The sequence below is a fragment of the Mycoplana sp. MJR14 genome, from assembly GCF_029210525.1.
In the GTDB taxonomy this organism is placed as follows: domain Bacteria; phylum Pseudomonadota; class Alphaproteobacteria; order Rhizobiales; family Rhizobiaceae; genus Mycoplana.
The window spans coordinates 1-56153 of the sequence record NZ_JARGEO010000006.1 but is presented as its reverse complement, the minus strand read 5'-3'; the positions used below and the strand labels follow the sequence as shown (position 1 = coordinate 56153).

Here is a 56153-nt window from a genome sequence, read left to right as displayed (position 1 = left end):
GCCACTGCGGCGCGCATTCCCGCCGCGGCGGCAGATCGCTGCCCGCGGCGTCGTAGCCGGGGAAACAGAACCCCATCGGCACGATCGCAAACCGGTCGGGATCGTAGAATTCCTCGCGGGAGACCTGCAGCCAGTCGCGCAGGCGGTCGCCCGAGGCGTCGTTGAACGGCAGGCCGGTCTCGTGCACGCGCAGGCCCGGCGCCTGCCCGGCGATCAGGATGCGCGCCCGGTCGGAAAGGACGACGACGGGACGCGGTTCGTGCGGCAGCCGGAAGGCGTCGCCGCCCTGCGGCGCATCGCGACAGATCCGGCAGCGGGCGATCGCCTGCCGCAGCGCCTCGATCCCGGACCCGTCAGCCGCGGCCGCCGTCACGGCAGCCTCCGTCAGCCGAGCCCGAAAAAGCGCAGAATGGCACCCAGATGGCTTTCCACCGGCACATGCGGCTCCTCCTGCGGTCGGCCGTGCCGCCGCCGCCAGTCCTGCGGGCGGTCGAACGTGCTGCTCCACAGCCCCTTGCCCTCCTGGCGCGCCTGGCTCTCGGCCTCCGCATAGTCGCCATAGGACACGGCCAGGCCGTCGCGTACCATCCGCTCGCCGACATCTTCCTCGCCGATCCGGCATCGGGCAAGCGTGCGATCGTACTTGTCGGTGCCGATCAGGCTGCAGGCAATCGCGCCGCGCCGCAGCATCTCGGCCAGGTGCGAGCGCGCGGACGCGCCGCAATACCAGTCCGCCTCGCCGCGGCTGCAGATCTGCGTCAGTTCCGGCGCGTCCATGCCCGACAGGCGGATCCGGCGGCCGTCCACCGTCAGCGTGTCGCCGTCGGCAGCCCGCGCCGTCCCTGCGAACAGCTCCGGCGCCGGTCGATCGTCGAGGCGCAGGGCGATCAGCGCCATCAGCGCCAGGATCGCCGCGGTGACGACGAGGTCGCCCCACCTCCTGCGATAGACAAAACTGTAACCCACCATCGTATGCACCCTTGGCGTCCGCCCGGTCCGGCCATCATGCCGCGTTATGCCATACCGCCGGGGCCTGTCCGCCCCGACGCTGCGCATGCGCTTTCCGATCCTGCAGCGAACCGGAAGTCATGCGCGAAATCAAAGTCTTGCTGCTGTCTCTGTCAGCCTGCCGCACCTCCCCCGAAAGGCCCGCGCGGCTTTTTGGCCTTAGCGTCGAAATGGTTCGCAAATCGCTAATGCCCGGCAGCATCTTCTTAAGAATTCCACCATAGACTTCATATGCTAACCGCAACAGTTGCACAGGCCATGGGTCCCGGCGTCAGTACCACGACCGACAAGATCATCGTCGACCGATCGCGCAGCCACAGGAACAGGGCTGTCTCGCGCGCCGTGCGCGCGACCCGCGAGCGGCTGCAGACGGCCACGGGGACGTCGCCGGCCTTCGAGCGCGACATGCTGCTGCTCTATATCGACGCGGTGCTGAACGGCGCGCTGGTCATGCCGCTCCTGGTCTTCGCGATCACCGGCCTCGGCCTCTACCTGACCCGCGACCCGGCCTTCATCGCCTGGGGCCTGCTGGCGCTCAGCCTGCATGCGATCAGCATCCTTCTGGCCAAGCACGTGCGCAAGAATGGCCTCGAGCCCGAGGAGGTCCGGCGCTGGCACCGGCTCCTGCTCGCAGCCCAGGTGCTGATGGGGGGCGGCTGGGCCGTCTTCGCCCTGCAGCAGTGCGACGCCTGCGGCGGAAACAGCTTCGATTTCTACAAGGGAACGGTGCTGCTGGTCGTGCTCTGCGTCACCTCGATCGGCGCGCTGATGCTGCGCAACGCCGTGCTCTACGCGTTCCTGCCGACGGTCGCAGCACTCGTGTACAACGCCACGCGCAAGCCGGAGCCGATCGTGCTCGGCATGACGGCGTTCATCTCCGTGGCCCTCGTCTTCCTGGTCTTCATCACCAAGCGCATGCGCCAGACGAGCCGGCAGCTGCTGTCGTTCCAGTCGGAGAAGGACGACCTGATCGCCGAGCTCGAGGTGGCGAAATCGATGTCGGACGAGGCGCGCCGGCGCGCCGAGGAGGCCAACCTCGCCAAGTCCCGCTTCCTCGCCTCGATGTCACACGAGCTCCGGACGCCGCTGAACGCGATCCTCGGCTTTTCCGAGGTCATGAGCACGGAGGTGCTCGGGCCGCTGAACAATCCGGTCTACAAGGAATACACCGCCGACATCCACAATTCCGGCAAGCACCTGCTGAACCTGATCAACGAGATCCTCGACCTGTCGCGCATCGAGGCCGGCAAGTACGACCTCAGCGAGGAGGCGATCCGGCTGGTCGACATCTGCGAGGACTGCATCGGCATGGTGCAACTGCGCGCGCGCGCCAAGAACATCTCGATCGGCGAACAGTTCGAGACCGACATGCCGGACGTGTGGGCCGACGAGAAGGCGATGCGCCAGGTGGTGCTGAACCTGCTCTCCAATGCCGTCAAGTTCACCCCGCAGGGCGGCGAGATCACCGTCAAGGTCGGCTGGACCGCCGGCGGCGGGCAGTACCTGTCGATCCGCGACAACGGACCCGGCATACCGGAGGAGGAAATCCCGATCGTGCTTTCGGCCTTCGGCCAGGGCGCGATCGCGATCAAGAGCGCCGAGCAGGGGACCGGCCTCGGCCTGCCGATCGTCCAGGCGATCCTCGCCAAGCACAATGGCGAGTTCATCCTGAAGTCGAAGCTGCGCGAGGGAACCGAGGCGATCGCCATCCTGCCGGCCAAGCGGGTGCTCCAGAGCCTGCCGCCGGTCGAGGAGATCAAGACCGTGGCGCCGCGCCGCCGCAGCTTCGCCTGAGGCCGACGCGCCGTCAGACGAAGTGCGAGAAGATCACCACATAGGCCGCATAGACGGTGTTGGCGACGATCAGGCAGAAGCAGGCGAACGAGCCGAGGTCCTTGGCGTTGCGGCCCATGTCCGAGATTTCCGGCGACACCCGGTCGACGATCTCCTCGATCGCCGTGTTGATCGCCTCGAAGGCCATCATCAGCAGGAACAGGATGCTCATCGCCACATACTGGAAGAGGTTGGCGCCGGTGGCGACGAAGCCGACCATGACGGCGCCGAAGGCCAGAAGCTCGTGGCGGAAGGCGGCCTCGCCGAGAAGCCGCCGGGCACCGCCGAGCGAATAGCGCGCGGCCGCCGCCAGATGGCGGAGCCCCTTGTGCTTCTTCACCGGGCTCGTGTCGATCCTGCCTTCAGCCATGGTCATCGTTTTCTCTCGCTGGCGGCTTGCGCGCCATCGCCCTCACATAGTGTCCACATCATGCCCGCAAAGAGCAAACAATGAATTGCATCGCGCGGCCCGCCTCGCCGCCGAGGCGGGTTCCGGCCCGGCCCCTTAGGAAGCCTCGATGGCGGAATGAAGGCCGCAGGCGCCGTCGGCCCGGGCCTTTCGGCGCGCCGGGCCTGCGGCCGCCGTCCGCAACGCCCGGACGAACCGGATCGGCTCGGACCGCCTGCCGCTACGCCTTGTTGCTGACGCCGGCCTGAACGAAGGTCGCCATGCCGCTGTGGCAGGCGGCCGCCGCCTTGACGATGCCGGCGGCGAGCGCGGCGCCGGTGCCCTCCCCGAGCCGCATGCCGAGCGCCAGAAGCGGCGTCTTGCCAAGCTTCTCGACCGCCCGGATGTGGCCCGGCTCGGCCGAGACGTGGCCGATCAGGCAGTGGTCGAGCGCGGCCGGGTTCGCCGCCTTGAGCACGGCGCCGGCGCAGGTCGCGACATAGCCGTCGATGATCACCGGCACCTTCTGCATGCGGGCTGCGAGGATCGCGCCGGCCATGGCGGCGATCTCGCGACCGCCGAGGCGGCGCAGCACCTCGAGCGGATCGGAGAGATGGTCCCTGTGCAGGGCGACGGCCTTCTCGACCGCGGCGACTTTGCGCGCCAGCACCTCGCCCTCGGAGCCGGTGCCCGGCCCGACCCACTCGGCGGCCGTGCCGCCGTAGAGCGCGAGGTTGATGGCGGCGGCGATCGTGGTGTTGCCGATGCCCATCTCGCCGATGCACAGGAGGTCGGTGCCGCCGGCAACGGCCTCCATGCCGAAGGCCATGGTGGCGGCGCAGTCGCGCTCCGAAAGGGCCGCCTCCTCGGTGATGTCGCCGGTCGGATAGTCGAGCGCCAGGTCGAACACCTTCAGGCCGAGGTCGTGGGTGACGCAGATCTGGTTGATGGCCGCGCCGCCGGCGGCGAAGTTCTCCACCATCTGGGCGGTGACGGACGGCGGAAAGGGCGTCACGCCCTGCTTCGTCACGCCGTGGTTGCCGGCGAAGATCGCCACCAGCGGACGGGTGACGGCCGGCGGCCGTCCGGTCCAGGCGGCGAGCCAGAAAGCGATCTCCTCCAGTCGGCCGAGCGCGCCGGCGGGCTTCGTCAGCTGGGCGTCGCGCTCGCGCGCCGCCACCAGCGCCGCCGAGTCCGGTCCCGGCAGGTTGCGCAGCAACTCACGAAAATCATCGAACGGCAAACCGCTGGCACTCATTGGAGAATTCCTCGTATTCTGCTTCCATGGAAGGGTCGGTCGCCTCCTCTTAGAGATCGGCAGCGGATCCGACAACCGTATTTGCGCCGGTGCCTGTCGCCGTTTCGGCATGCCGGGTGCGACGAATGCGCTAGGGTTTGCAATCGTCAATCGGCAAGGCGTTCCGCCGGTTCAAACAGCGTCGGATAGCGGCCGGCCGGCGGCCGCCGCAGCCGAATCCGTCGGCCGATTCGGCCGCCGGCGGCTCCGTCGGACCGGTTCCGAATCGCAGCGGCACCCTCTAGGATGCCGCCCGCCAGCCGGACGCGACGGACGCGACTTCGGGGCGACATCATGGAATGCGGCGGGGAGACTGCAGGTGGACATCCGCGACTACATCGACGACGTGGCCCGCTCCGTGGCCTTCCTCTCCCGCATCCGCGTGCCGCAGCGCCACTTTGCCGGCCATGACGGCCGCCTGTCGGCCACCGTCCGCGCCTTTCCGGTCGCCGCCGTCCTGATCGTCCTGCCGGCGGCGGTCCTGCTCGGCATGCTGCGGATGCTGGACACCGCGCCGCTGTTCTGCGCCTTCGTCGTCCTCGCCGTGCAGACCCTGCTCACCGGGGCGCTGCACGAGGACGGCCTGTCCGATGCCGCCGACGGCCTCGGCGGCGGCCGCGACAGGGAGAGCGCGCTTGCGATCATGAAGGACAGCCGCGTCGGCTCCTACGGCGTCGCCGCCCTGATCTTCTCCTTCGGCCTGCGCGCCTCTGCGCTGGCTGCGATCATGCCCTCGCTCTCCCCGGTGTCGGCCGCCCTTGCGCTGCTCGCCGTCGCCGCCTGCAGCCGGGCGGCGATGGTCTGGCACTGGGACACGCTGCCGGCGGCAAAGCGCGACGGGGTCGCCGCGACCGCCGGCGCGCCGGAAACCGCAGCCGTCCAGGTCGCGCTCGCCTCCGGGGCGACGCTCACCATCCTGTTCCTGCTGCCGGGCGTCTCGCTCCTGGGCATCGCCTCGGTGGCGCTCGCCGTCTGTGCCGCGGTCTTCGCCTTCACCGATATCGTCCGCGACAAGATCGGCGGGCATACGGGCGATACGATCGGGGCGAGCGAGCAGCTGGCGGAGATCGCCGCCCTCGGCGCCCTTGCGCTCGCCCTTTGAGCTTCCGATATTGGTCTCAGGAGTAACCGGGAGCCACGATGGAATCGCCCTGCATTCTCGTCTGTTCGATCGACGACGTCACCGGCTACTGTTTCGGCTGCGGCCGCACGCGTCAGGAAATCGGCGCCTGGGTCCAGTACAGCCCGGAAGAACGGCGCGCGCTGATGGCGATCCTGCCGGAGCGGCTGTCGACCATCGAGCGCAGGCCGCGGCGGGAGACCCGCCGGGCACGCATGGCGCGGGAGCGCGGCGAGGCATGAGGTTTTGGATTCTTCTCGGTGTGCTCGGCTTCGGCCTGGCGATGCTGCTCTGGAACCATCAGGACGGCCGCACCTTCGGCCTCGGCAATGACGATTTCAGCCGGATGATCCAGCTTTCCGCCCTCGCCGCGCTGCTGGCCACCGGCTTCGTGGCGACCCGCGGGCGCATGAGCGAGACGCTGCGCAACGCCGCCTTGTGGCTCCTGATCATGCTCGTCTTCGTCGCGGGCTACGTCTATCGCGACGACCTGAAATCCGTCGCCGAACGCGTGAGCGCCGGCCTGGTGCCGGGCCGGGCCGTGGTGACGACCGGACCCGCCGGCGAGCAGATTCTGGTGCTGCACAAGATGGACCACGGCCACTTCCAGGTCGACGCCCGGATCAACGGCAAAAACGCGAGTATGCTGGTCGACACCGGCGCCAGCACGGTGGTGCTGTCCTACGGCGATGCCGAGCGCCTCGGGCTGCAGCCGGAGACGCTCGATTTCAGCTTGATGGTGTCGACCGCCAACGGCACGGCGGTGGCCGCGCCCGTCCGCCTCGTCAGCCTCGCCGTCGGCCCGATCTTTCGGCGCGACGTTCGCGCCATGGTCGCCGGACCCGGAAAACTGGACCAGAGCCTGCTCGGCATGAGTTTCCTCGGCACGCTCGGCTCGATCGAGATCCGCGGCGACGAACTGCGCCTGCGCGACTGACGAAGATCCCGGGAAGCGATCGGCTCCCCGGGACCTGCCGGCAAAGGTATTTCGGCCCGACGGGCGCGATCGTCAGGCGACCTTGCGTTGCGCAGCCGCACCCTGTTCGGCCAAGGTGCCGGCGGTCCGGAACTGGCTGACCAGTCCGAAGAGCGCTTCCGCCTCATCGGCCAGCCCCTTGCTGGCGGTCGCCGATTCCTCGACCATCGAGGCATTGCGCTGGGTGCCCTGATCGATCGCAGCCACGGCCTCGTTGATCTGCTGCAGGCTCAGCGACTGCTCGCGGCTCGCCTGCACGATGGCGCCGACGTTCTCGTGCACGCGCGTCACCTGGTCGGCGATCCGCTCCAGCGCCTCGCCCGCCTGGCCGACGAGACCGACGCCGTCGCGGACGTGCTGCTCCGACACGCCGATCAGCGACTTGATCTCCTTGGCCGAGTTCGCGGCACGCTGGGCGAGGTCGCGGACTTCCTGCGCGACGACCGCAAAACCCTTGCCGGCATCGCCGGCGCGCGCCGCTTCCACGCCGGCATTGAGCGCGAGCAGGTTGGTCTGGAAGGCGATGACGTCGATGACGCCGATGATGCCGGCGATCTGGGCGGACGACGCCTCGATCTTCGACATCGCCTCGACCGTCCGGCGCACCACCTCGCCCGACCGGTCGGCACTGGCCTTGGCGTCGGCGACGAGCGTGCCGGCCTCGTTGGCGCGGGTCGCGGTCTCGTTCACCGTCACCGTGATCTCGTTGACGGCGGAGGCCGTCTCCTCGACGGCGGCCGCCTGCTGCTCCAGCTGGCGCGACAGGCCCTCCGACGTCATGCGGATCTCCTGCGAACCGGAGGCGATGACGCCGGCATTGTCGGTGATCGCCTGGACCGCCGTGCGCAGCCTGCCGACCGAACCGTTGAAGTCCCGGCGCAGCTTGTCGAGCGACGGAATGAACGGCGTCTCCAGCGTCTGCGCCAGGTTGCCCTCGGCCAGTTCCCGGAGGCCGTCGCCGAGCTCGTTGACGGCGCGGACGCGTTCGCTGACGTCGGTCGCGAACTTCACGACCTTGAACACCCTGCCGTTCATGTCGAAGATCGGGTTGTAGGAAGCCTGGATGTAGACCTTCCGGCCACCCTTGCCGAGGCGCATGAACTCGTCGGCCACGAATTCGCCCGCGCCGAGCTTCTGCCACATCGCCGCATAGGCCGGGCTTGCGACGTGATCCGGGTCGCAGAACATCGAATGATGGCCGCCGACGATCTCCTCGAGGCGATAGCCGAGTGCTGCGAGGAAGTTCTGGTTTGCGGTGAGGATCCGCCCGTCGAGCGAAAATTCGATCGTCGCCTGGGCGCGGGAGATAGCGTCCAGCTTGCCGGCATCCTCGGCGCTCTTCAGCTTCGACGCGGTGATGTCGGTCGCGAACTTGACGACCTTGTAGGGCGTGCGGCCGCGGAAGACCGGATTGTAGGATGCCTCGATCCAGACCTCGCGCCCGCCCTTGCCGAGCCGGCGGTACTGCTGGCGGTCGAATTCGCCGCGCCCGAGCCGTTCCCAGAAGGCGCGATACTCCGCGCTGGCGGCGAACTGCGGATCGACGAACAGGCTGTGGTGCTGTCCGACGATCTCGGAAAGCGCGTAGCCCAGGGCCTGGCAGAAGTTCTCGTTGGCCGTGAGGATCTTTCCGTTCATATCGAATTCGATGATGGCCTGCGACCGGTCCATGGCGCTCAGGATGGCCCGAGCGTCGGCACCGCGGCCACGCGTAAGCAACGACATTGCTATGCTCCAGTAATGAGGGGGAGATGCAGGACAGGGACATATGCGGCAACACTCATGTTACCGTAGCGGGCACGCGATTGCACCATATGTCTAGACACAAGGCGTTGACATTCGATTAAGGCTGCGCAAACGCCTTCGCGTATGTCGCTGAAATCATCATCTTTTTAGCGTGGTCACATGTTCCTGCCGCTTCGGCCGACGGCGCGCATGCGCCTATGCTCGCAGAACGGGCATAAGCGCATGCAATCATAGATGGAAAAAGCGAAAAGCTTCCGTCAGTTCTTGAGCTTGTATCCGGTCCGGAAGATCCAGGCGGTGACACTGAGGCAGGCGGCCAGGAAGGCCACGACGATCGCCAGGCTGATCCAGGGATTGACGTCGGCGATCTCGAAGAAGCTCCAGCGGAAGCCGGAGACGAGATAGAGGACCGGGTTGAAGTGGCTGACGGCCTGCCAGAAGGGCGGCAGCATGTCGATCGAATAGAAGCTGCCGCCGAGAAAGACGAGCGGCGGGACAACCAGCATCGGAATGATGTTGAGCTGCTCGAAGTCCTTCGCCCAGATGCCGATCATGAAACCGAACAGGCTGAAGCTGACCGCCGTCAGCACGAAGAACAGCACCATCATCACCGGATGGGCGATGGTGATGTCGACGAACAGCGATGCCGTGGCCAGGATGATGGTGCCGATGATCAGCCCCTTGGTCGCGGCCGCGCCGACATAGCCGATGACGATCTCCACCGTCGAGATCGGCGCCGACAGGATCTCGTAGATAGTGCCGGTGAACTTGGGGAAGTAGATGCCGAAGGAGCCGTTGCCGATGCACTGGTTCAGCAGCGTCAGCATGATCAGCCCCGGCGCGATGAAGGCGCCGTAGGGCACGCCGTCGATCTCCTGCACGCGCGAGCCGATCGCCGCCCCGAAGACGATGAAATAGAGCGAGGTGGAGACGACCGGCGAGACGACGCTCTGCATCAGCGTGCGGCGCGTGCGCGCCATCTCGAAGGCGTAGATCGACTTGATGGCCTCGATGTTCATTTCGCTTCTCCGACCAGTTCGACGAAGATGTCCTCCAGCGAGCTCTGCTCGGTGGAGACGTCCTTGAGCCGCAGCCCCTGCTCCGCCAGTGCCGAAAGCAGGCCGGTGATGCCGGTCCGCTCGCTCGCCGTGTCGTAGTCGTAGACGAGCGACTGGCCGCCGTCGCCGAGCCGCAGGCTGTAGGCGGAAAGCGCGTCGGGCACCGCCGACAGCGGCTCGGAAAGCTCGACGGTCAGCTGCTTGCGGCCGAGCTTCTTCATCAGCTCCGCCTTGTCCTCGACCAGCAGGATCTCGCCGCGGTTGATGACGCCGATCCGGTCGGCGATCTCCTCGGCCTCCTCGATGTAGTGCGTCGTCAGAATGATGGTGACGCCGGTCGCCCGCAGCCGCTCCACGAGCTGCCACATCTCCTTGCGCAGCGTCACGTCGACGCCCGCTGTCGGCTCGTCGAGGAACAGCACCTTGGGCTCGTAGGACAGCGCCTTGGCGATCAGCACGCGCCGGCGCATGCCGCCGGAAAGATGGCGCAGCACCGTGTCCTTCTTGTCCCACAGCGACAGCTCGCGCAGGATCTTCTCGATCAGCGCCGGATCCGGCTTCCTTCCGTGCAGGCCGCGCGAGAAGGCGACCGTGTTGAAGACCGTCTCGAAGGCGTCGAGCGTCAGCTCCTGCGGCACCAGCCCGATGATCTCGCGGGTCCGGCGGAAGTCCTTCACCACGTCGTGGCCCGCGACCGTCACCCGGCCGGAGGACGGCGTGACGATGCCGCAGACGATCGAGATCATCGTCGTCTTGCCTGCGCCGTTCGGCCCGAGCAGGGCCAGGATCTCGCCTTCCTCGATGTCGAGGCTGACACCCTTGAGCGCCTGGAAGCCGCTGGCGTAGTTTTTCGTCAGGTTTTCGATGCGAACGATGGGCGCCATGGGGTAGGACCGTCAGAATGGAAGGCGGAGGGAATGCCGGCGGGCGCCGGGCTGCATCGCCCCTCCCAAAGCGGATGCCGCGGCAATATGGGATGGCGGGGCCGGGTTTTCATCCCCGCCGGTGAAAAAATATCCTATCAGCCGTAGATGCTGTAGAGGAAACGCGCGCCCACGAAGAGCAGGAACAGTCCGAAGGCGATCTCCAGGTGCCGCTTGCTCAGCGCATGCGCGATGCGCACGCCATAGGGCGTGACCACCAGCGCGATCGGGATGATCAGAGCCACGGCGATCCAGTTGATGAAGCCGGTGGAGAACGGCGGCAGGCCGGGATCGCCCCAGCCGGCCCAGATGTAGCCGAAGATGCCCGGGATCGAGATCAGCACGCCGACGCCGGAGGACGTCGCCACCGCCTGGTGGATCGGCCGGCCGTAGAGCGTCATGTAGGTGTTGTTCAGCACCCCGCCGCCGATGCCCATCAGACCCGACAGCGTGCCGATGACGACGCCGGCGATCCAGCGCCAGGGGTTCTTCGGCAGTTCGCTGCCGAGCCGCCAGTGCGGCTGGTCGAGCAGCATGCGCAGCGCGAACAGGATGGCGATGACGACGAAGATCAGCCGCAGCCCTTCCGAGGAGATATAGGCGGCGATCACCGAGGCGAGGATGGCGCCGGCCGGCAACGCCACGATCCAGCCCTTCAGGAGCTCCATGTCGACGGCGCCGCGCTTCCTGTGGGCGGTGAACGACCGCAGCGAGGTCGGCACGATGATGGCGATCGAGGTGCCGACGGACAGGTGCATGCGCACCGCCTCCGGTACGTCGAGATAGCCGAACACCTGGTAGAAGACCGGAACGAGGATGGCGCCGCCGCCGATGCCGAAGATGCCGGCCAGCAGCCCGGACACGACGCCGGCGGCCGCGATCGCCGCTGCAAACAGCACGAGGTCGGCGACAGGCGGCATGGGCTACTCCTGATTGCTGAAGCACTGTGTGAAAATCGACTCGACGGGCTCTAACTGTCACGAAACGGTGATCGTTTTCAATCACTGTGGATCACGAGGCAGGAAGCCGCCGCTGCGTCGCCCGGGCGCTTTCCGCTCGCAATGATTGCGACAGCGCCTCGCCCCCGCAGTCCCCCTGCCGGGGCTGGACGGATGGATGAACCATCCGCAATTCCTGCGCCGCCCTTGCGGGATCCCCTCCCGCCGGGCCCTGTATCGAGTTGGCGTGGCGACGCACCCTAGACGCGCACTTTGGCCGGCTTTCGAGCCGGTCCTTTTTTGTCCGGCCCCCTCCGTCCGGCTCTACAGGCTGCAGTGCCGGTAGCCGGACTTGCGCATGCGCAGGTCGAAGTGGAAATGGTCCTTGTGGAAGCGGTCGCTGCCGGGGCCGAGCACGGTGGTGAAGTACTTGCAGCTGTCGGTGCGCACCGCCTTCAGCAGGCCCTTCTCGCGGAAGGCGAAGAAGCCCTTCTTGCGGATCAGGATCTCCTTGCCGCTGTTGAGCACGATCTTGCCGACGTCGATGGCGTTGCCCCTGGCGTGCTCGGACATGGCCGCGCCGCGCTGCGAGTTCATCGTGCGGCAGGAATAGGACGACATCTGGTGGATCGACTTGACGCCCGAGACGTAGCGCAGCCGCGCCGAGGGCGCGAGCTCGTTCTTCACCCATTTGGCGAAGGCCTCGGTGATCTGGCAGTTGACCTGGGCGGCGGGCCGGATCTGGATGCCGCCGGACAGCCCCTGCAGCTCGATCGGGTAGGCGATGCCGCAGGAGCGGCCCTTGCCGATCGACGGCAGGTCGCGGAACTTCACCCCCAGCCGCTGCAGCCGCTGCCGGCAGGCCTTCTCGGCCGCCGGCATGCCGCCCCGGCTCTCCGGCACCGACATCGGATTGTCGAAGCGCGGGATGAAGGCGACCTGCTGGTCCTGCTGGACGCCGCGGGCGCCGGCGGGGGCCGCCGGCGCCGCCATCTCCGCCTCCGTTTCCGGCAGCGGCAAGGGTTCCGGCTGCGCCTGCTGCTGATCCTGCGGCTGGCCCAGTTGCCGCGGGTCGTCCGAGCCGATGCCGTCGACGACCACCTGCGTGGCATTGCCCTCGGCGATCTCCTCGGCCTGCGCCTCGGCGAGCCCCTGGATCGCCTCGCCCTGGCCGACGCCGAGGCCCTCGTCCATGTTGATCCCCTCCTGCGGGATCTGCAGCACGCCGCCGGCGGATGCGACCTGCGCGCCGCCCGTCCCCCCCAGCGCCTCGTCGCTGTCGATCTTCGGCAGGCGTCCCTGTTGTCCGCCCTCAAGGGGTGCCCCCGCGCCGTCCGGTGCGCTCTCCGTCGGCCCGCCGAAAGCGCCGGCGCTGTCGATGGCGCTGACCGGCGCCTCGCCGGCGGGATAGGCCGCATAGGGATCGCCCGCCTCGCCGGGATCGCCTGCGGCACGCCGCGGCGGCGGCGCCCCCGTCGGCCTTATGGCGTTGACGGTGCTCTCGCCGTCGACGCTCCCCGGCGGCGTCAGATCGCCCGAACAGGCGGCGAGCAGAAGGGCCGCGGCGAGCGCGACCGGCCGCGCCGGTGAGAAAGCAGACGTGATACTCATGACCATTCCCGTTCCGCCTGTGCCCGCCGGCCGGACGACCGATCCGCAAGCCTGAAAGTCCGGGCATGGTGCCGCCCCCGAATGTCCGCATTCGGGACGAAGGCGGACGACGGCGCATGCGTCGGGCTAGCGCCCTGCAAAACAAGAAAATTTTAGGCCCGCAGGGTAAACGAAGGGTTTCCGGCCGCCCCGCGCGATCGCCTGCGCCGAGCCCGCGGCGGGCCCGGAAAACGAAGAAGGCCCCGGCGGTTCGAGCCGGGGCCAGTCGAGATTGAAGCCGTCTTTTCCGATCTCCGCCGGGTCGGGGCGCGCGCCTTCCGGCGCCGCATCGGCCAGGCCGGCCGCGCCCGCCTCAGGCGGCCCGCGCCCGCCCGGTCGCCGATTGCGCGGCGAGCCGGAAGCGCTGCAGCAGCGCCCGCAGCTCCTCGCTTTCCTGCGACAGCGTCTGGCCGGCCGCGCTCGTCTCCTCGACCATCGCGGCGTTCTGCTGGGTCATCTGGTCCATCTGGTTGACGGCGGTGTTGACCTCCGCAAGCCCGACCGACTGTTCGCGGGCGGCCGTGGCGATCAGCTGCACCTGGTCGTTGACCTGATGCACCAGCTGTTCGATCTCGGCCAGCGCCTCGCCGGTGGAGCGCACCAGCGCCACGCCGTTGCCGACCTCGGTCGCCGAGTTGCCGATCAGCCCCTTGATCTCCTTGGCGGCATTGGCCGAGCGCTGCGCCAGTTCGCGCACCTCCTGCGCCACGACCGCAAAGCCCCGGCCCGCCTCGCCGGCCCTCGCCGCCTCGACGCCGGCGTTCAGCGCCAAGAGGTTCGTCTGGAAGGCGATCTCGTCGATCACGCCGATGATCTGGCCGATGCGGTTGGAGGCCTCCTCGATCCGTCCCATCGCCGCGACCGCCTCGCGCACGATCGCGCCGGAGCGGCCCGCGCTCTCCTTGGTCTGCCCGACCATGCGGCTCGCCTCGGCCGCCCGGTCCGAGGCGCTGCGGACGGCGGCGGTGATCTCGTCGAGCGCTGCGGCCGTCTCCTCAAGCGAGGCCGCCTGCTGCTCGGTGCGCTGCGACAGGTTGTTGGCCGCAGCGGCGATGCCGCCGGCATTGCCGTGCACGACGTCGGTCGAATGGGCGATCGCGCCGATCACGCTGTTCAGGGCCTCGGCCGCCTGGTTGAAGTCGGCGCGCAGCTTGGCATATTCCGGGGCGATCGCGTCGATATGGGCGGAAAGGTCGCCGCGGGCGAGTCGCTCGAGCGCGCTGCCGACGGTGTCCATCGCGTCCAACTGCGACTGCGTGATCGCGCGCTGCCGGCGCTCGCCCTCGTTGCGCTCGGCATCGATGCGCTGCTGCTGCTCGCTCTCGCGGATGCGCAGCTCGGCGCGTTCGCGCACGGAATCGCGCAGCACCGACACCACCCGGGCCATGTCGCCGACCTCGTCGCGCCGTTCGGTGCCGGGCACCTCGCCGGACACGTCCTCCTGCGCGATCGCCTGCATGGCGGTGTTCAGCCGTGCGATCGGGCCGACGACGCTGCGGACGATCGCAAAGGCGACGAGCACGATCGCCACCGCGCCGATCGCGAGCCAGCCGGCCATCGAGAGCGCGTTGCGCTGGAACATCGCCGCCAGGTCGTCGGCGTAGACGCCGGTGCCGACCACCCAGCCCCAGGGCGCGAAACCGGCCACGTGCGAATATTTCAGCACCGGCTCTTCGGCGCCGGGCTTCGGCCAGTAGTAGTCGACGAAGCCCTCGCCCTTCGTCTTGGCCACGGCGGCGAATTCGCGGAAGATGAACTTGCCGGTCGGATCCTTCATGCCCGACTGATCGGTATTGTCGAGCTCCGGCTTGATCGGATGCATGACGATGCGCGAATCGAGGTCGTTGATCCAGAAGTAGCCGTTGTCCTCGTAACGCAGCGACCGGACGGCATCCTTGGCGCGCGCCTGCGCCTCTTCGCGCGTCAGCGCCCCGGACGTTTCCTGGCCATGGTAGAATTCGAACAGCTTCACCAGGTTCTGGTCCATCGCGCGCAGCTTGGACTTGCGCTCGGCGACCATCGCGTCCTGATAATGAAACAGCGTGTAGACCGAAACGGCCGAAAAGACGGCGAGCGCCAGCCCGACGAGCAGATACAGTCTGGCGGATATCTTCAACTTGCTCACAATGATCCCCCTCAAACACGGCAGATGACGCTGCCGGCCCAGGTGCCGATCTTTGTCGCGACAAGTTAAATTCGACTAAATTACGATGTACCAATTTCCATAATTCTCGCCCTTCTCCGGGTGCGCCGCGCGGCCCGGCCCGGACTTCGGGCGCCGCTGCCCTTTCTCTCCGGCCGCCTCTGGTCTACATCGGTTGCGAACACGGAGTAACGATTCATGACCGAGAACGCCTCACCCCTGGGACAGCTGACGCTCCGGACGCTGGCGATGCCCGCCGACGCCAATGCCGCCGGCGACATCTTCGGCGGCTGGGTCATGGCGCAGATGGACCTTGCGGCCGGCATCCGCGCCGCCGAGCGGGCGCATGGCCGCGTCGTCACCCGCGCCGTCCGCGAGATGGCCTTCGAGCTGCCGGTCAAGATCGGCGATACCATCAACGTCTATACCGAGATCGTCGCGGTCGGCCGCACCTCGATCACGCTGCTGGTGGAGGCCTGGGCGCGCCGCTACCTGACCGGGCGGCTCGACAAGGTGACGGCGGCCACCTTCGTCATGGTCGCGCTCGACCGCGACGGCCACCCGACGGCGGTGCCGGCGGAGTAGGCGCGCGCTTGCGGAGTGCCGTGACATGGACCTGCCGGTTCGCAGCTGACATTCTGCGACCGGCCGGGACGCGCGAATCGGTCGCAGGGATGCAAGGATGAACCGGCGGATCGGCGGATCCGCCACGACCGGAAAAGTCCGATGGAGCAGCCAGTCCCCGATCCGGCCCTCTTCACCCATGTGCGGATCGTCATCGGCATGGTCGTCAGCCTGTCGCTGGCCCGGCTCCTGACCGGCCTCGCCTCCTTCGTCCAGCATCCCGGCAAGACGCGCGTCTACTGGATCCACCTCGGCTGGGTGCTGTCCCTGCTGCTGTTCCTGCTGCATTTCTGGTGGTGGGAATTCCGGCTGCAGGCGCTCACGGTCCTCGATTTCGCCGTCTACCTGTTCCTGATCGGCTTCGCCTCGCTGTTCTTCTTCCTCTGCGTCCTGCTGTTTCCGGCATCGATGGAGGAATATGGCGGCTACGAGGACTACTTCATGTCGCGCAAGGGCTGGTTTTTCGCCTTCCTGGCCCTGGCCTATGCGGTCGACCTCGCCGATACGGCCATCAAGGGGCGGCCGTATTTCGAATCCTTCGGCTACGAGTACCCGCTGCGCAACGTCGTCTACATCGTGCTGTGCGGCATCGCGGCCCTGACCGCCAGCAGGCGGTTCCACGCCACCTTCGTCTCCCTCGGCCTCGTCTACCAGCTGAGCTGGATCTTCCGCGCCTTCGACATCATCGATTGACTTCACATGGCCGATGGCCTCAGCCGCGCAGGTAGCCGGCCTTGCGGTCGAACGTCAGGCCCGGGAAGATCGCATCGTCGATCGCCCGCGGCGACACGTCGAACTGCTGGTAGAGCATGGCCGCGGCCAGCTGGCGCAGATCCGTGGTCGGCATCAGGTCGCGGTCGTCGAGCAGCGCCGTGCCGCCGAGCCCGGGCCAGGTGCCGTAGACGCGGCCGCCGGCCACCGCCCCGCCGGCGATGATCGCCAGGCCGCCGGTGCCGTGGTCCGTGCCGCCGGAGCCGTTCTCGCGCGCCGTGCGGCCGAACTCGGTGATCGCCAGGATCGCCGTCTTCCGCCACACCTGCGGCGGCAGGTTGTCCTTCAGCGTCAGGATCGCCGTGCACAGGTCCTTCACCGGCCGCCGGAAGGTGCGCTCCTGGCCGATATGGGTGTCCCAGCCATTGACGGTGAAGCTCGCGATACGGTGCTCGCCGGACAGCATCCCGGCGGCGAGCTCCGCGACCGCGGCGATGCCCGCCTCCCGCTTGGCGTCGCCGTAGATGCGATCGGCGAACATGTCGGTGTCCATGGCGTCGCTCATCGCCGCGGCGAACACCGGGTCGTTGCGATAGAGCCGCACGAACGCCATCTGCTCGTCCCCGGCCATGTCGAGGTCGGCGCGCGTCGACCAGACGTCGACCGGATTGGGCCCGGTCAGGATGAGCTCGGAGGTCGTGGTCACGTCGATCGCCCTGCGCTCGGCGCTGCGGGGGATGCTGGCGATCGCCCGGTTCAGCCAGCCGGTGCGTTCGTCATGCAGGGCCGCGCCGCCGCTTTCCAGCATGTCCTGCCCGTCGAAGTGGCTGCGGCCGGAGCGGTAGGGCGTCGAGATCGCATGCACGAAGCCGAGCTCGCGCGACCGCCACAGCGGCATCAGGGCCGCGGCGTCGGGATGCAGGCCGAAAAAGCCGTCGAGGTCGAGCAGTCCCCGCTCCGGCGCCAGGGCGAGCTTCGGCCGGAGTGCGGGCAGCGCCGGGTCGCCGTAGGGCTGCACCAGCGCCAGCCCGTCCATGGCGCCGCGCAGCACGATCGTCACCAGCCGGTTGTCGCCGGGGACCGCGGCGAAGCTCACCGGCGTGATCACCGGCGAGGCCGCCAGGCAGCAGGCTGCGCCGAGCAGGGTGCGCCGGCTGATATCGTTCGTCATCGCTCGGTCTCCTCGGCACCGCGCCCGGCGGTGCGAACCATCTGTCGCCGGACGCGCGGCCCGTTTCAAGTCTCCGCCGCGCCGGCCGTTCGCCGGCGCCTGCTCCGTCGGCGCTAGCGCCTGTTGAACTCCGGCGAGGCCAGCGCCAGCACCAGGCCGGCCTGCCGGCTCGGCGCCTGCGACACCACCTGGATCGTGTCGTCGCGGGCGGCATCGCCGAGCACGGCCTGCACGAACAGGCGCGGATCGCGATCGCCGCCGAAGCGCGCCACGAGCGCGTGCAGCCAGTCGATCCGCTGCGTCAGTTGCGCCGCCGTGATCCAGGCGGACAGCTCCTCGTCCCAGCCGGCCGGGCTCGGCGGACGCCAGAGCGGCTGGCCGAGCCGCTGCAGCGCGCCGACGGAGAGCGGATTGGCGCGGATCGGCGCCCGTCCGTCGGCCGTGGGCGCAGCCAGCACGGAGCCGGAGGCCGCATCGTCGCCACCGCCCGTGCCTTCGACCGCGGGTCCCTCCGCACCGGACGCGCCCGCCGCCGTCATGGCCGGATCGGGGGCCGGATCGGGAGACTGCCCGGGGCCCTGGTCGGCTGCCTGCTCCGCGCTCTGACCGGCGTCCCGCTCCGGGGCCATGGCGGGCGTCCCGTCCTGCGGCGTCGCCATGGCGCTCCCGGCCGCCTTCTTCGGCAGCACGGCGGCCGGTGCCAGCGCATCGGCGGGCACGTCCAGCGCCCGCAGGCCGGCGACGACGAAGTCGAACGGCTGGCGGGCCTTCTGCCCGTCCTGCGCCCAGCTCAGCGGATGCTCCAGCATCGCCAGGTAGACCGCCAGCAGTTCGCCGTCGGTTTTCGACCAGGCCGTCACCATGGCCTCGACCACCTCGGCCGGCGGCGCGTCGGCGATGAAGTGCACCACCAGCTTGCGGCAAATGTGCCGGCGCGTCGCCTCATGCGCGGCGAGATCGGCCAGCAGCGCATCGACGTCGGCGAGGCTCCGCTGCGTGCCGCCATAGGCGCGGCCGAGGACGCGGTGGACGCCGGGCTCCGCCCAGTTCGGGCGGTAGGTCGTCTCGAACGCGCCGCCGTCGTGGTCGAGCCCGGTCAGCACGCAGGCCGCGGCGCGGACGTCGTCCTGGGTGTAGCCGCCGTCGGCGCCGAGCGTGTGCAGTTCGATCAGTTCGCGGGCCAGGTTCTCGTTGAGCCCCCGCCCCCGCTTCCGGCCGGCCGGCGAATGCGGCCCCATCGATTTCGGCTGGTCGAGATAGGCCAGCATCGCCGGGTGCAAGATCGCCGCCCGCAACAGCGGCGCGAACCGGCCGGCGAGGTTCGGCCGCAGCGCCTCGGCCTCGTACAGGCCGACGAGGATGCGCATGCTGGAGGTCTTCTCGGCGTTGACGGCGAAGTGATCGCACCAGAAGGCGGCGAGCCGCTCGAAGAAGCCGTTCGGCGACTGCACGGCATGGCCGATCTTCAGGTGCTGGTCGCGCAGAAAGGCGGTGTTCAGCGCGATCTGGTACGGATTGACGACGCGGTCGCCGACCTTGCGTACGGTATCGTTCTTGCGCTGCTCCCGGTATTCCTGGGCCAGCGCCTGGAAGGCGGGGAAGCTGGCGCGGCGGCCGGCAATGCCGTCATGGGGGAAGGGACAGGTCTCCGCCACGCCGCGCGTCACCTGTTCCAGCAGGGCGTCGACCGTCCCGGCCGGCGGTTCGCCCGGGCGCGGTCCGGTACCGAAACGATGGGCGGCGATGGTGCCGAAGGACGGTGTCATGAAGCCTTACCTATCGCTCCAGGCTGTCCGAGGATTGCGGCTTTTTTATCCGCGCCCTCACCCCTTGAACACGAAGGCGGCGCCGGCGGCGATCAGGGCGAAGCCGATCAGGTGGTTCCAGGTCAGGCTCTCCTTGAGGAAGAACACCGAGAAGCCGGCGAAGATGACCAGCGTGATCACCTCCTGGATCGTCTTCAGCTGCGCAGCCGAATAGACCTGGTGGCCGATGCGGTTGGCCGGCACCGCCAGGCAGTACTCGAAGAAGGCGATCGCCCAGCTCGCCAGCACGACGAGGTAGAGCGGCGCCGCCTTGACCTTGAGATGGCCGTACCAGGCAAAGGTCATGAAGACGTTGGAGAGGCAGAGCAGCACGATCGGCCAGACGGCCGCGGGATTGAGGGCGAAGGGCATGAAAGCGTCCGGTTCCTGTGGGGATGGGGCCATGTCATAGACGATTCGCGGATCCCCCGCGAAAGGCTTTTGCAGCGCCCGGGGGAAACGACAGAACCATGGCGGCATGATGGCCCGGCCCTGCCGGCCGGCGCGGCCGTCCGTTTCCCTTTTGTACTCATGCCCCCTTCCCTTTCGCGGTGACTCTCGCCATATTCCCGACCATGGCCAGATCACCGAAGACCCCCGCCCCCTCCAAGCCCGGCTTCGAGGAAGCTCCGCAATCCGCCTTCGAGGGCGCGCCGCTCTCCGGCAGCGTCGCCGACTGGGTGAAGCAGCTGGAGGCGGACGCCGAGGCCTCGACGGTGGAATCGCGCCGCGAGGTCGCGTCGAAGGCCGGCAAGCACCGCAAGCAGGTCGAGAACGCCGCCCGCCGCCATCAGGAAAAGGTCGCATTGGAGCAATCGGCCGAAGGCCGCAAGCCCGAACGGGCGTCCGAGCCGACGCGAGGCCCCCGCGGAGCGAAGGCGCATGGCGCCGACAGCGTGAGCGCACAAAAAACATCCCGCGGCGTCTCGATCGGCGCCTCTTCCGATCCGAAGACGCGCGCCGCCGCCGGGCTCAACCCGGTCGCCGGCCTCGACGTCAACCTCGAGGAGGCCTCCTCGCTCAACGCCGGCACGGCGGTCACCGCCACCGTCGAGGCGCTGGCGAAGCTGATCGAAAGCGGCAACCCGCTGCACAAGAACGGCGAGATCTGGACGCCGCACCGCCCGCCGCGGCCGGAGAAGTCCGAGGGCGGCATCGCCATCCGCATGGTCTCCGACTACGAGCCCGCCGGCGACCAGCCGACCGCGATCGCCGACCTCGTCGAGGGCCTGTCGTCGGGCGAGCGCAGCCAGGTGCTGCTCGGCGTCACCGGCTCGGGCAAGACCTTCACCATGGCCAAGGTGATCGAGGCGACGCAGCGCCCGGCGCTGATCCTCGCGCCGAACAAGACGCTCGCCGCCCAGCTCTATTCCGAGTTCAAGAACTTCTTCCCCGACAACGCGGTGGAGTACTTCGTCTCCTACTACGACTACTACCAGCCCGAGGCCTACGTGCCGCGCTCGGACACCTATATCGAGAAGGATTCCTCGATCAACGAGCAGATCGACCGGATGCGCCACGCCGCCACCCGCGCGATCCTGGAGCGCGACGACTGCATCATCGTCGCCTCGGTCTCCTGCATCTACGGTATCGGCTCGGTCGAGACCTATACCGCCATGACCTTCCAGATGACCGTCGGCGACCGGCTCGACCAGCGCCAGCTGCTCGCCGACCTCGTCGCCCAGCAGTACAAGCGCCAGGACATCAACTTCGTCCGCGGCTCGTTCCGCGTCCGCGGCGACACGATCGAGATCTTCCCGGCCCACCTGGAGGACGCCGCCTGGCGGATCTCGATGTTCGGCGACGAGATCGACGCGATCACCGAGTTCGATCCGCTCACCGGCGCGAAGACCGGCGACCTGAAATCGGTCAAGATCTACGCCAATTCGCACTACGTCACCCCGCGGCCGACACTGAACGCGGCGATCAAGTCGATCCGGGAGGAGCTGAAGCTGCGCCTCGCCGAGCTGGAGAAGGCCGGGCGGCTGCTGGAGGCGCAGCGGCTGGAGCAGCGCACCCGCTATGACCTGGAGATGATGGAGGCGACCGGCTCCTGCGCCGGCATCGAGAACTATTCGCGCTACCTCACCGGCCGCAAGCCCGGCGAGCCGCCGCCGACGCTGTTCGAATACATCCCCGACAACGCCATCATCTTCATCGACGAGAGCCACGTCACCATTCCGCAGATCGGCGGCATGTACCGCGGCGACTTCCGTCGCAAGGCGACGCTGGCCGAATACGGCTTCCGCCTGCCGTCCTGCATGGACAACCGGCCGCTGCGCTTCGAGGAATGGGACGCGATGCGCCCCGACACGATCGCCGTCTCCGCCACCCCGGGCGGCTGGGAGATGGAGCAGGCCGGCGGCGTCTTCGCCGAGCAGGTGATCCGCCCGACCGGGCTGATCGACCCGCCGGTCGAGGTGCGCTCGGCCAAGACCCAGGTCGACGACGTGCTCGGCGAGATCCGCGAGACCGCGCAGCGCGGCTACCGCACCCTCGTCACCGTGCTCACCAAGCGCATGGCCGAGGACCTGACCGAATACCTGCACGAGCAGGGCGTCCGCGTCCGCTACATGCACTCCGACATCGACACGCTGGAGCGCATCGAGATCATCCGCGACCTGCGCCTCGGCGCCTTCGACGTGCTCGTCGGCATCAACCTCCTGCGCGAGGGCCTCGACATTCCCGAATGCGGCTTCGTCGCCATCCTCGACGCCGACAAGGAAGGCTTCCTGCGCTCCGAGACCTCGCTGATCCAGACGATCGGCCGCGCCGCCCGCAACGTCGACGGCAAGGTCATCCTCTATGCCGACCAGATCACCGGCTCGATGCAGCGCGCCATGGACGAGACGAGCCGCCGCCGCGAGAAGCAGATGGCCTACAATGCCGAGCACGGCATCACGCCGGAATCGGTGAAGGCGAAGATCTCCGACATCCTCGATTCGGTCTACGAGCGCGACCACGTCCGCGCCGACATCTCCGGCGCGGACGGCAAGGGCTTCGCCGACGGCGGCCACCTGGTCGGCAACAACCTCAAGGCCCATCTCGACGCGCTGGAAAAGCAGATGCGCGACGCCGCCGCCGACCTCGACTTCGAAAAGGCCGCCCGCATCCGCGACGAGATCAAGCGCCTCAAGGCCGCCGAACTCGCCGTCATGGACGACCCGATGGCACGGCAAGAGGCGCGGAGCGCCGAAGGCGCGACGGGGACCAGGGACCAGGCGCGGGGCGCCGAAGGCACGACCGGGACCACGAACCAGGCGCGGGGCGCGGAAGGTACGACCGGGACCACGAACCAGGCGCAAAGCCGGGAAGGTGGCCGGACGGGCGGCCGGGCGACCGCCCACCTCCCCCTCGAGGGGGGAGGTCGCGCGGAACGCGCGGGTGGGGGTGACCTCCCCACCGATGCCGTCCACGGCAGCGGTCACCCCACCCCGGACCTGCGGTCCGACCCTCCCCCTCGAGGGGAGGGTTCGAGCGCCGGCGCAATCCCCGCCTCTGCCCCTGACGGGGCATCTCCCCCGCAAGGGGGGCGATCGGCCTCCTACTTCGCCAAGCCCTCGCTCGACGCCATGGGCCCGGGCACCGACACGGAAATCCCGTCCCCCCGTTCACCGGGAGACGGTGCCCGAAGGGCGGACGAGGGGCCGTCGCGCTTCCGCACGAACACCGGCGCGGATGCCCTAGGCGGCGAAGCCGGCCAGGACAGCGAATCCGCGCGACAGGGAGCGAGCTATTTCCGCAAGAACACCCTGGACGAAATGACCGTCGGCCGCACCGAAAAACCGGTCACCGGCCATCTGCCGGAAAAACCCGAGGCCGCGAAGGGCACGAAGAAGCGCCTCTCGCCGCTGCCCGAAGGCCAGCCCGACCGCGCCGCATCGACCTCGCCCCTCGAGGGCGAGATGCCCCGCAGACCCGCGGCGAGCCCCTCCCCCAAACCCGTCCTCCGCGGCAAGATCGGCGTCGGCAGCTACGAGGATCCGGCCGAGGCGACGCGGAAGGCGAAGGGCAAGGGCAAGACGGGGCGGCCGGGACGGTGAGGGAGTAAGAATATTCATCGCTTGGCAACGACAATGAAGGCAGGCCATCTTAGACGCTTAGGATTTTACGCAAACCACTCGAAGGCGCCGTCCATATGAATGCGACAACAGATCACCTAAACAATCAAACTGCGTTTCAGCGCTTTCTGGATGTATATTCTCAAAGGCTTCGAAAGCTTATTATTTTCTGCGGAGCCGGTGCATCAAAGGAAGCGGGACTTCCGGATTGGGATGGTTTGGTTCAAGCAGTTAGGCAAGACTTAAATCAGCCGCTATACGCAACCAGTTCCTTTGCGAACAAAATTCAAAAATTTGATCTGGAAGAGGATTTCTGGATTAAATTATCAATAGCAAGAGAAATTTTTGGAGAAAATTATACAAATATAATTCAATCAATACTTGATAAAGAAACAATATGGACTGTCCGTCGGCGATGCCTCAGTTAGCGGTCAACTTAAATACCTCAATCAAATTAAAACAGCAAATGGTGAATATTTTCTCCTAAAGAGGGCCCCTGCGTCCTCTATGGATGTTGATCTTTCCAGGAATCTCGGAATTCAACCTATATATTTGCCTGAAACAGAAAGTTGGGAAGCCGGGTTTACGGAATTTGCAAGATATGTTTCATCTTATAAGAAAGAAGAGCAAAATCCATCCATCGTTCTGTCGACCAGTGCTGGTACCGAGAAACTCCCCGCCATCACCGAACTGCTAACGCTTCCGCCAGACGAAGTGCGCATGAAACTCAATGCCGCATCCCAGCAATTTATCAATGATGATCTATTATTTTCGGAATTCAAAGAGAAATACGACTTAGCAATAAATCACGCCGCTCGAGTGAAACTCGGAACAAATAACGACAAATGGCTCGGCTACAACCTAATCTCAGAGCGCGGATCGGGCAACTTTGGCCGCGTCTTTCAAGCTTCCGACCAGAATGGCAAACACTATGCAATCAAGATTGCGCATGAGGCCGTCAGAGACAATCAGATCATGTTAAGTAGTTTTCGTCGAGGTGTCTCTTCGATGAAATACTTATCGAACAGCAATGTTCGCGGAACGGTAAAAATCCTGGATGCAAGTGAGCTACCTCCAAGTATAATTATGGAATATATAAATGGGGTAAATTTAGAAGAGGCCATCAATAGGGACTACATCGACAGCATCGCAGTTTCAATAGATGTGATAAAACGCATATCTGAAATAGTATTTTCTTGCCACACCCACGAGAGGGCGATACTACACAGGGACCTTAGGCCGCAGAACATTATGATTGGCGGTTCATTTTGGGAAAATATAGATCTGGACGAAATTAGGGTTCTTGACTTTGATTTATCTTGGTTTGAAGGCGCGACAGGTCACGATTATTACATGCCAGCGTCATCAGCCCTCGGATATCTGGCTCCTGAGCAGTTGGAGGCTAATTCAAATTACAGTTCACGGAGCGCGCTTGTTGACGTCTACGGTTTGTCAATGCTCTTGTATTTTGCACTTTCAAGGCAGCACCCTTCAGCTGCCGCTTCAGAACGGGAGGATTGGCCAACTAGAGTAGATGAGGCATCGGCAAAGGCTTATTCTCGTTGTTGGAAATGTCTTCCTTCAAGGATATCCTCTGCCATATTAGACGGAACCAATCCAAAACAAAATGAACGTCCTTTGCTATCTTCCTTTATTAACCGCTTGGACGAATTGAGGCGGCTTGCGGCGGGAGAATTTCTTAACGACCCAAATATTCTCCGGGAAGAATTGTTCCAAAGAATATTTGGAAAATTTGTCGGAAAAAACATATCTGAGTATACTAACTATTCCGGCGTGACCGTTTCTATTGGAATATTGCATGAGGATGAGGTATTTTCCTTCACGCTTGCTTCAATTGCTACAGAGTCGTCTAGCCGCACAAATATGGGGAAATATTTGTCAGATGCCTTGGGAAGAGTAAAGGACATCGTGAAGAAGATTGCGAAAGTCGAGAAGAATGACAGCCACGTCGGAATGTCCAGAATTAATCTAAAGTTCACCATTCCTTTTCCGAAGAGCTTCGCTGAATTGGATTCCTACGCAACGACTTTGGAGCGCGCGATTTCTGTTATGCGGATTGAGTAGGGCACGCCCATCCCCATTCCCCCAACAAAATCACCCCCCCCCGCCCCCATTTCATCCACGCCCCCGACCGCCGTGCCATACTCGCCCCATCCCGCCGCGGATACACCGCAAGGCGTTGCGGCGAGGCGGGGACGGCGCGGGGCGTGAGGGAGAAACGCGAAACCTGTCGGTCCGGGTCTGCGCGACTGGTCCCCTCCGGCGACGGCGGGCGAGAGCCCGAGTTGCGCGCCGGACGTGCCCGAGCGGTGGCACACAGAGCGGCCGCCCTCGCCGGCGGACGAGCCAGAGGATCGCGTTCGCAGGCAGAAGCCGCCGAACGGGCCGCTGAAAGGTTCCACAGACATACATCAAGATGAGGCAGCTTCCAGCGCCCCCGTCCGACCGTGCAGACACCAACCGCGCCGGCTTGCCGGGCGTGGCCGAAGGCGCATGCGCGCCGGCGCACCGGCCGCCGCTCTCAGGGACTGCGGCCGTGCGCCTGTGCGGCCAGGGCGGCGGCGGCGCCGCTACGGACACGGCCGCCCCCCGACGCGGAATCCGCCCCTCACCGGCCGTCCGCAAGCCCGGGTCGGCCGCTACTCGGCCGCCTGCCTTGCGGCTGCCGGCTCCAGCACCGCGGCGAAGGCGGCCTCGATCACCTCCGGCCCGGCGCCCGGCCTGGTGGCGTCGGCCGAAAGGATCTGGCGATAGCGGCGGGCGCCGGGAAAGCCCTGGAACAGGCCGACCATGTGGCGGGTGACATGGTTCAGCCGCCCGCCCCCGGCCATCACCTGCTCGGCATAGCCCGTCATCGCATCGCGCACGCCCGCCCAGAAGGCGGCGTCGGGATGGGCGGCGGCGGAGTGAGCGCGATCGGGCCGAGCGCCGGCGGAAACGGCAGGGTCGGCGACGCGCGCGGCCACGCCCGCTTCTCCGCCCCGGGGCGAAGGCGGCGCGGCGCTTCGGATGAGGGGGGCGGCATCGGCCGTGTTCGCGCCTGCGGCGTCGCCGTGCGCCGACCAGCCCTCTTCCCCTGCGGGACGATGCGGAAGGGTGCCGCCGGCGCCTGCGGCGATCGACCGCTCCCATTGCGGGGGCGTTGCCGCATCGAGAGTGCGGATGTCCGGCCTGGAAAAAAGCGTATCGACGCCCGCCAGCACGCCGCTGTCCTGGTAGGCGGCACGGCCGAGCATGGCGCCGTCCAGTTCCCCGCCCGGCGCGGCGCCAGGCGCCTCGGCCGACACCGCGTTGCGGCCGCCGTCCGGCGCCTCGCCCCGATCCTCGCCCGCGCCCGGCCGGCCGATCGCTGCGAGCGCCTGGTCGAGCGTGTGCAGGCCGCCGTTCAGGCCGACGAACAGGTCGGGGTTCTCCGCCTTCAGCCGCCGCACCAGGCCGTAGTCGAGCGGCGGGATGTCGCGGTTCTCCTTCGGCGACAGGCCCTGCAGCCAGGCCTTGCGCGCATGCACCCAGACGGCGTCGACGCCGGCGGCCCTGATGCGGGCGACGAGGTCGCGCAGCGCCACGTTCGGGTCCTGGTCGTCGACGCCGATGCGGCACTTCACCGTCACCGGGATCGTCACCGCCGCCTTCATCGCCGCGACGCAATCGGCCACCAGCTGCGGCTCGCGCATCAGGCAGGCGCCGAAGGTGCCGGACTGGACGCGGTCGGAGGGGCAGCCGACGTTCAGGTTGATCTCGTCGTAGCCGAATTCCGCGCCGATCCGCGCTGCCGCCGCCAGCTTTGCCGGATCGCTGCCGCCGAGCTGCAGCGCCAGCGGGTGCTCGACGGCGTCATAGCCGAGCAGCCTGTCGCGGTTGCCGCGCAGGATCGCGTCGGCGACGATCATCTCGGTATAGAGCACGGCGTTCTTCGTCAGCTGCCGGGCGAAATAGCGATAGTGCCGGTCCGACCAGTCGATCATCGGCGCCGTGGCGAAGAGCTTCGTCCCCGTCTTGCGTGCCTTGTGGTACATGGTCGGTTCCTGTGGGTCGGGTTGCCGATGCCGCGACGGCCGCGTGCGATCGCGCACCGGTGCCGTGCTGCCGGAAAAGATGGTTTCGCGGCGCTCATAACGCAAGACGGGCGAAAAAACCACCCTCGCCGCCACAGGCCGCGTGTTCCCGCGCCGCCGGGCGATGCTAGACTGTGCCCAGGAGAATCGAAAAGAGACCGCCATGCCGCTCTATGCGCTCGCCGACCGCGTTCCGTCCCTGCCCGCCGACGACCGCTTCTGGATCGCGCCCGATGCCCGGGTGATCGGCCTGGTGACGATCGGCGCGGACGTCGGCATCTGGTTCGGCGCGGTGCTGCGCGGCGACAACGAGCCGATCGTGATCGGCGCCCGCACGAACATCCAGGAGAACACCGTCGTCCACACCGACCCCGGCAAGCCGGTGACGATCGGCGAAGGCTGCACCATCGGCCACGGCGCGATCATCCACGGCTGCACGATCGGCAACAATTCGCTGGTCGGCATGGGCGCCACCGTGCTGAACGGCGCCGTGATCGGCGACAACTGCCTGATCGGCGCCAATGCGCTGGTGACGGAGGGCAAGGTCTTTCCCGACAATTCGCTAATCGTCGGCGCCCCGGCGCGGGTCGTGCGCACGCTCGACGTGGCCGCGATTGCCGGGCTGAAGGCGTCCGCCGACAGCTACGTCCGCAACTGGCAGCGCTTCAAGGCGGAACTCCGGCGGATCGACTGAGCGGCCCGCCGGGCGGGACCATCGGGGAACCAGGGTCCGGCGGCATCCGCGGCGGTGATCCTGCCGAAAGACGGGCGACGGCCTCAGGCGCAGCCGGCGCAGTGGCCGCGGATCTCGATTGTGGTCTTGCCGGGGCGGAAGTTGCGGTCCCTGGCGAAGCCGGCCAGCCGCTCCTCGATCATGTGGTCGTGGAACTCGGTGACCTTGCCGCAGCTTTCGCAGATGGTGAAGGCGGTCAGCCCGTGCGCGCAGCAGTCCTGGTCGGGATGGGCGCAGGCGACGAAGGCGTTGATGCTCTCCAGCCGATGGACGAGGCCGACGTCCTGCAGCTTCTCCAGCGCGCGATAGACCTGCAGCGGCGCGCGAAACCCCTCGCCCCGCAGCTTGTCGAGGATGGTGTAGGCGCTGAGCGGCGCCTCGGCCTGCGAGAGCGCCTCGAGCACCAGGGTCTGGTTGCGGGTCAACTGTTGCGCCGTCATCGGCGGTCTCCTCCGGATTGCGCCGGCGCGATCGCGCCGTGTTCCCTCCGGCCGAGCGGCAGGAGGCTTGCGAGAAAGATCATGAGTGCGGCCACGACGATCGAGGGGCCGGACGGCGTGTCGAATTTCAGCGAGCCGAACAGGCCGCCGGTGACCGCGACGGCGCCGAGCAGCGAGGCCATGACGGCCATGACCTCGGGGCTCGCCGAAAACCGCCGTGCGGTCGCGGCGGGGATGATCAGCAGCGAGGTGATCAGGAGGATGCCGACGATCTTCATGGCGATCGCGATCACCACCGCCATCAGCAGCATGAAGGCCAGTCGCGCCCGTTCCGGCTCCAGCCCTTCGGCCGCCGCCAGTTCCGGGTTGACCGTCGAGGCAATCAGCGGCCGCCAGAGATAGACCATCGCCAGCAGCACGAGGATGCCGCCGCCCCAGACGAGGCTGACGTCGGCCTCGGTGACGGCGAGGATGTCGCCGAACAGGAAGCCGACCAGATCGATCCGCACCCAGGTCATGAAGGAGACGAGAACGAGACCGGTGGCCAGCGTCGCATGCGAGAGAATGCCGAGCAGCGCATCCGTCGACAGGCTGCCTCGCTTCTGCAGCAACAGCAGCGCCAGGGAAACGATGGCGGCGACCGCAAAGACGCTGAGGGTCAGGTTGAGGTGGAACAGCAGCGACAGCGCCACGCCGAGCAGGGCCGAATGGGCCATGGTGTCGCCGAAATAGGCCATGCGCCGCCAGATGACGAAGCAGCCGAGCGGCCCGGTGGTCAGGGCGAGGCCGACGCCGGCGAGAAGCGCGCGGATGAAGAAGTCGTCAAGCATCGCGCTGCTCCGCCGGTTCGTCCCCGCCGGTCGCGGCCGGATTAGAATGATCGATGCCGCAGCCGCAATCCGGTCCGTGCGCATGCACGATCCGCATCGGCCCGGCGCGGCCGACGGCCGGGCCATCATCGTGATGGTGGCCGTCGTCGGGATGGCAATGATCGGTGACCGAGCCGTCCGCGTGCAGGACGCGGCCGTCGGCGAGATGGGTGTGGTCGTGATGATGATGGTAGAAGGCGAGCGTCTGGCTCGCCCGTGCGCCGAACAGGCGCAGATATTCCGGGCTGCGGCTGACGGCCTCGGGCGTGCCGCGGCAGCAGACGTGGCCGTTGAGGCAGATCACCGTGTCGGTCTCGGCCATGACCACGTGCAGGTCGTGCGAGATCAGAAGGATGCCGCAGCCGGTGGTATTGCGGATCGTCTTGATGAGATCGTAGAGGGCGATCTCGCCGGCGAAATCCACGCCCTGCACCGGTTCATCCAGCACCAGCAGGTCCGGCTTGCGCGCGATCGCGCGGGCCAGGAGCGCGCGCTGGAACTCGCCGCCGGACAGGTGCTGCACCTCGGCGCGGGCGAGATGGCGGATGCCGGTCGCCTCGAGGGCGGCGTCGATCTCGCGCCCGCGCAGCGGCGAGGTCAGCGTCATCAGCCGGTCGACGGTGAGCGGCATCGTCCAGTCGATCGCAAGCTTCTGCGGCACGTAGCCGACCGTGAGGTCGGGGATGCGCGTCACCTCCCCCTCGTCGGGGCGGGCGACGCCGATCGCCATCTTCGCCGTCGTGGACTTGCCCGATCCGTTGGGTCCGATCAGGGTGACGATCTCGCCGCGGGAAATGGAAAAGTCGACGCCGCGCACGAGCCAGCGTCCCTTCCTATACAGTCCGGCGGCCGAAAGCGACACCAGCGTCGACCGGTCGGGAACATTCGTCTGCAGCATGTGAACCGTCCGAAACCTCGATTGCCTCTTGCTATGGCACACGTTATAGCATAACGCAACTTATGTAATAACATTACACACGCTTTCACACCTGCCTTCCATCCGGAGTTCTCCCAAGATGAAGCCTTCCTCTCTCCTCCTCTCCACCGCGTCTCTCTCCGCCGCGCTGCTTGCCGCAACCGTCGGGCCAGCCAGGGCGGAGGCGCCGGACGTCGTCGTCTCGATCAAGCCGGTGCATTCGCTCGTCGCCGCCATCATGCAGGGGGTCGGCGAGCCGAAGCTGATCGTCGACGGCGCGGCGTCGCCGCACACCTATGCCCTGAAGCCATCCAATGCCGCAGCCCTCCAGGACGCCGACCTCATCTTCTGGGTCGGGCATGGCCTCGAGGCCTTCCTGGAGAAGCCGCTGGAAGCGCTGGGAGGCAAGGCGACGATCGTCGAGCTCGAGGATGCGCCGGGCCTGACGAAACTGAAGTTCCGGGAAGGCGGCGCCTTCGAGGCGCACGATCACGGGCATGAGACGGAGGGGCACGAGGCGGGCGGCCACGAGGCGGAAGCCCACGGGACGGAGGACGGCGGCCATGAGCACGAGGAGGCGGCTGCGCACGACCATGAGGGCGGCGACGATCATGCGGCGGACGGCGGGCACGATCACGACCACGAGGGTGGCTTCGACACCCATCTCTGGCTCGATCCGATGAACGCGAAGGCCATGGCGTCGGCCATCGAGGCCGCGCTGGCCGAAGCAGATCCGGCGAATGCCGCCACCTACAAGGCCAACCTGGCCGCGCTCGACGCCAATATCGACGCGCTCGACACCGAGATCGCCGCCACGCTCGCCCCGGTCAAGGACAAGCCGTTCGTCGTCTTCCACGACGCCTACCAGTACTTCGAACATCGCTACGGCGTGCGGGTCGCAGGCTCGATCACGGTGAGCCCGGAGACCATGCCGGGTGCGGAACGCGTTTCGGAGATCCACGGCAAGGTGAAGGAACTGGGCGCTGCCTGCATTTTCGCCGAGCCGCAGTTCGAGCCGAAGCTCGTCAATGTCGTGATGGAGGGAACGTCGGCCAAGGCCGGCACGCTGGACCCGGAGGCGGCAACGCTCGCCGCCGGCCCGGCCCTCTACTTCGACATGATGCGGGCGCTTGCGACCTCGATGGCGGATTGCCTGTCCCAGGCCGAATGACGGGCGCTCGCCGCGGACCGGCCCGCGCGGCGAGGCCGCGCCGCGAACGCGGCGCCGCCGGAGCCCGGCTCGGGACCGCGGCGACGAAGAGCGCGACGCCGGGCAGAGCGCGATCCCCGAAAAGAAAGAGGGCCGCCCGTTGCGGGGCGGCCCTCTCAAATTCGCGGCGATCGGCCCGAGATTACTCGGCGCTGTCGTCTGCGGCCTTCTTCTTGGCCGGAGCCTTCTTCTTCGGTGCGGCGGCCTCTTCGCCTTCGGCGGCGTCTGCCTTGGCGGCGGCCTTCTTCTTCGGAGCGGCCTTCTTGCCTTCGGACTTGCCGTCCTCGGCTTCGTCGTCAGCCAGAAGCTCTTCCTTGGAGACGGTCTTGTCGGTGACTGCGACCTCGGTCAGCAGGTGGTCGACGACCTTCTCCTCGAAGAGCGGCGCGCGCAGCGAGGCCGAGGCGCCCGGCGTCTTGCGGAAGTAGTCGAGGATTTCCTTCTCCTGGCCCGGGAACTGGCGCAGCTGCTCGAACAGCGAACGCTGCATTTCCTCGTCGCTCACCTGGACGCCGGCCTTCTCGCCGATCTCGGAGAGGACGAGGCCGAGGCGGACGCGGCGCTCGGCGAGCTTGCGGTACTCCTCGCGGGCTTCCTCTTCGGTGGTGTCTTCGTCGGCGAAGGTCTTGCCGGCCTGCTGCAGGTCGGTGTTGACCTGACGCCAGATGTTTTCGAACTCGGCATCGACCAGGCGCTGCGGCGTGTCGAACTTGTACATCTCGTCGAGCTGGTCGAGGATCTGGCGCTTGACCTTCTGGCGGGTGACCGAACCGTACTGGCTCTCGATCTGGCCGCGGACGACTTCGCGCAGGCGGTCTGCGGATTCGAGGCCGAGCTTGGAGGCCAGCTCGTCGTCGATCTTGACGTCGGCCGGAGCGGCGACGTCCTTGACCTTGATGTCGAAGGTGGCTTCCTTGCCGGCCAGGTGCGCGGCCGGATAGTCGGCCGGGAAGGTCACGGTGATGACCTTCTCGTCACCGGCCTTGACGCCGACGAGCTGGTCCTCGAAGCCGGGGATGAAGCGGTTGGAGCCGATGACGAGCTCGGCGTCCTCGTCCTTGCCGCCGTCGAAGGCTTCGCCCTCGACCTTGCCCAGGTAGTCCATGGTGACGCGGTCGCCGGTTGCGGCCTTGCCCTTCTTGGTCTCGTAGGAGCGGGCGCTCTCGGCGATCTTGAGGATCTGCTCCTCGACTTCCTTGTCGTCGATGTCGACGACTTCGCGGGTGATCTTGATGCCGGAGACGTCCTTCAGCTCGATGGCCGGAATGACTTCATAGGACAGGGTGAACTCGAAATCGGCCTGGGCGGCGAGGATCTTCTCGGCCTCGGCCTGGTCCTCGGTCATGGCGATTTCCGGCTGGGTCGCCGACTTCTCGCCGCGCTCGGAGAGAATCGCGGTCGGACGCTCGCGGATGATCTCGTTGACGAGATCGGCCATGATCGACTTGCCGTAGACCTTCTTGAGGTGGGCGACGGGCACCTTGCCCGGACGGAACCCGTTGATGCGAACGCGGTCCTTGGCTTCGGCCAGGCGCTCGTTCATCTGAGCTTCCATGTCCTTCGCGGGAATGACGACCTTGAGTTCGCGCTTCAGCCCTTCAGCGAGCGTTTCGATAACCTGCATGTTCAAACCTTTATTTCGATCTGGCGGTGCCCCGGCCGGTCACCGGCTCTGTCGGCGGGCACCCCTCCGGGTCCATTTGCCGGGAGTGGCTTTACTGTCATCGATGGCCTTTTGGCAAGCAAAATGGCGCTCTGGCGCCCGTTCGGTCCCATCAAACAGTGTCGACCGAACGCGAGGCGCCCATTCCGCGCCCGGGGCCAGGCCCTGGGCCGCGCCCTCGCCCGGACGCTTTCCCGGCGGGACGGCATGTCACCGGCCCGGGCCGGCGTGCCAGCCTTCCGGTTGCTGGTGCGGGTAGAGAGACTTGAACTCCCACGCCTTGCGGCACCAGAACCTAAATCTGGCGTGTCTACCAATTTCACCATACCCGCGTTCAGAAAGCCACATGGCGGCTTGTCAATCCGGCGCCTTGAAGGGCGCGCTTCCCGATCGCGCGTCTCTATAGCACCCGTTTCCCGAGGGTCAAAGGGAAATGTGGCGGTCGCGGGTGCCCCGCCGGCGATCCTCTCGACGAGGCGGTCAGAAGGGTCCGGCAGGCCGTCCAGGGCGATTCCCGTTCCTGTCAACAGGGGCGACGGGCAACAGCGGGATGCAACCTCAGGAAGCGAATACGGGTCGAAAATCGCGTCAAATCGCATTTGTCCGACAATATTTGGGCGTCTTCGCTTGAAATGCGGCCGCCGGGAGGGCAAATGCGGGTCAAAGAGCGCCGGATCACGTCCATTCCGGCGGATCGGCAGGGCATGCAGGCAGCGCATATCATCCATGCTCATATTGCACTGCACAAAACCGATTTGTCCGACTATATTGCAATCATCGGATCGGGAATGATCCAACGCAACGAGGACAGGGCGCAGATATCGTCTTGCAGACCTGACCTTGAAAAAGTGGAAACGGCCATCCATCTGAACCCTGGTTCGGGAAGGCCCGGCAGCCGCAAGGCCGCTGACAGAATTCGGGCCGGCGCACTCCTCCTCCCAGCGCTTGTCCGATACGATTGGCAACACTCCTCCTCCCAGTTGCCAATCATCCCAAATGACGCCCGCCGGATCTCCTCCCCCGGCGGGCGTTATTGCGTTCAAGGACCGGTTCCCAATTCACCCCCACCCCCCCGAATGATGCGCGGATTCAAGCTCTTCCGGGCACTTCTGCATGCTTTTTATGCATCTGCACCAGGCCGCCGCCCGTCCGTGCGGCAAGCCATCCCGTTTCTGCATGCTTGCCATTCACGATGGGCGCTTCAACGTCGCCGGGGCCAGCGCTATAACAAGCTCATCGATCGGGGACGGCACTCCTCCTCCCAGCCAGCCCCGATGCGATCGGCAGCACTCCTCCTCCCAAGCTGTCGATCAGAATCGACGCCCGCCGGACCTCCTCCCCCGGCGGGCGTTGTCGTTTCTCCCCGCCCCACGACAGCTCCGCGGCGCACCGAATCGGTGCTCAATTCCTAGCCAGCAATTTCATGCCTTTTTTACTTGACATGCGCAGATCGCATGACTGCCATTCAGCATTGTCTCTGTATTGCAGGGCCGCCGCAGCCTATATTCCAGCCATCAGATGAACGCCGGCGCTGAATGGAAATGCCGGCCCCACACGAAGGGTAACGGACATGAACATCACTCGCTCGTTCAACACCTGGCGCAAGTATCGTCAGACCATCAACGAACTCGGCCGCATGAGCGACCGCGAACTGAACGACCTCGGCATTGGCCGCTCGGACATCCGTCGCGTCGCCCGCGAAGCCGTCCGGTAAAAAGCCGAACCCGTCAGGTCCGGCCAAACGCCTTCCGGAGAAATCCGGGGGGCGTTTCTTTTTGTGCGCAGACGGCGCGGCGCGGCCCCGGCCGGGCCGGGTCCCCATGGACCGTCAGGCGCAGCCCGGCCGGTCGCAAACCGCCGGATGCGACCGCTCCGGAGCGGCTGGTTTTCGAGCATCGCGCGGCGTTGCACAGATTTTGCGCTCCTAATTGCACAATTGCATAGCAGCTGCATTTTCTTTGCACTGCACCATATTCAAGAGAAGGCGTATAAAGGCTCCAACGAACGAGGACGACGCCGTCCCGTCAAACTCATCCAGGAGACCTGCCATGAACCCGATCCGTCTTGCCAAGAACTGGCTCAGCTACCGCCGCACCCTCAACGAGCTCGGCAACCTGTCCACCCACACGCTGTCCGACATCGGCCTGACCCGCTACGACATCCGCGGCATCGCTGCCCGCTCCTTCCGCTAAGCGAAGGACGCGCCGAAACCGGCGCGACTTCGGCGAACGACCGCGACAGACGCTTCGAACGGCACCATTCGGTGCCGTTTTCGATTCCGGCGATTGGAAGCCTCGGTCCTGCGTGATATGCAGCCGCCCATGACGAACATGACCTCCCCTTCCCCCATCCATGTCATCGGCGGCGGACTGGCCGGCAGCGAGGCTGCCTGGCAGATCGCCGAGAGCGGCATTCCGGTCGTCCTGCACGAGATGCGCGGGGTGCGCGGCACCGACGCGCACAAGACCGACGGGCTCGCCGAGCTCGTCTGCTCCAATTCCTTCCGCTCGGACGACGCCACCAGCAACGCCGTCGGCGTGCTCCATGCCGAGATGCGGCTCGCCGGGTCGCTGATCATGCGCGCGGCCGATGCCAACCAGGTACCGGCGGGCGGCGCGCTCGCGGTGGACCGGGACGGCTTCTCGGCCGCGGTGACCCGCGCGATCGAGGGTCATCCGCTGATCGAGGTCGTGCGCGAGGAGATCAAGGGGCTGCCGCCGGAGGACTGGGACCAGGCGATCATCGCGACCGGCCCGCTGACCGCGCCGGACCTGGCCGCGGCCATCCAGGAACGGACCGGCGCCGATGCGCTGGCCTTCTTCGACGCCATCGCGCCGATCGTCCACACCCACTCGATCGACATGGACATCTGCTGGCACCAGTCGCGCTACGACAAGGTCGGGCCGGGCGGCACGGGCAAGGACTACATCAACTGCCCCATGGACGAAGCGCAGTACAACGCCTTCGTCGATGCGCTCATCGCGGCCGACACCACCGGCTTCAAGGAATGGGAGGGCACGCCCTACTTCGACGGCTGCCTGCCGATCGAGGTGATGGCGGAGCGCGGGCGCGAGACGCTGCGCCACGGCCCGATGAAGCCGATGGGGCTGACCAATGCGCACAACCCGACCGTCAAGCCCTATGCGGTCGTGCAGCTGCGCCAGGACAACGCGCTCGGCTCGCTCTACAACATGGTCGGCTTCCAGACGAAGCTGAAATACGGCGCCCAGGGCGAAATATTCCGCATGATCCCGGGCCTGGAGAAGGCGGAGTTCGCCCGGCTCGGCGGCCTGCACCGCAACACCTACCTGCAGTCGCCCGCCCTGCTCGACCCCTCGCTGACGCTGAAGGGGCGGCCGGGCCTGCGGTTCGCCGGGCAGATCACCGGCTGCGAAGGCTATGTCGAAAGCGCCAGCATCGGGCTTTTGGCCGGGCGCTTCGCCGCCGCCGAACGGCGCGGGCAGGCGCCGGCGCTGCCGCCTTCGACGACCGCATTCGGCGCGCTGCTGAACCACATCACCGTCGGGCACATCCTGTCCGACGACGAGCCGGGCAAGCGCTCGTTCCAGCCGATGAACATCAATTTCGGCCTGTTTCCCGACCTCGAGCCGGGCGCCATCGTCAAGCCCGAGGGCGTCAAGCGCTTCCGCGGCAAGGACAAGGCGCTGGCAAAGAAGCAGGCGGTCGCCGCGCGGGCGCTGGACGACTGCCGCCGCTGGCTCGAATCGGCGCGCTGAGGCTCAGCTGTCGCGCTGAAGCGTGCGAGGGGCTTCCTCGATGCCGGCGGCCGGCAGCAGGCTGCCCAGCAGCCAGAGCGAGACCTCGGCCGCCTCGCGGCTGGTCGCGAACTCGAAGCTGCCGTTCTCGTGCGGATTGTCGTGGAACTCGATGGCCAGTCCGCGGCCGCTCGGGCTGTTGTGCACGAGCACGCCGCCCGGCTCGATCAGAATGCAGGTGAAGCGCGATCCGCGCGCGCGCATGCAGCCGACCTTGCCGTCGTGCAGTCGCAGGAACACGTCGCCGCCGATCGTGCTTACGACCTCGCGGATCGCCTCCTGCGGGAAGACGCGGCCGAACTCGACGATGGCAAGACCGGTGTGGTCGGCCCCGCTCTTGCGGTCGCTGCGCCGCTGCGCCCGCAAATAGACGTAGGCGGCCAGGGCAAGGCAGGCGATCACGACAGTCCAGATCATTTGCAGGGTCCTCCCGCGGGATTGAGTGCGCCCTGTCTAGTACGCGTAGCTTGCGCCAGTTTTACGCGATCTTCGAGGACGCCGCCGGAAGACCGGCGGCAGGCCTGACCTACCAACGTTCGACAGACGTCAGAACCGGCCGGTGCGCAGCGTCTTCCACATCCACCATTGCCGCCGCCACTGCGCCGGCAGGAGCGAGCGCTCCAGCGCATCGGCGCCGGCCCGCTCCGCGCGGTCGAAGACGTGGCGCGCCAGCGCGACCGGCAGGAAGGCGGCCCGGTTCGAAGGCGCGATCCCGCCGGCGGCCTCCGCCTTCCTCAGGTGCTCGCGGCCGAGCCCGGCAAAGGCCTCGACGGCGCGTGCGGTGCGGTCACGGTCCCGGCCCGCGATCAGCGTCGCCGCATCGAGCCCGGTGGCGGCCAAAAGGTCGCCGGGGATATAGACCTGCCCGCGCCGCCGGTGGATCGGCAGGAGCAGCAGCATGCCGGCGATCGCCTGCGCCACCCCGGCATGGCCGGCGGCGGTTGCCGATTGCGCGGCGGCCTGCGGATCGAGCACGAGGCTCGCAAGCTGGATCAGCGCCGACGCCGTCTCGCCGGCATAGCCCTCGAGCGCCGCCCGGTCCGGCATCGGATCGTCGTAGAGGTCGAATATCCGCGCCTCGATCATGTCCGTCAGCACCGCGACCGGCAGCCTGTGTTCGGCGACGCAGGCCAGCAGGCCGGCTGCGAGCGGATTGGCGCTCGCCTCGCCCGCAGCCGCACTGCCCTCGAGCGTATCGCGCCACCATTGCAGCCGGATCTCGCCGGGGAGCGGTTCGCGCACCACGTCGCGCACGCGGGCGATCTCGGCGTTGAAGGCATAGAGGGCGGCGAGCGGGCCGCGCTTTTCGGCCGGCGCCAGCAGGCAGGCGAGATAGCGGTCGCGATCGGTCTCGCGCAGCGCCTCCAGGCAGCGGGCGTAGGCGTCGGCAACGGCGGTGGCCGCGGGGGCGCGCGCTGCTGCCATGGCTTCTTTCGGGGGCATCGGAACTTCCGGACTGGGCATGGGCTGGAGCCGGCGGATCAGACCGCGACCAGAGCCGCGGCGACGGCACGCGATTCGGCCAGCATGACGTTGAAGGTGCGCACGGCGGCACCGGTGGACATCGGATCGGAGCGTATATGGCGCTCGCGCAGGGCGGCGCGCACCTCCGCCGAGAGCGGCCGGATCTCGGCGCCGGTGCCGACCAAAAGCACCTCGATCTGTTCGGCCTCCGCCAGCACGCGGGCGAGATCGGCCACCGACAGGTCGCCCGCATCGGCCTTGTCCCAGCCGTAGATGCCGGACGGCAGGCAGAGGACGGAGCCGCGGTGCGACATGTCGGCGAAGCGGAAGCCGCCATTGCCGTAGGCGTCGATCGGCGCCCGGCCGGGGAAATGCGCCTGCCTTATCTCTATGCCTTTGGCCATCTTCATGCCTTCGCGGACGGATTGCCGGGGCCCCGCAGACGATAGCGATCGGGCCTCAGCCGGAACAGGATGAGGACCGGGCCGGCAATATAGATAGAAGAGAACGTGCCGACGGCAATGCCGAACAGCATGGTGACGGCAAAGGCGCGGAGGCTTTCGCCGCCGAAGATCGTCAGCGCCAGGAGCGCGATCAGCGTGGTCGCCGCCGTCAGCACCGTGCGCGACAGCGCCTGGCTGATCGAGGCGTCGATCAGGAGCGGCAGCGGCATCTGCCGGAACTGCCTGAGGTTCTCGCGGATCCGGTCGTAGACGACGATCGTGTCGTTCAGCGAGTAGCCGACGATCGTCAGCAGCGCGGCGATGCTGCCGATGTTGAACTCCATGCGGGTGACGGCGAAGAGGCCGATCGTCAGGAGAAGGTCGTGGGCAGTGGCGATCACCGCGCCGATCGCGAACTGCCACTCGAAGCGGATCCAGATGTAGCCGATCAGTGCGGCGAGCGCGATCGCCATGCCGAGCGTCGCAGCCGAGATCAGGTCGCCCGAGACCGAGGGGCCGACGACCTCGACGCGGCGGATGTCGAAATCCGATTCCAGTTCGCCGCGCGCGACGAGCGCCGAGGTCTGCTCGGCATTCTCGCCGCCGCCCTGCGGCGGAATGCGGATCGTGGCCATGGCGGGATTGCGCCCTGGCAGGACGGTGACGTCGCCGAGGTTCGCCTCCTCCAGGCGGGCAGCGATCGCCGCGGGCTCGGCGATCCCCTCGCGGGCCTCGACCTGCAGCAGCGCGCCGCCGGTGAAATCGATGCCGAGGTTCAGGCCGTTCAGCGCGACCAGCAGCGCCACGGCCAGCGAGACCACCGCCGTCCCGGCGAAGGTGTAGTTGCGGATCGCCATGAAAGGCAGGTGCAGGCTGGCGAACAGCCCGGTGCGGACGCTGCGCGGCAGGTGGGTGATGCCGCGCCAGCGCACCCAGCGCCAGGCGAGCCAGCGGGTCAGCGTGAAGGCTACGAAAAGAGTGGTGACGATGCCGATCCCGACGGTGACGGCGAAGCCGCGCATCGGCATCGAGCCGAGGAAATAGAGGACGAGGACGGCGATCATCGTGGTGACGCCGGCGTCGGTGACCGTGGAGAAGGCGCGGGTGAAGCCCGCCGCCAGCGCCTCGGGCAGAGGCCTGCCGCCGGCGGCCTCCTCGCGCATGCGCTCGTAGATCAGCACGTTCGAATCGACCGCCATGCCGATGATCAGCACCATGCCGGCAATGCCCGGAAGGGTCAGCGCGGTACCGGTCAGCACCAGGACGGCGACGATCAGCATCAGGTTGAACAGAAGGGCGATGATCGCGATCGCGCCGAAGGCGCCGTACCAGAAGATCATGAAAAGGGCGACGGCGATGCCGGCCGCCACGACGGCCACGAGCGCCGCGCGGGCCGATTCGGCGCCGAGCGCGGGTTCGATCGAGCGTTCCTCGACCACGGTGAGCGCGGCCGGCAGGGCGCCGCTGCGCAGCACGACCGCGAGGTTTTCGGCGCCGGCCGCATCGAAATCGCCGGAGATCTCGCCGCGGCCATCGACCAGCGGCCCGGCGACGATGAAGGCGGCGAGCACCTGATCGTCGAGCAAGAGCGCCAGCGTGCGGCCGACATTGGCGGCGGTGGCTTCGGCAAGACGTCGGGTGGCGTCCGGTCCGAGCTGGTAGACGACCGTTGCCGCCTGGCCGTCGCCGCTGGCAATGACTTCGGCGGACACGACGTCGCGCGACGTGAAGATGCTGGCGCGGCGGACCAGGTAGCCGACCGGCGGCTCGCCCAGCGTATAGACGATCTGCGTGCCCGGCGGCGGGCCCTGCTCCAGCGCCTGCTGGAGCGAGACGCCGGTTTCGACGAGACTGGCCGAGAACCGGCCCCGCTGGTCGAGGACGTCCTTGAGCCGCTGGGGATCGTCGTATCCCGGCACCTGCAGCGCGATGCGGTCGGGACCGGCGCGGGTGACGATCGCATTGGCGCCGCCGGCGCCGATGACGCGCTGGCGGACGACGTCCACCGCCGACACGACGGCCTCGGCGGCGGCGGCGTTGACCGATTCACCCAAGACCTCGAGCCGGATGATCCCGCCCGCCTCGGTCGCGCCCAGCCGGGTGCCGGAGACGGCGGCGAGCTCGGCACGGGCGGCCTCGATCCGCGCCGCATCGGTGACGCGCACGACGACGTTGCGTCCGGTTCCCGACAGGCCGGTATAGGGGATCTGGGCATTTCTCAGGGTCTGCCCGACCTCGTTGACGACGGCCAGCAGCCGGTCGTTCTCCACGTCGGCGCGCTCGATCTTGAGCACGAGCCCGGCGCCGCCGCTGAGATCCAGGCCGGAGGCCAGCCGCAGGGAGGAGAGCCAGCCCGGCAGGGCCGAGCGCTGCGGATCCGAAAGCAGCGTGGGCAGAAGAACAAGAAGGCCCGCCACGACGGCGAGCCAGGCAAGCAGAGTTTTCCAGCGGGCAGGTTGCAGCATATCCATCTCGAAATGCCCGGCACGCTGCCGGCAGATAAGCCTGGGGCCGTCCGGCGGGCCGCATCGGCGCCGCCGGACGGCAGGACCATACTATTCCTTGACCGGCTCGCCCTTGACGCGGACCTCGGAGATGCCGCTGCGCACGACGCGGACCTTGATGCCCTCGGCGATCTCGACCTCGAGCTCCTTGTCGTCGATCACCTTCGTCACCTTGCCGACGACGCCGCCGCCGGTCACGACCTGGTCGCCGCGACGGATGTTCTTCAGGAGCTCCTCGCGGCGCTTCATGGCGGCGCGCTGGGGACGGATGATGAGGAAATACATCACCACGAAGATCAGCAGGAACGGCAGAACCGACATCAGAAGATCCGTACCGCCCGGGGAAGCAGCCGGCGCCGTCTGGGCGAAAGCCTCGGTAATCAACATTCAAAACTCCTCGAAACTGGACGCCGGGGGATGCATTTCCACCCGCAGCAGTGCGCGCGACTATAGGCAAGACCGGCCTGAATGCAACAATTGCGCCCAGATCCTGCCGGAAATTCAGGGTTTTCTCTCTTTTCCGCCGCATCCGTCCATGCTACCGCCCGCAAGACTGGTCAACGGGATGGAGCAGGCACGTGCAGGACGAGCAGATTCGGTCGCTACTGAAGGAAATCACCGGCCTTCGCGCCGCCCTCGAACGGCTCGCAGGCCCCGCCCCTGCCGAGAACGACTGGAACGCCGCCGACTGCTTCGTCTGGGCGCCCCAGCGGCACTATCTGCAGCCGGTGGCCCGGCCGAACCGCGTCGACATCGGCCTGATCGTCGGCGTGGACCACGTCCGCGACATCCTGCTGGACAACACGCTCCGCTTCGCCAAGGGCCTGCCGGCCAACAACGTGCTGCTCTGGGGCGCGCGCGGCATGGGCAAATCCTCGCTCGTCAAGGCCGTCCACGCCAGCGCGGCGGCGACCACCCAGACGGCGCTGAAGCTCGTCGAGGTGCACCGCGAGGACATTTCCACGCTGCCGACGCTGATGGAGATCCTCAAGGATGCGCCCGCCTGCGTCATCGTCTTCTGCGACGACCTCTCCTTCGACCACGACGACACCTCCTACAAGTCGCTGAAGGCGGCGCTCGACGGGGGCGTCGAGGGACGGCCGGACAACGTCATCCTCTATGCCACGTCGAACCGCCGCCACCTGCTGCCGCGCGACATGATGGAGAACGAGCAGTCGACCGCGATCAACCCCTCCGAGGCGGTCGAGGAAAAGGTCTCGCTCTCCGACCGGTTCGGCCTGTGGCTCGGCTTCTACAAATGCAGCCAGGTCGACTATCTGGCGATGATCGACAGCTATGCCGAGCATTTCGGCCTCGAAGGGGACCGCGACGCGATCCATGCCGAGGCGCTCGAATGGGCGACCACGCGCGGGTCGCGATCGGGCCGCGTCGCCTGGCAGTTCATCCAGGATCTCGCCGGCCGCATGGGCAAGACGCTCGCCCGGTAGGCGGCGCAGGCCCTCCTCGGGCCGTCGCCCTGACGCAGAAAGCCGCCCCGTTGCCGGCGCGGCTTTTCTTTCTGCGATCTTGGGCTCCCCGTCGGACTATTCGAGATAGGTCATCGGGTTCACGGCCGAGGCGTTCTTGCGGACCTCGAAATGGAGCTTCGGCCGGGTGGCGTTGCCGCTCATGCCGGAGGCCGCGAGCGTCTGGCCGCGTTGCACCTTCTGGCCGCGCTGGACGTTGAGGCTGGACGCATGGCCGTAGACGGTCACGGTGCCGTCGTCGTGGCGCACCAGCACGGCGTTTCCGAGTTCCTTCAGGCTGCTGCCCGAATAGATGACGACGCCGTTCTCGGCGGCCTTGACCGGCGTTCCCTCCGGAACGGAGATATCGATGCCGTCGTTGCGGCTGCCCTCGACGTTTGCGCCGTAGCCGGCGATCACCGCCCCGCGGACCGGCCAGCGATACTTGCCGATGCCGGTCGATTCGGGCGCTTCCTCGGTCACGTCCGTCTTGGTCTCGACTTCGCTGACGGTCTGCTTCTTTTCGACCGGCGCATAGGCCTCGGCGTTCTTCGTGGCCGGCGCCGCCTTCCTGGCGTCGGGCAACGAGGCCGTCATCGTGCCGTCGGTCGCAGACTTGGACGCGGCGGGGATATGCAGCTTCTGGCCGACCCGGATCGAGGCTCCGTCGAGGCCGTTCGCCTGTTTCAGCGCGTCGACCGAGACGCCGTTCTTGGCGGCGATCTTTGCGAGCGAATCGCCCGGCTGGACCTCGTAGCTGCCCTCCGGCTTGCCGTCGCCGCCGGCTGCGACCTTGCCCTTGCCGGCCTCACCTGCGGCCTTGTCGCGGCCCTTGGCCGAGCCCGGGAGAATGGCGACTTCGGCGCCGCTGTCCTGCTTGTTGCCCGGCTTCTTGCCATTCGGATCCAGCGCGGTGTCGATCGAGGCCTTGGCGGCGCTGCGTGCGGTGCCGAAGACCGGAATGGTGATCTTCTGGCCCGGCTCGGCGTCGGCGGCACTCTTCAGGCCATTGGCCTTGAGGATTTCTTTTTCCGGCACGCCGTAGCGGCTCGACAGCGTCTTCAGGCTCTCGCCGGGACGCAGCATGACCACCGGCGCATTGGCGGTCGACCAGCCTTCGGCCCGCTTCGGTGCGGGTGCGGCGGCGCGAGCGGGCGGCTCGACCGCATCGGACAGCGTCGGCGCCGCATTGCCCGGCATCGGCTGGGCCACGGCCACTTCCCGTGCGCTCGAGGCCGGGGCGACAGAAGGATCGGAAAGGGTGGTACGCTCGACGCTCATCGGCGTGCTGGCGCGGCGCACGCCCGAACCGTCGGCCGTGTCGACGGGCATCGGCGCGGCCGAAACCGGATCCTGGGAGACGTAGCCCTGATTGGCAGCGACGGCACCGTTGACGTCGCCGCGAGGGACGTAGCCGGAATTACCCACCCTGCGCGGGATGGAGCCTGTCGTCATGTCATCGGAAGAGGAAAACAGCCCCCCGAAGCGGGTGGCGTCGGAACTGCAGCCGGTTGCCACACCGGCCAGCAAAACCGCCACGAGGACCCGTGGAGCGGTACTAGCAAAACGCGGCGATACACTCTTACGCATGTCAAACTACCCAATCGAAACACAACCAACTGCCGTGCAATGATTAAAGCGCGTTAGAGTTACCGCCCGGTTAAGACCGGCCCCATTGTGGTAATTTGATAACCATGATCGGCCCGCCGGCGCGGAGAAACCTCCGTCCCGGCAGGCCGAAATCCAGCGATCGGGCGTGCCTCAGAAGCTCGCCAGATACATCGAGGTGGCGTGGGAGACGCCGAGCCCGCGGAAGGCCTCGGCACCGAGACCCGCCGTCGCCGCAGCCATCTGCGGAACGTCGCGGCGCTGCGTGTTGACGCCGGCGAGGATGGTGTCGATCACCGCCGGCGCCTCGCCGGCCGCATCGTCGTCCATCGCCTTTTCGGCATAGGCCAGCGAGCGCAGGGCGGAAACGGCAATCTGCCGGCTGCCGGCATAGCGCGGGCTCGACTGGTCCTGCGGCTGGAGCCGGTCGTAGTATTCGATATAGGCGCGGTAGTAGCTCTTCATGTCGCCCTCCTCACGGAAGTGGCGGAAGGCTGCATATTCGCGTTCCTCGAGGGCGGTCGATACGACGTTGTTGCGCTCGTCTTCCGACAGGGCGGGAAGGCTCTGGTTGTCACGGGAGGCGCTGAGGACGAACAGGGCCTCGACTGATAGCGACACCCGATCGGACGGATCGTGACTGCCTGCCGTGAACGCGCTCGAGCGCTGCCCTTCGGCCGTCTCGTCGCTGGTGCGTCCGGCGGCGCGGGCTGCAAGGTTGGCGAGGCTGTCCTGTGTCGCCGTCCCGGCGATCCTGTTCGAGATTTGCATGCCCATCTCCCTCGGCACGGCGAGACTGCCCAATGGTGCCGTGCGTTGACGTGGATATCGTCTCGACTATCGGAATATGGCGCGAAGCTTGCGCGAGGCTTGCGCTGGTTAACAAGTCGTTAACCTTTTGGGCGCCGGCGGCGTGAACCCTGGCGTGACAGGGCTGCATGCGCGGGTGACGAGCGGCGCGAGAGGTCGTGCCGCGGCGATGGAAAGGCGTGCGAAAGGCCAGTGCCCGCGATCCGGTGACTTCAGAGCGCCTGCGCCAGATGCGGCACGATCGGCAGGTAAGGAACCTCGAAGAGGTCTTCGCGATCGAAGCGGCTGCCGGTCTTGACCAGCTTCAGCATGCGGCACTCGGTGTCGCTGACCATCACGGGGGCAAGCAGCATGCCGCCGGAGACGAGCTGCTCGGCAAAGAGCCGCGGCATGGCCGGAAAGGCGGCCGTCACCAGGATGCGGTCGAAGGTGCCCTCGCCCGGCATGCCGTTGCTGCCGTCGGCCTGGCGGACGACGACGTTGCGGATGCCGGCCTTGTCCATGCTCTGCTGGGCGCCGGTGACCAGGGTGCGGTAGCGGTCGACGGTGAGCACGCGCTCGGTCAGCCGTCCCATGACGGCGGCGGTGAAGCCGCTGCCCGTGCCGATTTCCAGAACCCGCTGGCCGGGCTTGAGCGCCAGCAGGTGCAGGAGCCTGACGGCAAGATCGACCCCTTCGACGAAGGAGCCGCAGTCGATCGGCAGCAGCCGGCTGGAATAGGCGTCGCCGGCGAACTGCGGCGGCACGAACAAGGTGCGCGGCGTCTGCTCCACGGCCGTCAGGAGGTCGATGTCCTTGATGCCCTGGCCGCGCAGGCGGAGCGCCAGTGCGGCGAAACCTTCCTTCTCAACCACCCGTGCCGTGCTCAATCGCCACCTCTCTCAGTCAGCAAGCGCCCGCTGGACGCGGTCCAGAACCGTATAGTCCGTCAGGTCGAGCTTCAGCGGCGTGACGGAGATCGCATTCTCCCTGAGCGCGTGGATATCGGTGCCGGAGCGGAAATCGCCGCGCCGGTCACCGAAGCGCAGCCAGAAATACGGGAAACCGCGGCCGTCCTTGCGCTCCTCGATGGTGATGCCGAAATCGAGCTTGCCCTGCGACGTCACCTCGACGCCGGTGACCGCATCGGCCGGGCAATTGGGGAAATTCAGGTTGAAGAAGGTGCCGTCGGGCAGCTCCACCTCCAACAGCCGGCGGATCAGGTCCGGCGCGTACCGCTCGACCACCTCCCAGGGGACAGTGTGGCCGTCGGCGTAGCGGAACGCCTGGCTCAGCGCCATGGCGCGGATGCCCTGCAGCGTGCCCTCGATGGCGCCGGCGATGGTGCCGGAATAGGTGACGTCGTCGGCCATGTTGGCGCCGGCGTTGACGCCCGAGAGCACCAGGTCGGCGGGACCGGGAAGGATCTCGCGCACGGCCATGATGACGCAGTCGGTGGGCGTGCCGCGCAGCGCGAAGCGCTTGTCCCCGACCTTGCGCAGCCGCAGCGGCTCGGACAGCGTCAGCGAATGCGCAAGCCCGCTCTGGTCGGTCTCCGGCGCCACGATCCAGACGTCGTCCGACAGCGAGCGCGCGATCCGTTCCAGAACCGCGAGCCCCTCGGCATGGACGCCGTCGTCATTGGTCAACAGGATGCGCATGCGCGCCTTCGTCCTTTCAATTGGCCTTCTCGATCTTCTTCAGGCCGCCCATGTAGGGCAGGAGCACATCGGGGACGGTCACCGAACCATCCTCGTTCAGGTAGTTCTCCACCACCGCGATCAGCGCGCGGCCGACGGCGGTTCCCGAGCCGTTCAGCGTGTGGACGAACTTCGGGTTCTTGTCGTCCTTGCCGCGATAGCGCGCATTCATGCGTCGGGCCTGGAAGTCGCCGCAGACCGAGCAGGAGGAGATCTCGCGATAGGTATCCTGCCCCGGCAGCCAGACCTCGATGTCGTAGGTCTTGCGCGCGCCGAAACCCATGTCGCCGGTGCAGAGCGTGACGACGCGATAGTGCAGGCCGAGGCGCTTGAGGATTTCCTCGGCGCAGGCGGTCATCCGCTCGTGTTCGGCAATCGAGCTTTCGGCATCGGTGATCGAGACGAGCTCGCATTTCATGAACTGGTGCTGGCGAAGCATGCCGCGGGTGTCGCGGCCGGCGGAACCTGCCTCGGAGCGGAAGCACGGCGTCAAAGCGGTGAAGCGCAGCGGCAGCTTCTCCTGCGCCAGGATCTCCTCGCGCACGAGGTTCGTCAGCGGCACCTCCGCGGTCGGGATCAGCCAGCGGCCGTCGGTGGTCTTGAACAGGTCCTCGGCGAACTTCGGCAACTGACCGGTACCGTACATGGCGTCGTCGCGCACCAGCAGCGGCGGCTGCACTTCCATGTAGCCGTGTTCGCCCGTGTGGGTGTCGAGCATGAACTGGCCGAGCGCGCGCTCCAGGCGGGCGAGCTGGCCCTTCAGGATGGTGAAGCGGGCGCCGGAGATGCGCGCAGCGCCCTCGAAGTCCATCCAGCCGAGCGCCTCGCCGATCTCGTAGTGCTCGAGCGGCTTGTGGTTCCAGGAGGGCTTCTGGCCCCACTTGTGCTTCTCGACGTTGTCGTTCTCGTCGGTGCCGACGGGGACGTCGTCGAGGGGAATGTTGGGAATGCGCGACAGCGCGTCGTTGAGCTCGGCGGTGACCCGGCGCTCCTCCTCCTCCGCGGCGGGGAGCTGCGTCTTGATCTCGGCGACCTCGGCCTTCAGCTTCTCGGCGAGCGCGGTATCCTTCTGCGCCATCGCCGCACCGATCTCCTTGGAGGCGGCGTTGCGGCGCGACTGCATGTCCTGCGCCGTCTGGATCAGGGTGCGGCGGGTTTCATCGAGCGCGATCAGGCTGGCCGACAGCGGCTCCGCGCCCCGCTTGGCGAGGGCGGCATCCAGTGCCTCGGCGTTTTCGCGGATCCATTTGATGTCAAGCATTGTCGCTCCGAGCGTCGCAGGGTTTCGCCCCTCTCGCCCGACAGCGTCCGCCTACCGCATCAGGCCTTGTCGGCCTCCTGCGATGTCGGCACCTGCGCCTTATCCTCCTCGTCGGAGTCCGCTTGCGCGTCGGCGCCCGCCCGCTGCCGTTCAATGAGTCGGGCCGTGTAGATGGCAATCTCGTAGAGAAGGATGGTCGGCAGTGCAAGACCGATCTGGGAGACCGGGTCCGGCGGCGTCAGGATGGCTGCGGCGACGAAGGCGATCACGATCGCGTACTTGCGCTTCTCCACCAGGGTCTGCGCCGTGATGAAGCCGGCGCGCACCAGCAGCGAGGAGACCACCGGAAGCTGGAAGACCAGGCCGAAGGCGAAGATCAGCGACATGATCAGCCCGAGATATTCGGACACCTTCGGCAGCAGCTGGATCGACACCTGCCCCTCGCCGCCGCCCTGCTCCATCGACAGGAAGAACCACATCACCATGGGGGTGAAGAAGAAATAGACGAGGGCCGCGCCGATGAGAAACAGGATCGGGGACGCGATCAGGAACGGCAGGAACGCCGCGCGCTCGTTCTTGTAGAGACCGGGGGCGACGAACTTGTAGATCTGCTGGGCGATGATCGGGAACGCGATCACCAGCGCGCTGAACATCGCCACCTTGATCTGGGTGAAGAAGAATTCCTGCGGCGCGGTGTAGATCAGTTCGACGTTGCGGTGGGACAGGCCCGCCCATTCGACCGACCACTTGAACGGCTGCACCAGGATGTTGAACAGCGCCTTGGCGAAGTAGAAACAGACCAGGAAGGCAGCGAAGAACGCACCCACGGCCCACATCAGCCTGCGGCGAAGTTCGATCAGGTGCTCGATCAGCGGCTGGGGCTTGTCCTCGTAGTCGCCGCTCATGCCTGGTCCTTCTTGGGCTTGCGTGTCGTCGTCTTCTTCGCCGGGGCGTCAGCGGCGACAGCGGCGGTCTTTGCCTTCGGCGCCGCCTTCGCCTTTGTGGCCGGGGCTTTTGCGACAGCCGGGGCCTTGGCGGCGGCCTTGCCGGCTGCCGGAGCCTTGGCAGCGGACGGAGCCTTTGCGGTCGATGCTGCCTTTGCGGTGGAGGCGGCCTTGCGCGGCGCCCTGGCCGCGGCGGCCTCTTCCGCAGGCGCAGCAGGCTTCACCGGCTCGACCGGTGCCGCCGTCACCGGCTGCACGGGGGCTGCCGGAAGCGGGCTTGCCGGCGATGCCGCGACCGTAGCCGCCGGCGCTGCGGCAGCCGCGGCGGAGACGACGGGGGCCTGCGGGACCGCAGCGGCATCGGTTGCGCCCTCGGCGACGGCCGTGGACGTCGAGGATGCCGACGGCGCGGCGGTGACCTTCGCCAGATCCGCCTTGATCTCGTCGCCCATCTGCCGCAGCGGATTGACCGCGTCGCGGATGGCGCTCATCGGGTTGAGCTTCTGCGCATCGCCGATGGTCTTGCGGACGTCGTCGAGATCCGCCTCGCGCAGCGCCTCGTCGAACTGCTGGCGGAACTCGCCCGCCATGGAGCGCATCCGCGTGACGATGCGGCCGAACGTCCTGAGCATCTGGGGCAGGTCTTTCGGACCCACCACCAGGATCAGCACGATGGCGATGACAAGAATTTCGCTCCAGCCGACTTCAAGCATAAGGCAATGTCCTTGCGGGACCGCGACGGCACGTCGCGTCCCGGCCGATTACTTGATCTCGTCAGCCTTGTGCTCGACGGTCTTCGACTTGTCAGCCGCGGCTGCTTCGTCGTCGGACATGCCCTTCTTGAAGTTCTTGATGCCCTTGGCGACATCGCCCATCAGTTCGGGAATCTTGCCGCGGCCAAACAGCAGCAGCACCACTGCGAGAACGATCAGCCAATGCCAGATGCTGAATGAGCCCATGCTATTTTACTCCCTTTAGGATTTCGTCCCCGATGTAGGACGTTCAGGTGTCTTTTTCAAACACTAGTATGTCGCGCTCGTTAGCCGAAACCATGACATCGCGCAATCCACCGGGAAGTTGCCCGGCCCTGATTCGCGCGCGGATCGGGTGGTCGGTTCCCGGTACGGCCAGTTCCAGCAGTTCGACCACGCCCAGGAACCGCCGCGACAGGATCCGCGCCGGGATCGTGCCGTCCGCCTCGGAGATGGCGAGGCCGGACAGACGCACGGCAATCCGGACCTTCGCGCCGTCGGAAAGACGCCCCGCCGGCACGTTTCCGAGCGGCGTTTCAACCCTTCCCGCGCTCACACGGCCGGGAAAGACGTTGATCTCGGAGAAGAAGCCGGCGGCGAAGAGATCGGCCGGCCGCAGATAGAGCTCCTCGGCCGTTCCGACCTGCACCAGCCGGCCGTCGCGCAGGAGCGCGATGCGGTCGCCCATCCGCATCGCCTCCTCCGCGTCATGGGTGACGACGATGGCGGTTGCGCGACTATGTCGCAGGATGGCGAGCGTATCCGCCCGGATCGAATCCTTCAGCCGCGAATCGAGCCCGGAGAAGGGCTCGTCCATCAGAAGGACCGCCGGACGGGGGGCGAGCGCACGGGCGAGCGCCACGCGCTGCTGCTCCCCGCCGGAGAGCGCGTGCGGGAACTTGTCGGCATAGTGCGACAGGCCGACGCGCTCGAGCGCCAGATGCGCCTCGGCGATGGCATCGGCCTTGGGGATCGCCGTCAGGCCGAAGCGGACATTGTCCAGCACCGACATGTGCGGAAAGAGCGCGAAATCCTGGAACATCAGGCCGACGCCGCGCCGCTCCGGCGGCAGGAACACCTTCGGCCCGGCGATCTCCCGGTCGTTCAGGAGCACGCGGCCGCCCGCCTGCGCCTCGATGCCGGCGGCAATCCGCAGCAGCGTCGTCTTGCCGGACCCGGACGGCCCGAGCAGGCAGAGAACCTCGCCCGGCTCGGCCGACATCGAGATGCCGCGGATGGTCTCCCGGCCGTGATAGCTGTGATGGATGTCCTCGAAGGACAGCTTCGCCGCGAAGGTCACCGCTGACGCGGTCAGCGTTTCGAGCCCGTTCAGATTCGACGAATCCGAAGCCATTCCCTGCCAATCCCCGAATGCGCGCCCCCGGACAAGATCGCCGGGACGCCTCTGCCGAAACGCCGTGAAAAGCGGCGGCAATTCAGGGCGGACATAAGCTTCCGCTATTCGTCTTCTTTTCCGCCCGGTGTCAAGAGGCCGAGTTCCTCGAGGTCCATCTGCGTGATCGGATCCTCGTCCTCGGACAGTTCGTCCTCGCCGAGCGGCAGGGGGATCTGGAAATTGGAAGGGATGCGGCCGGAGAGAAGGCCGGCGCCCTTCAGTTCCTCCAGGCCCGGCAGGTCGCGCAGTTCCTCCAGGCCGAAATGATCGAGGAAGTCCTTGGTGGTCCCGAAGGTGACGGGCCGGCCGGGCGTGCGCCGGCGGCCGCGGAACCGCACCCAGCCCGCCTCCAGAAGCACGTCCAGCGTGCCCTTCGAGGTCTGGACGCCGCGGATGTCCTCGATCTCGGCCCGGGTCACCGGCTGGTGGTAGGCGATGATCGACAACACCTCCAGGGCGGCGCGCGAGAGCTTGCGCACCTCGCCCTCGTCGCTGCGGACGACGAAGGACAGGTCTGGCGCCGTTCGGAACGCCCAGTGATCGCCGACCTGGACGAGGTTGACGCCGCGACCGGCATAGAGCGCCTTCAACTGGCGCATGACATGGCCGACATCGACGCCGGCCGGCAGGCGGTCGGCGATGTAGGCTTCGGGAACCGGGCCGGCGGAGGCGAAGACGAGCGCCTCGGCGATGCGCGCGGCCTCGTGCAGCCGGCGCGGGTCGACGACAGCAGCCCCCTCGTCGGCCGGGACGGCATCCTGCGGCCCGTCGATCTCAGACATGATCGTCGTCCCCCTGCCCGTCCGGCTGGCCGCCCCGCTGCGCCTGTGCGCCGCGGCGCAGGAAGATCGGCTGGAACACGCCGTCCTGCCGCAATTCGAGCTGCCCCTCCCGCACCATCTCCAGCGTGGCGGCAAACGCGCTCGCCATCGCCGTGCGGCGCTCGGAGGGTTCGGTGAGATAGCGAAGGAGGAAATGATCCAGCGCCGTCCAGTCCTCCACCTCGCCCATCAGCCGGTGCAGGATCTCGCGCGCATCAGCGAGCGACCAGACGTTGCGCTTCTCGATCGTCACCTGGGTGATCGCGTGGCGCTGGCGCAGCGACGCATAGGCGCTCAGAAGATCGTAGAGCGAGGCGTCGAATGCGGACCGCCTCTCCGTCGGGATATGCTCCGGCGCACCGCGGGCGAAGAAATCGCGGCCAAGGCGGTTGCGGTTGACGAGCCGGGTCGCCGCGTCCCGCATCGCCTCGAGCCGCTTCAGGCGGAAGGCCAGCGTCGCCGCCATCTCCTCGCCGCTCGGCCCCTCGTCCTTCGGCTGCTGCGGAATGAGCAGGCGCGACTTCAGATAGGCGAGCCAGGCGGCCATGACGAGATAATCGGCCGCAAGCTCTATCCGGATCTGCCGGGCGCGCTCGATGAAGGCGAGGTACTGCTCGACGAGCGCCAGCACGGAGATGCGCGACAGATCGACCTTCTGCGTCCGCGCCAGATGCAGGAGCAGGTCGAGCGGGCCCTCGAAGCCGGCGATGTCGACGACGAGGCCTTCTTCATGCAGGGCGCGGTCGCGGTTGTCCTGCCACAGCTCCTCCATCGGGGCTGCGTCGGAAGCGTCCGTCTTCTGCGGATTGAACCTCGTTCCGTACACCTACGCTCCAAGAACGCCATGCCGGCGCGGTCGGACCTTCCTCAAGCGACCGCGACCAGCGCGTTGAATTCTTCCCGCAGGGCCTGCTCGTCGGCGCCATCGGCCGTGGGAAAGCCGGACGTCACCGCATCCGCGCGCCGCCGGCTCTCGCCCGCCAGCGGTGGCACGTTCTCGGCAACCGCGATCATTTCTTCCATGATGCCGTGGCAATGCAAGACCAAATCGAGGCCGGCCCCGACAATTGCACGCGCACGGGTTGCAATATCGCCGCGCAGCGCGTTCATCGACACGTCGTCCGACATCAGCAGCCCGTCAAAGCCGATATGGCCGCGAATGACCTCGCGGACGACCTTCGCCGAGGTGGTGGCCGGATTGTCCGCGTCGAGCTCGGTGAAGACGATGTGGGCCGACATCGCCATCAGCTCGTCGCGCATGTGGCGGAAGGGCAGGAAATCGATCGCCTGCAGCGCATCCAGCGGCGCATGGACCACCGGCAGGTCGTGATGGGAATCGACCATGGTGCGGCCGTGGCCCGGCATGTGCTTCATCACCGGCAGCAGGCCGCCGGCCCTAAGCCCGTCGGCGGCCGCCTTGCCCATCGCCGAGACGATCTGCGGCTCCTGCCCGTAGGCGCGGTTGCCGATGACGTCGTGCACGCCGGGAACGGCCACATCCAGCACCGGCAGGCAGTCGACGTTGACGCCGAGGCGGGAGAGGTCGAAGGCGAACAGCCGCGAAATCAGCCAGGCGGCGCGCAAGCCATTTGCCTCGTCGTGGCGATAGATCGCGCCGAGCGCGGCGGCATTCGGGTATTGCGGCACGTGCGGCGGCTTGACGCGCTGCACGCGCCCACCCTCCTGGTCGATGAGGACGGGGACGGTCGGATCACCGCCGACGGTGTCGCGCAGGGCCGCCGTCAGATCGGCCACCTGGGACGGCTCGCCGATGTTGCGTCCGAAGAGGATGAAGCCCCAGGGGCGCTCGTCCCGGAAGAAGGCCTTCTCGTCGTCGGTGAGGACCAGGCCCTTGCAGCCGGAGATAAAGGATTTCGATTCGCTCATGCGACGAATCATAAGCCGTGCACGGGGAAAGGCGAGAGCGGCGGGCGGTTTCTTGCACAGGAAACCCGCCGCAATCCCTGGCGGCGGACGCAAAAATGGCGCGTCCGGGACGCGCCATTTCATGTCCTTGTGCCTTTTGCGCCCTCAGCGGGTGACGAGGCAGCTGCCGCCCGCGGCCTTGTACTTGGCGCAAAGGGCATTGGCCTCCTCGCGCGAGCCGGCCGGGATGCGGACGCGGTAATAGGTGCCCTTGTTGGCGATCTCGGCGCGCTTGATGTCGACGCCGCGGCCGCCGATGACGCTGCCGAACTTCGACGACAGGCTGTTGTAGGACGACTGGGCCTCGGCCTCGGAGGGAAGCGACGCGATCTGGATCACGTAGCCGCCGGGATTGGCCGCCGCAGGCTGTGCCGCAGCCGGCGCCTGGGCGGCTGCTTCCGGCTGGGCAGCCGGTGCCTCGGCCAGCGCCGCGGTCTCGGTCGGGGCCGTTTCGGTGACGCGGCCGCGTTCGGTGACGGTGCCGACCACGTCGACAGGCTGCTCGGCGGGGCGCGATACCGGCACCGGCGTGCCGACCATCACCTCGCCCTGCGGCGCCTGTGCGGCGGCGGGCTCGCTCGTGGCGGCTTCCGTCGGGGCAGCACTGGCCGGCGCGACCGGGGTCGTCGTCACCGTGCGCACGGGTGCGGTCTCCTCGACCGCCGTGCTCGCCAGTTCCTGCAGGGCGCGCTCGTCGCCATCGGGCGACGCCGGGGCGGCACCCTGCGGCTGCGCCCGCAGGCCGACGTCGGCGGAAGCGGAAGGGGATGCACCGGCAGCGGCCGCGGCGGCCTGCGCGTTCGCATCGGCCGAAGCGCCCGGAGCGACCGTGTCCGCCGCGGCGGCGGGCTGGGTGGCTTCCGCCAGGGCCGGGGCGGTCTCGACCGGGGCCGGCTCTTCGCGGGCGACCAGGGTTCCATCCGGCTTGACGATCATCGTCCGGACCTTGCGCGGAGAGACGACCGGGCCATTGCCCTCGCCTGCGTCCGGCTCGGCCGCCTGATCGTCCACGCCGGGCAGCAGCCGATCGTCATCGGACGCGGCGCTTTCGGCAGGCGTCGCCGGATCGTCCTCGATCGGCCCGTCATAGGGCAGCGATTCCGGCGTCAGCGTGCGCTGGACGACATCGACGGGTTCCTCGGTCGAGGTGACGAGCTGCTCCTGCTTCGGGCCGCTGTCGGACTGGCCGGCGACGCGGTCGTAGACCGCCTTGTCCTGATTGGGGACGCTCTGGCCGCCGCGCTCTTCCGGCACGACCTTGACCGGACCCTTGTCGGCGGCAATGACGCGCGGCTCCTCGGAGCCGGTGCCGACCGCGCCGGTGCCGGCCAGGAAGGCATAGACGCCGGCGCCACCGAGGACGACGACGGTGGCGACGGCGGCGGCCACCATCAGGCCGCGGCCGCGGCGCGCGGGCTCGTCGTAACCGTCGCCGACGTAGTCGTCGTCGACCTGCTGGGCGTCGAGCGGGATGGCGTGACGCTCGGGCTGCGACAGCGAACGGCGCAGGTCTTCGGCGAGCGCCTTGTCGAATTCCTCCGCATCGCCCGCCGCGGGCTTGAACGGGATGACCTTGGCGGCGGTGCCGGTCGCGGCGGCACGGCTGAAGACCGGCGCGGTGGCCGGCTGGCCGAACAGGTCGGCCATCTCGGCATCGATGTCGAGATCGAACTCCGGCTGCTGGACCGGCGGCTTCTCCTTGTCGGCCGCCGGCAGATGCGGCACGTCGAGTTCGCCGACCGGCGCAACGCTGACATCGGTGTCGGCGATCAGCGACGGATCGAAGGGCAGAACGAAATCCGCCTCCTCCCGCTGCGTCTCGCGGCCGTCTCCGGCAGCGCGCGCGGAGGGTGCGGTCGCTGCTTCGGGCTGCGAAACGACCGCGGCGATCGGGGCCCGGGGCGGCACGACGGGCGAGCGCCGTGAGGCCGCTCCAGCGCGTCG

The 56153-nt window shown here is 67.3% G+C and carries 51 protein-coding genes and 1 tRNA gene (1 of these 52 running past the window's edge); 15 read left to right on the top strand and 37 right to left on the bottom strand.

Annotated elements, in window-relative coordinates; genetic code table 11:
- Both P0086_RS15495 and P0086_RS15490 read right to left on the bottom strand, forming a co-directional pair.
- Positions 1–373, bottom strand: partial view of a uracil-DNA glycosylase family protein gene (locus P0086_RS15495; RefSeq protein ID WP_275787123.1) — the 5' portion only. 272 nt of this gene lie to the left of the window's left edge; 373 of the gene's 645 nt are visible here — the first part of the coding sequence; the start codon lies at positions 371–373; the stop codon falls past the left edge of the window.
- A gap of 11 nt (positions 374–384) precedes the next feature.
- Positions 385–969 (bottom strand): thermonuclease family protein, encoded by a 585-nt coding sequence (locus tag P0086_RS15490; RefSeq protein WP_275787120.1) that lies wholly within the window; start codon positions 967–969, stop codon positions 385–387.
- 297 nt (positions 970–1266) lie between these two features.
- On the opposite strand from P0086_RS15490, the gene P0086_RS15485 reads away from it, so the two are divergent.
- Entirely contained in the window at positions 1267–2802 is a 1536-nt protein-coding gene (locus tag P0086_RS15485) for a HAMP domain-containing sensor histidine kinase (RefSeq protein ID WP_148178548.1), read from the top strand.
- 13 nt (positions 2803–2815) lie between these two features.
- Here P0086_RS15485 and P0086_RS15480 read toward each other — a convergent pair whose 3' ends face one another.
- The gene (locus tag P0086_RS15480) at positions 2816–3217 is read right to left on the bottom strand and encodes a diacylglycerol kinase (protein WP_112600481.1); all 402 of its coding nucleotides are present in this window, start codon (positions 3215–3217) and stop codon (positions 2816–2818) included.
- A gap of 253 nt (positions 3218–3470) precedes the next feature.
- A complete protein-coding gene (gene cobT, locus P0086_RS15475) occupies positions 3471–4487 on the bottom strand; it encodes a nicotinate-nucleotide--dimethylbenzimidazole phosphoribosyltransferase (RefSeq protein ID WP_148149846.1) in 1017 nt (338 codons plus the stop codon).
- A 358-nt stretch (positions 4488–4845) separates the two neighbouring features.
- On the opposite strand from cobT, the gene P0086_RS15470 reads away from it, so the two are divergent.
- The 3 genes from P0086_RS15470 to P0086_RS15460 are packed head-to-tail and all read left to right on the top strand — an operon-like array spanning position 4846 to position 6583.
- Positions 4846–5628: an adenosylcobinamide-GDP ribazoletransferase gene (locus tag P0086_RS15470; RefSeq protein WP_275787116.1), complete on the top strand. Its 783-nt coding sequence runs from the start codon at positions 4846–4848 to the stop codon at positions 5626–5628.
- 38 nt (positions 5629–5666) lie between these two features.
- Positions 5667–5888, top strand: a complete 222-nt coding sequence (locus P0086_RS15465) for a DUF1289 domain-containing protein (protein ID WP_112600698.1) — start codon at positions 5667–5669, stop codon at positions 5886–5888.
- A complete protein-coding gene (locus tag P0086_RS15460; RefSeq protein WP_275787114.1) occupies positions 5885–6583 on the top strand; it encodes a TIGR02281 family clan AA aspartic protease in 699 nt (232 codons plus the stop codon). Before P0086_RS15465 ends, P0086_RS15460 begins: the two co-directional genes overlap by 4 nt.
- Before the next feature lie 72 nt (positions 6584–6655).
- Here P0086_RS15460 and P0086_RS15455 read toward each other — a convergent pair whose 3' ends face one another.
- From P0086_RS15455 to P0086_RS15430, 6 genes are all read right to left on the bottom strand, one after another.
- Positions 6656–8347 (bottom strand): PAS domain-containing methyl-accepting chemotaxis protein, encoded by a 1692-nt coding sequence (locus P0086_RS15455; protein WP_275787112.1) that lies wholly within the window; start codon positions 8345–8347, stop codon positions 6656–6658.
- A gap of 278 nt (positions 8348–8625) precedes the next feature.
- On the bottom strand, positions 8626–9387 hold the full coding sequence (locus tag P0086_RS15450) for an ABC transporter permease (protein WP_112609822.1): 762 nt from the start codon (positions 9385–9387) through the stop codon (positions 8626–8628).
- Positions 9384–10310, bottom strand: a complete 927-nt coding sequence (locus P0086_RS15445; protein WP_275787108.1) for an ABC transporter ATP-binding protein — start codon at positions 10308–10310, stop codon at positions 9384–9386. Before P0086_RS15445 ends, P0086_RS15450 begins: the two co-directional genes overlap by 4 nt.
- 137 nt (positions 10311–10447) lie before the next feature.
- The gene (locus P0086_RS15440; RefSeq protein ID WP_112600694.1) at positions 10448–11269 is read right to left on the bottom strand and encodes a sulfite exporter TauE/SafE family protein; all 822 of its coding nucleotides are present in this window, start codon (positions 11267–11269) and stop codon (positions 10448–10450) included.
- 342 nt (positions 11270–11611) lie between these two features.
- The gene (locus P0086_RS15435) at positions 11612–12898 is read right to left on the bottom strand and encodes an extensin family protein (protein WP_275787105.1); all 1287 of its coding nucleotides are present in this window, start codon (positions 12896–12898) and stop codon (positions 11612–11614) included.
- A gap of 352 nt (positions 12899–13250) precedes the next feature.
- Positions 13251–15062 carry a methyl-accepting chemotaxis protein gene (locus tag P0086_RS15430; protein WP_275787102.1) on the bottom strand — a complete coding sequence of 604 codons (1812 nt, stop codon included), beginning with the start codon at positions 15060–15062 and terminating at the stop codon, positions 13251–13253.
- Between the two features lie 216 nt (positions 15063–15278).
- On the opposite strand from P0086_RS15430, the gene P0086_RS15425 reads away from it, so the two are divergent.
- Entirely contained in the window at positions 15279–15665 is a 387-nt protein-coding gene (locus P0086_RS15425; RefSeq protein WP_112599919.1) for an acyl-CoA thioesterase, read from the top strand.
- 141 nt (positions 15666–15806) lie between these two features.
- Positions 15807–16397, top strand: coding sequence for a hypothetical protein (locus P0086_RS15420; RefSeq protein WP_112609812.1), 591 nt, complete (start codon positions 15807–15809; stop codon positions 16395–16397).
- Between the two features lie 19 nt (positions 16398–16416).
- Here P0086_RS15420 and P0086_RS15415 read toward each other — a convergent pair whose 3' ends face one another.
- The 3 genes from P0086_RS15415 to P0086_RS15405 all read right to left on the bottom strand — a co-directional run bounded on the left by P0086_RS15415 (position 16417) and on the right by P0086_RS15405 (position 19763).
- Complete coding sequence (locus P0086_RS15415; protein ID WP_275787097.1) at positions 16417–17586, bottom strand: DUF1501 domain-containing protein; 1170 nt, start codon at positions 17584–17586, stop codon at positions 16417–16419.
- Positions 17587–17699: 113 nt separating this feature from the next.
- Positions 17700–19352, bottom strand: a complete 1653-nt coding sequence (locus tag P0086_RS15410; protein ID WP_275787094.1) for a DUF1800 family protein — start codon at positions 19350–19352, stop codon at positions 17700–17702.
- Between the two features lie 57 nt (positions 19353–19409).
- Positions 19410–19763: a DMT family protein gene (locus tag P0086_RS15405; protein ID WP_112600689.1), complete on the bottom strand. Its 354-nt coding sequence runs from the start codon at positions 19761–19763 to the stop codon at positions 19410–19412.
- A gap of 203 nt (positions 19764–19966) precedes the next feature.
- On the opposite strand from P0086_RS15405, the gene uvrB reads away from it, so the two are divergent.
- The 3 genes from uvrB (at position 19967) to P0086_RS15390 (ending at position 25537) form a co-directional block, all read left to right on the top strand.
- Positions 19967–23434: an excinuclease ABC subunit UvrB gene (uvrB, locus tag P0086_RS15400; protein ID WP_275787091.1), complete on the top strand. Its 3468-nt coding sequence runs from the start codon at positions 19967–19969 to the stop codon at positions 23432–23434.
- Between the two features lie 95 nt (positions 23435–23529).
- A complete protein-coding gene (locus P0086_RS15395; protein ID WP_275787089.1) occupies positions 23530–23880 on the top strand; it encodes a hypothetical protein in 351 nt (116 codons plus the stop codon).
- Between the two features lie 79 nt (positions 23881–23959).
- Positions 23960–25537 carry a protein kinase gene (locus P0086_RS15390; protein WP_275787087.1) on the top strand — a complete coding sequence of 526 codons (1578 nt, stop codon included), beginning with the start codon at positions 23960–23962 and terminating at the stop codon, positions 25535–25537.
- Between the two features lie 575 nt (positions 25538–26112).
- Here P0086_RS15390 and dusA read toward each other — a convergent pair.
- A complete protein-coding gene (gene dusA / locus P0086_RS15385) occupies positions 26113–27489 on the bottom strand; it encodes a tRNA dihydrouridine(20/20a) synthase DusA (RefSeq protein WP_275787084.1) in 1377 nt (458 codons plus the stop codon).
- Positions 27490–27691: 202 nt separating this feature from the next.
- Here dusA and P0086_RS15380 point away from each other — a divergent pair, with 202 nt between their 5' ends.
- Positions 27692–28222 carry a gamma carbonic anhydrase family protein gene (locus P0086_RS15380; RefSeq protein WP_275787080.1) on the top strand — a complete coding sequence of 177 codons (531 nt, stop codon included), beginning with the start codon at positions 27692–27694 and terminating at the stop codon, positions 28220–28222.
- Between the two features lie 83 nt (positions 28223–28305).
- On the opposite strand, the gene P0086_RS15375 is transcribed toward P0086_RS15380, so the two are convergent.
- From P0086_RS15375 to P0086_RS15365, 3 genes are read right to left on the bottom strand one after another with little or no spacing between them, the layout of a single operon-like run.
- Positions 28306–28701 carry a Fur family transcriptional regulator gene (locus P0086_RS15375; protein ID WP_112600459.1) on the bottom strand — a complete coding sequence of 132 codons (396 nt, stop codon included), beginning with the start codon at positions 28699–28701 and terminating at the stop codon, positions 28306–28308.
- Positions 28698–29531: a metal ABC transporter permease gene (locus tag P0086_RS15370; protein ID WP_112605261.1), complete on the bottom strand. Its 834-nt coding sequence runs from the start codon at positions 29529–29531 to the stop codon at positions 28698–28700. Before P0086_RS15370 ends, P0086_RS15375 begins: the two co-directional genes overlap by 4 nt.
- On the bottom strand, positions 29524–30468 hold the full coding sequence (locus P0086_RS15365; protein WP_345799314.1) for a metal ABC transporter ATP-binding protein: 945 nt from the start codon (positions 30466–30468) through the stop codon (positions 29524–29526). The genes P0086_RS15370 and P0086_RS15365 overlap by 8 nt, the downstream gene beginning before the upstream one ends.
- A gap of 118 nt (positions 30469–30586) precedes the next feature.
- Between P0086_RS15365 and znuA the strand changes: the two genes are divergently transcribed.
- On the top strand, positions 30587–31657 hold the full coding sequence (gene znuA, locus P0086_RS15360) for a zinc ABC transporter substrate-binding protein ZnuA (protein ID WP_275787076.1): 1071 nt from the start codon (positions 30587–30589) through the stop codon (positions 31655–31657).
- Positions 31658–31838: 181 nt separating this feature from the next.
- Here the strand turns inward: znuA and tig are convergent, their stop codons facing one another.
- Positions 31839–33320: a trigger factor gene (gene tig, locus P0086_RS15355; RefSeq protein ID WP_275787073.1), complete on the bottom strand. Its 1482-nt coding sequence runs from the start codon at positions 33318–33320 to the stop codon at positions 31839–31841.
- A 286-nt stretch (positions 33321–33606) separates the two neighbouring features.
- Positions 33607–33691 (bottom strand) — tRNA-Leu (locus P0086_RS15350).
- A 1238-nt stretch (positions 33692–34929) separates the two neighbouring features.
- Here P0086_RS15350 and P0086_RS15345 point away from each other — a divergent pair.
- The 3 genes from P0086_RS15345 to trmFO all read left to right on the top strand — a co-directional run bounded on the left by P0086_RS15345 (position 34930) and on the right by trmFO (position 37096).
- Positions 34930–35073, top strand: a complete 144-nt coding sequence (locus tag P0086_RS15345) for a DUF1127 domain-containing protein (RefSeq protein WP_112600403.1) — start codon at positions 34930–34932, stop codon at positions 35071–35073.
- Positions 35074–35407: 334 nt separating this feature from the next.
- Positions 35408–35551 (top strand): DUF1127 domain-containing protein, encoded by a 144-nt coding sequence (locus P0086_RS15340; RefSeq protein WP_112600404.1) that lies wholly within the window; start codon positions 35408–35410, stop codon positions 35549–35551.
- A 129-nt stretch (positions 35552–35680) separates the two neighbouring features.
- The gene (gene trmFO / locus P0086_RS15335) at positions 35681–37096 is read left to right on the top strand and encodes a methylenetetrahydrofolate--tRNA-(uracil(54)-C(5))-methyltransferase (FADH(2)-oxidizing) TrmFO (RefSeq protein WP_275787068.1); all 1416 of its coding nucleotides are present in this window, start codon (positions 35681–35683) and stop codon (positions 37094–37096) included.
- A gap of 3 nt (positions 37097–37099) precedes the next feature.
- Here the strand turns inward: trmFO and P0086_RS15330 are convergent, their stop codons facing one another.
- From P0086_RS15330 to yajC, 5 genes are all read right to left on the bottom strand, one after another.
- Positions 37100–37552 carry a hypothetical protein gene (locus tag P0086_RS15330; RefSeq protein WP_112600405.1) on the bottom strand — a complete coding sequence of 151 codons (453 nt, stop codon included), beginning with the start codon at positions 37550–37552 and terminating at the stop codon, positions 37100–37102.
- 129 nt (positions 37553–37681) lie between these two features.
- Complete coding sequence (locus tag P0086_RS15325) at positions 37682–38578, bottom strand: phytoene/squalene synthase family protein (protein WP_275787062.1); 897 nt, start codon at positions 38576–38578, stop codon at positions 37682–37684.
- A gap of 38 nt (positions 38579–38616) precedes the next feature.
- On the bottom strand, positions 38617–39003 hold the full coding sequence (locus P0086_RS15320) for an Mth938-like domain-containing protein (protein WP_112600406.1): 387 nt from the start codon (positions 39001–39003) through the stop codon (positions 38617–38619).
- 2 nt (positions 39004–39005) lie between these two features.
- A complete protein-coding gene (gene secD, locus P0086_RS15315; RefSeq protein ID WP_275787059.1) occupies positions 39006–41507 on the bottom strand; it encodes a protein translocase subunit SecD in 2502 nt (833 codons plus the stop codon).
- Between the two features lie 90 nt (positions 41508–41597).
- Positions 41598–41933: a preprotein translocase subunit YajC gene (yajC, locus tag P0086_RS15310; RefSeq protein WP_112599294.1), complete on the bottom strand. Its 336-nt coding sequence runs from the start codon at positions 41931–41933 to the stop codon at positions 41598–41600.
- A 191-nt stretch (positions 41934–42124) separates the two neighbouring features.
- On the opposite strand from yajC, the gene P0086_RS15305 reads away from it, so the two are divergent.
- The gene (locus tag P0086_RS15305; RefSeq protein ID WP_112605243.1) at positions 42125–42994 is read left to right on the top strand and encodes an ATP-binding protein; all 870 of its coding nucleotides are present in this window, start codon (positions 42125–42127) and stop codon (positions 42992–42994) included.
- Between the two features lie 96 nt (positions 42995–43090).
- Here the strand turns inward: P0086_RS15305 and P0086_RS15300 are convergent, their stop codons facing one another.
- The 13 genes from P0086_RS15300 to P0086_RS15240 all read right to left on the bottom strand — a co-directional run.
- Positions 43091–44602 (bottom strand): peptidoglycan DD-metalloendopeptidase family protein, encoded by a 1512-nt coding sequence (locus P0086_RS15300; protein ID WP_275787055.1) that lies wholly within the window; start codon positions 44600–44602, stop codon positions 43091–43093.
- 171 nt (positions 44603–44773) lie between these two features.
- The gene (locus P0086_RS15295; RefSeq protein ID WP_112599297.1) at positions 44774–45391 is read right to left on the bottom strand and encodes a biotin biosynthesis protein BioC; all 618 of its coding nucleotides are present in this window, start codon (positions 45389–45391) and stop codon (positions 44774–44776) included.
- Positions 45392–45642: 251 nt separating this feature from the next.
- The gene (locus P0086_RS15290; RefSeq protein WP_275787050.1) at positions 45643–46299 is read right to left on the bottom strand and encodes a protein-L-isoaspartate(D-aspartate) O-methyltransferase; all 657 of its coding nucleotides are present in this window, start codon (positions 46297–46299) and stop codon (positions 45643–45645) included.
- A 12-nt stretch (positions 46300–46311) separates the two neighbouring features.
- A complete protein-coding gene (gene surE, locus P0086_RS15285; protein WP_275787047.1) occupies positions 46312–47070 on the bottom strand; it encodes a 5'/3'-nucleotidase SurE in 759 nt (252 codons plus the stop codon).
- A 16-nt stretch (positions 47071–47086) separates the two neighbouring features.
- Positions 47087–48370: a serine--tRNA ligase gene (serS, locus tag P0086_RS15280; protein WP_112614453.1), complete on the bottom strand. Its 1284-nt coding sequence runs from the start codon at positions 48368–48370 to the stop codon at positions 47087–47089.
- A gap of 59 nt (positions 48371–48429) precedes the next feature.
- On the bottom strand, positions 48430–49275 hold the full coding sequence (tatC, locus tag P0086_RS15275) for a twin-arginine translocase subunit TatC (protein ID WP_112599301.1): 846 nt from the start codon (positions 49273–49275) through the stop codon (positions 48430–48432).
- Positions 49272–50027, bottom strand: a complete 756-nt coding sequence (gene tatB / locus P0086_RS15270) for a Sec-independent protein translocase protein TatB (RefSeq protein ID WP_275787042.1) — start codon at positions 50025–50027, stop codon at positions 49272–49274. Before tatB ends, tatC begins: the two co-directional genes overlap by 4 nt.
- A 48-nt stretch (positions 50028–50075) precedes the next feature.
- Positions 50076–50273, bottom strand: a complete 198-nt coding sequence (locus P0086_RS15265) for a twin-arginine translocase TatA/TatE family subunit (protein WP_112599303.1) — start codon at positions 50271–50273, stop codon at positions 50076–50078.
- Positions 50274–50316: 43 nt separating this feature from the next.
- Positions 50317–51420, bottom strand: coding sequence for an ABC transporter ATP-binding protein (locus P0086_RS15260; RefSeq protein ID WP_112599304.1), 1104 nt, complete (start codon positions 51418–51420; stop codon positions 50317–50319).
- 104 nt (positions 51421–51524) lie between these two features.
- The gene (scpB, locus tag P0086_RS15255) at positions 51525–52244 is read right to left on the bottom strand and encodes an SMC-Scp complex subunit ScpB (RefSeq protein ID WP_112605223.1); all 720 of its coding nucleotides are present in this window, start codon (positions 52242–52244) and stop codon (positions 51525–51527) included.
- On the bottom strand, positions 52237–53055 hold the full coding sequence (locus P0086_RS15250) for a ScpA family protein (protein WP_112599341.1): 819 nt from the start codon (positions 53053–53055) through the stop codon (positions 52237–52239). Before P0086_RS15250 ends, scpB begins: the two co-directional genes overlap by 8 nt.
- Positions 53056–53150: 95 nt before the next feature.
- Positions 53151–54170: a beta-N-acetylhexosaminidase gene (nagZ, locus tag P0086_RS15245; RefSeq protein ID WP_275787037.1), complete on the bottom strand. Its 1020-nt coding sequence runs from the start codon at positions 54168–54170 to the stop codon at positions 53151–53153.
- Between the two features lie 144 nt (positions 54171–54314).
- A partial coding sequence (locus P0086_RS15240; RefSeq protein ID WP_275787034.1) for an SPOR domain-containing protein occupies positions 54315–56153 on the bottom strand: 1839 nt, incomplete at its 5' end.

Bases quoted from the DNA above. Each gene is read 5' to 3' on its own strand.
- trmFO (WP_275787068.1), top strand. From the start codon at position 35,681: ATGACGAACATGACCTCCCCTTCCCCCATCCATGTCATCGGCGGCGGA.
- P0086_RS15445 (WP_275787108.1), bottom strand. From the start codon at position 10,310: ATGGCGCCCATCGTTCGCATCGAAAACCTGACGAAAAACTACGCCAGC.
- P0086_RS15330 (WP_112600405.1), bottom strand. From the start codon at position 37,552: ATGATCTGGACTGTCGTGATCGCCTGCCTTGCCCTGGCCGCCTACGTC.
- P0086_RS15455 (WP_275787112.1), bottom strand. From the start codon at position 8,347: ATGTCGTTGCTTACGCGTGGCCGCGGTGCCGACGCTCGGGCCATCCTG.
- P0086_RS15300 (WP_275787055.1), bottom strand. From the start codon at position 44,602: ATGCGTAAGAGTGTATCGCCGCGTTTTGCTAGTACCGCTCCACGGGTC.
- P0086_RS15370 (WP_112605261.1), bottom strand. From the start codon at position 29,531: ATGCTTGACGACTTCTTCATCCGCGCGCTTCTCGCCGGCGTCGGCCTC.
- P0086_RS15390 (WP_275787087.1), top strand. From the start codon at position 23,960: ATGGATGTTGATCTTTCCAGGAATCTCGGAATTCAACCTATATATTTG.
- tatC (WP_112599301.1), bottom strand. From the start codon at position 49,275: ATGAGCGGCGACTACGAGGACAAGCCCCAGCCGCTGATCGAGCACCTG.
- P0086_RS15425 (WP_112599919.1), top strand. From the start codon at position 15,279: ATGACCGAGAACGCCTCACCCCTGGGACAGCTGACGCTCCGGACGCTG.
- surE (WP_275787047.1), bottom strand. From the start codon at position 47,070: ATGCGCATCCTGTTGACCAATGACGACGGCGTCCATGCCGAGGGGCTC.
- P0086_RS15460 (WP_275787114.1), top strand. From the start codon at position 5,885: ATGAGGTTTTGGATTCTTCTCGGTGTGCTCGGCTTCGGCCTGGCGATG.
- znuA (WP_275787076.1), top strand. From the start codon at position 30,587: ATGAAGCCTTCCTCTCTCCTCCTCTCCACCGCGTCTCTCTCCGCCGCG.
- scpB (WP_112605223.1), bottom strand. From the start codon at position 52,244: ATGTCTGAGATCGACGGGCCGCAGGATGCCGTCCCGGCCGACGAGGGG.
- tatB (WP_275787042.1), bottom strand. From the start codon at position 50,027: ATGCTTGAAGTCGGCTGGAGCGAAATTCTTGTCATCGCCATCGTGCTG.
- P0086_RS15295 (WP_112599297.1), bottom strand. From the start codon at position 45,391: ATGCAAATCTCGAACAGGATCGCCGGGACGGCGACACAGGACAGCCTC.
- P0086_RS15480 (WP_112600481.1), bottom strand. From the start codon at position 3,217: ATGACCATGGCTGAAGGCAGGATCGACACGAGCCCGGTGAAGAAGCAC.
- P0086_RS15410 (WP_275787094.1), bottom strand. From the start codon at position 19,352: ATGACACCGTCCTTCGGCACCATCGCCGCCCATCGTTTCGGTACCGGA.
- P0086_RS15320 (WP_112600406.1), bottom strand. From the start codon at position 39,003: ATGGCCAAAGGCATAGAGATAAGGCAGGCGCATTTCCCCGGCCGGGCG.
- P0086_RS15415 (WP_275787097.1), bottom strand. From the start codon at position 17,586: ATGACGAACGATATCAGCCGGCGCACCCTGCTCGGCGCAGCCTGCTGC.
- P0086_RS15450 (WP_112609822.1), bottom strand. From the start codon at position 9,387: ATGAACATCGAGGCCATCAAGTCGATCTACGCCTTCGAGATGGCGCGC.
- P0086_RS15490 (WP_275787120.1), bottom strand. From the start codon at position 969: ATGGTGGGTTACAGTTTTGTCTATCGCAGGAGGTGGGGCGACCTCGTC.
- P0086_RS15485 (WP_148178548.1), top strand. From the start codon at position 1,267: ATGGGTCCCGGCGTCAGTACCACGACCGACAAGATCATCGTCGACCGA.
- P0086_RS15325 (WP_275787062.1), bottom strand. From the start codon at position 38,578: ATGCCCCCGAAAGAAGCCATGGCAGCAGCGCGCGCCCCCGCGGCCACC.
- cobT (WP_148149846.1), bottom strand. From the start codon at position 4,487: ATGAGTGCCAGCGGTTTGCCGTTCGATGATTTTCGTGAGTTGCTGCGC.
- nagZ (WP_275787037.1), bottom strand. From the start codon at position 54,170: ATGAGCGAATCGAAATCCTTTATCTCCGGCTGCAAGGGCCTGGTCCTC.
- P0086_RS15435 (WP_275787105.1), bottom strand. From the start codon at position 12,898: ATGAGTATCACGTCTGCTTTCTCACCGGCGCGGCCGGTCGCGCTCGCC.
- P0086_RS15265 (WP_112599303.1), bottom strand. From the start codon at position 50,273: ATGGGCTCATTCAGCATCTGGCATTGGCTGATCGTTCTCGCAGTGGTG.
- P0086_RS15250 (WP_112599341.1), bottom strand. From the start codon at position 53,055: ATGGAGGAGCTGTGGCAGGACAACCGCGACCGCGCCCTGCATGAAGAA.
- uvrB (WP_275787091.1), top strand. From the start codon at position 19,967: ATGGCCAGATCACCGAAGACCCCCGCCCCCTCCAAGCCCGGCTTCGAG.
- P0086_RS15465 (WP_112600698.1), top strand. From the start codon at position 5,667: ATGGAATCGCCCTGCATTCTCGTCTGTTCGATCGACGACGTCACCGGC.
- P0086_RS15440 (WP_112600694.1), bottom strand. From the start codon at position 11,269: ATGCCGCCTGTCGCCGACCTCGTGCTGTTTGCAGCGGCGATCGCGGCC.
- P0086_RS15365 (WP_345799314.1), bottom strand. From the start codon at position 30,468: ATGCTGCAGACGAATGTTCCCGACCGGTCGACGCTGGTGTCGCTTTCG.
- P0086_RS15395 (WP_275787089.1), top strand. From the start codon at position 23,530: ATGAATGCGACAACAGATCACCTAAACAATCAAACTGCGTTTCAGCGC.
- P0086_RS15345 (WP_112600403.1), top strand. From the start codon at position 34,930: ATGAACATCACTCGCTCGTTCAACACCTGGCGCAAGTATCGTCAGACC.
- yajC (WP_112599294.1), bottom strand. From the start codon at position 41,933: ATGTTGATTACCGAGGCTTTCGCCCAGACGGCGCCGGCTGCTTCCCCG.
- P0086_RS15405 (WP_112600689.1), bottom strand. From the start codon at position 19,763: ATGCCCTTCGCCCTCAATCCCGCGGCCGTCTGGCCGATCGTGCTGCTC.
- secD (WP_275787059.1), bottom strand. From the start codon at position 41,507: ATGCTGCAACCTGCCCGCTGGAAAACTCTGCTTGCCTGGCTCGCCGTC.
- dusA (WP_275787084.1), bottom strand. From the start codon at position 27,489: ATGTACCACAAGGCACGCAAGACGGGGACGAAGCTCTTCGCCACGGCG.
- P0086_RS15260 (WP_112599304.1), bottom strand. From the start codon at position 51,420: ATGGCTTCGGATTCGTCGAATCTGAACGGGCTCGAAACGCTGACCGCG.
- tig (WP_275787073.1), bottom strand. From the start codon at position 33,320: ATGCAGGTTATCGAAACGCTCGCTGAAGGGCTGAAGCGCGAACTCAAG.
- P0086_RS15375 (WP_112600459.1), bottom strand. From the start codon at position 28,701: ATGACGGCGCAACAGTTGACCCGCAACCAGACCCTGGTGCTCGAGGCG.
- P0086_RS15340 (WP_112600404.1), top strand. From the start codon at position 35,408: ATGAACCCGATCCGTCTTGCCAAGAACTGGCTCAGCTACCGCCGCACC.
- P0086_RS15380 (WP_275787080.1), top strand. From the start codon at position 27,692: ATGCCGCTCTATGCGCTCGCCGACCGCGTTCCGTCCCTGCCCGCCGAC.
- serS (WP_112614453.1), bottom strand. From the start codon at position 48,370: ATGCTTGACATCAAATGGATCCGCGAAAACGCCGAGGCACTGGATGCC.
- P0086_RS15420 (WP_112609812.1), top strand. From the start codon at position 15,807: ATGGAGCAGCCAGTCCCCGATCCGGCCCTCTTCACCCATGTGCGGATC.